The organism is Paenibacillus sp. T2-29 (genome assembly GCF_052921365.1).
Genome location: NZ_JBREVE010000004.1, coordinates 458,881 through 505,923, shown reverse-complemented (window position 1 = coordinate 505,923; position 47,043 = coordinate 458,881). Strand labels below are relative to the sequence as shown.

At 45.4% G+C, this 47,043-nt stretch carries 56 protein-coding genes, 1 tRNA gene and 1 rRNA gene (1 of these 58 only partly in view); 43 read left to right on the top strand and 15 right to left on the bottom strand.

Going from position 1 to position 47,043, the window contains the following annotated elements; genetic code table 11:
- The 3 genes from ACU1JV_RS15145 to gyrA all read right to left on the bottom strand — a co-directional run.
- Positions 1-385: ribosomal RNA gene (locus tag ACU1JV_RS15145) — 16S ribosomal RNA — on the bottom strand; the annotation flags it as partial.
- A gap of 322 nt (positions 386-707) precedes the next feature.
- Positions 708-1,796, bottom strand: coding sequence for an HD-GYP domain-containing protein (locus ACU1JV_RS15140; RefSeq protein ID WP_025679408.1), 1,089 nt, complete (start codon positions 1,794-1,796; stop codon positions 708-710).
- A 206-nt stretch (positions 1,797-2,002) separates the two neighbouring features.
- The gene (gene gyrA, locus ACU1JV_RS15135) at positions 2,003-4,567 is read right to left on the bottom strand and encodes a DNA gyrase subunit A (protein ID WP_040102452.1); all 2,565 of its coding nucleotides are present in this window, start codon (positions 4,565-4,567) and stop codon (positions 2,003-2,005) included.
- A gap of 466 nt (positions 4,568-5,033) precedes the next feature.
- Between gyrA and ACU1JV_RS15130 the strand changes: the two genes are divergently transcribed.
- On the top strand, positions 5,034-5,861 hold the full coding sequence (locus ACU1JV_RS15130; protein WP_013368649.1) for a YheC/YheD family protein: 828 nt from the start codon (positions 5,034-5,036) through the stop codon (positions 5,859-5,861).
- 144 nt (positions 5,862-6,005) lie between these two features.
- On the opposite strand, the gene gyrB is transcribed toward ACU1JV_RS15130, so the two are convergent.
- From gyrB to dnaA, 6 genes are all read right to left on the bottom strand, one after another.
- The gene (gyrB, locus tag ACU1JV_RS15125; RefSeq protein WP_013368648.1) at positions 6,006-7,916 is read right to left on the bottom strand and encodes a DNA topoisomerase (ATP-hydrolyzing) subunit B; all 1,911 of its coding nucleotides are present in this window, start codon (positions 7,914-7,916) and stop codon (positions 6,006-6,008) included.
- 31 nt (positions 7,917-7,947) lie between these two features.
- Positions 7,948-8,199: an extracellular matrix regulator RemB gene (gene remB / locus ACU1JV_RS15120; RefSeq protein WP_007433255.1), complete on the bottom strand. Its 252-nt coding sequence runs from the start codon at positions 8,197-8,199 to the stop codon at positions 7,948-7,950.
- A 16-nt stretch (positions 8,200-8,215) separates the two neighbouring features.
- Positions 8,216-9,331: a DNA replication/repair protein RecF gene (gene recF, locus ACU1JV_RS15115; RefSeq protein WP_013368647.1), complete on the bottom strand. Its 1,116-nt coding sequence runs from the start codon at positions 9,329-9,331 to the stop codon at positions 8,216-8,218.
- 54 nt (positions 9,332-9,385) lie between these two features.
- Positions 9,386-9,604: a S4 domain-containing protein YaaA gene (gene yaaA / locus ACU1JV_RS15110; RefSeq protein WP_013368646.1), complete on the bottom strand. Its 219-nt coding sequence runs from the start codon at positions 9,602-9,604 to the stop codon at positions 9,386-9,388.
- Positions 9,605-9,641: 37 nt separating this feature from the next.
- Positions 9,642-10,784 (bottom strand): DNA polymerase III subunit beta, encoded by a 1,143-nt coding sequence (dnaN, locus tag ACU1JV_RS15105; RefSeq protein ID WP_013368645.1) that lies wholly within the window; start codon positions 10,782-10,784, stop codon positions 9,642-9,644.
- Between the two features lie 186 nt (positions 10,785-10,970).
- The gene (gene dnaA / locus ACU1JV_RS15100) at positions 10,971-12,317 is read right to left on the bottom strand and encodes a chromosomal replication initiator protein DnaA (protein ID WP_013368644.1); all 1,347 of its coding nucleotides are present in this window, start codon (positions 12,315-12,317) and stop codon (positions 10,971-10,973) included.
- A gap of 789 nt (positions 12,318-13,106) precedes the next feature.
- On the opposite strand from dnaA, the gene ACU1JV_RS15095 reads away from it, so the two are divergent.
- The 12 genes from ACU1JV_RS15095 (at position 13,107) to ACU1JV_RS15040 (ending at position 23,787) form a co-directional block, all read left to right on the top strand.
- On the top strand, positions 13,107-13,247 hold the full coding sequence (locus tag ACU1JV_RS15095) for a hypothetical protein (protein WP_413987270.1): 141 nt from the start codon (positions 13,107-13,109) through the stop codon (positions 13,245-13,247).
- A 173-nt stretch (positions 13,248-13,420) separates the two neighbouring features.
- Positions 13,421-13,555: a 50S ribosomal protein L34 gene (gene rpmH, locus ACU1JV_RS15090; RefSeq protein ID WP_007433250.1), complete on the top strand. Its 135-nt coding sequence runs from the start codon at positions 13,421-13,423 to the stop codon at positions 13,553-13,555.
- Between the two features lie 260 nt (positions 13,556-13,815).
- On the top strand, positions 13,816-14,166 hold the full coding sequence (rnpA, locus tag ACU1JV_RS15085; protein WP_013373922.1) for a ribonuclease P protein component: 351 nt from the start codon (positions 13,816-13,818) through the stop codon (positions 14,164-14,166).
- 71 nt (positions 14,167-14,237) lie between these two features.
- Positions 14,238-15,104: a YidC/Oxa1 family membrane protein insertase gene (locus ACU1JV_RS15080; protein WP_013373921.1), complete on the top strand. Its 867-nt coding sequence runs from the start codon at positions 14,238-14,240 to the stop codon at positions 15,102-15,104.
- Positions 15,101-15,859, top strand: coding sequence for an RNA-binding cell elongation regulator Jag/EloR (jag, locus tag ACU1JV_RS15075; protein ID WP_040102454.1), 759 nt, complete (start codon positions 15,101-15,103; stop codon positions 15,857-15,859). The genes ACU1JV_RS15080 and jag overlap by 4 nt, the downstream gene beginning before the upstream one ends.
- Positions 15,860-15,986: 127 nt before the next feature.
- Positions 15,987-17,363 carry a tRNA uridine-5-carboxymethylaminomethyl(34) synthesis GTPase MnmE gene (mnmE, locus tag ACU1JV_RS15070; protein ID WP_013373919.1) on the top strand — a complete coding sequence of 459 codons (1,377 nt, stop codon included), beginning with the start codon at positions 15,987-15,989 and terminating at the stop codon, positions 17,361-17,363.
- Between the two features lie 97 nt (positions 17,364-17,460).
- A complete protein-coding gene (mnmG, locus tag ACU1JV_RS15065; RefSeq protein WP_016822445.1) occupies positions 17,461-19,350 on the top strand; it encodes a tRNA uridine-5-carboxymethylaminomethyl(34) synthesis enzyme MnmG in 1,890 nt (629 codons plus the stop codon).
- The gene (gene rsmG / locus ACU1JV_RS15060; protein ID WP_337683938.1) at positions 19,350-20,072 is read left to right on the top strand and encodes a 16S rRNA (guanine(527)-N(7))-methyltransferase RsmG; all 723 of its coding nucleotides are present in this window, start codon (positions 19,350-19,352) and stop codon (positions 20,070-20,072) included. Before mnmG ends, rsmG begins: the two co-directional genes overlap by 1 nt.
- Before the next feature lie 386 nt (positions 20,073-20,458).
- Positions 20,459-21,277, top strand: a complete 819-nt coding sequence (gene noc / locus ACU1JV_RS15055) for a nucleoid occlusion protein (protein ID WP_013373916.1) — start codon at positions 20,459-20,461, stop codon at positions 21,275-21,277.
- A 187-nt stretch (positions 21,278-21,464) separates the two neighbouring features.
- On the top strand, positions 21,465-22,226 hold the full coding sequence (locus tag ACU1JV_RS15050) for a ParA family protein (RefSeq protein WP_013373915.1): 762 nt from the start codon (positions 21,465-21,467) through the stop codon (positions 22,224-22,226).
- The gene (locus tag ACU1JV_RS15045; RefSeq protein ID WP_040102456.1) at positions 22,219-23,061 is read left to right on the top strand and encodes a ParB/RepB/Spo0J family partition protein; all 843 of its coding nucleotides are present in this window, start codon (positions 22,219-22,221) and stop codon (positions 23,059-23,061) included. Before ACU1JV_RS15050 ends, ACU1JV_RS15045 begins: the two co-directional genes overlap by 8 nt.
- A 204-nt stretch (positions 23,062-23,265) precedes the next feature.
- Positions 23,266-23,787 (top strand): DUF4446 family protein, encoded by a 522-nt coding sequence (locus tag ACU1JV_RS15040; RefSeq protein WP_040102457.1) that lies wholly within the window; start codon positions 23,266-23,268, stop codon positions 23,785-23,787.
- Here the strand turns inward: ACU1JV_RS15040 and yyaC are convergent.
- Entirely contained in the window at positions 23,741-24,346 is a 606-nt protein-coding gene (yyaC, locus tag ACU1JV_RS15035; protein ID WP_413987269.1) for a spore protease YyaC, read from the bottom strand. The genes ACU1JV_RS15040 and yyaC overlap by 47 nt on opposite strands.
- Before the next feature lie 250 nt (positions 24,347-24,596).
- Between yyaC and ACU1JV_RS15030 the strand changes: the two genes are divergently transcribed.
- The 8 genes from ACU1JV_RS15030 to ACU1JV_RS14995 all read left to right on the top strand — a co-directional run bounded on the left by ACU1JV_RS15030 (position 24,597) and on the right by ACU1JV_RS14995 (position 29,403).
- The gene (locus ACU1JV_RS15030) at positions 24,597-25,547 is read left to right on the top strand and encodes a mechanosensitive ion channel family protein (protein ID WP_013373910.1); all 951 of its coding nucleotides are present in this window, start codon (positions 24,597-24,599) and stop codon (positions 25,545-25,547) included.
- A complete protein-coding gene (locus tag ACU1JV_RS15025) occupies positions 25,537-25,761 on the top strand; it encodes a DUF951 domain-containing protein (RefSeq protein ID WP_013373909.1) in 225 nt (74 codons plus the stop codon). The genes ACU1JV_RS15030 and ACU1JV_RS15025 overlap by 11 nt, the downstream gene beginning before the upstream one ends.
- Positions 25,762-25,838: 77 nt before the next feature.
- Positions 25,839-25,929: transfer RNA gene (locus ACU1JV_RS15020), tRNA-Ser, on the top strand.
- A gap of 151 nt (positions 25,930-26,080) precedes the next feature.
- Complete coding sequence (locus ACU1JV_RS15015) at positions 26,081-27,106, top strand: tyrosine-type recombinase/integrase (protein WP_446724599.1); 1,026 nt, start codon at positions 26,081-26,083, stop codon at positions 27,104-27,106.
- Positions 27,107-27,196: 90 nt separating this feature from the next.
- Positions 27,197-27,328, top strand: coding sequence for a putative holin-like toxin (locus tag ACU1JV_RS15010; protein WP_414004479.1), 132 nt, complete (start codon positions 27,197-27,199; stop codon positions 27,326-27,328).
- Positions 27,329-27,696: 368 nt separating this feature from the next.
- Positions 27,697-27,966 carry a hypothetical protein gene (locus ACU1JV_RS15005; protein WP_446724598.1) on the top strand — a complete coding sequence of 90 codons (270 nt, stop codon included), beginning with the start codon at positions 27,697-27,699 and terminating at the stop codon, positions 27,964-27,966.
- Between the two features lie 20 nt (positions 27,967-27,986).
- Positions 27,987-28,547, top strand: coding sequence for a hypothetical protein (locus ACU1JV_RS15000; protein WP_446724597.1), 561 nt, complete (start codon positions 27,987-27,989; stop codon positions 28,545-28,547).
- Between the two features lie 445 nt (positions 28,548-28,992).
- Entirely contained in the window at positions 28,993-29,403 is a 411-nt protein-coding gene (locus ACU1JV_RS14995; protein ID WP_446724596.1) for a hypothetical protein, read from the top strand.
- A gap of 60 nt (positions 29,404-29,463) precedes the next feature.
- On the opposite strand, the gene ACU1JV_RS14990 is transcribed toward ACU1JV_RS14995, so the two are convergent.
- Entirely contained in the window at positions 29,464-29,730 is a 267-nt protein-coding gene (locus ACU1JV_RS14990) for a helix-turn-helix domain-containing protein (protein ID WP_446724595.1), read from the bottom strand.
- A gap of 413 nt (positions 29,731-30,143) precedes the next feature.
- Between ACU1JV_RS14990 and ACU1JV_RS14985 the strand changes: the two genes are divergently transcribed.
- The 3 genes from ACU1JV_RS14985 (at position 30,144) to ACU1JV_RS14975 (ending at position 31,087) form a co-directional block, all read left to right on the top strand.
- Positions 30,144-30,425: a hypothetical protein gene (locus ACU1JV_RS14985; protein ID WP_446724594.1), complete on the top strand. Its 282-nt coding sequence runs from the start codon at positions 30,144-30,146 to the stop codon at positions 30,423-30,425.
- 93 nt (positions 30,426-30,518) lie between these two features.
- The gene (locus tag ACU1JV_RS14980) at positions 30,519-30,719 is read left to right on the top strand and encodes a hypothetical protein (RefSeq protein WP_446724593.1); all 201 of its coding nucleotides are present in this window, start codon (positions 30,519-30,521) and stop codon (positions 30,717-30,719) included.
- 2 nt (positions 30,720-30,721) lie between these two features.
- Positions 30,722-31,087: a hypothetical protein gene (locus ACU1JV_RS14975; protein ID WP_446724592.1), complete on the top strand. Its 366-nt coding sequence runs from the start codon at positions 30,722-30,724 to the stop codon at positions 31,085-31,087.
- 115 nt (positions 31,088-31,202) lie between these two features.
- Here ACU1JV_RS14975 and ACU1JV_RS14970 read toward each other — a convergent pair whose 3' ends face one another.
- The gene (locus ACU1JV_RS14970) at positions 31,203-31,379 is read right to left on the bottom strand and encodes a hypothetical protein (protein ID WP_446724591.1); all 177 of its coding nucleotides are present in this window, start codon (positions 31,377-31,379) and stop codon (positions 31,203-31,205) included.
- 198 nt (positions 31,380-31,577) lie between these two features.
- Complete coding sequence (locus tag ACU1JV_RS14965) at positions 31,578-32,426, bottom strand: PIN domain-containing protein (protein ID WP_446724590.1); 849 nt, start codon at positions 32,424-32,426, stop codon at positions 31,578-31,580.
- Between the two features lie 664 nt (positions 32,427-33,090).
- Here ACU1JV_RS14965 and ACU1JV_RS14960 point away from each other — a divergent pair.
- The 14 genes from ACU1JV_RS14960 to ACU1JV_RS14895 all read left to right on the top strand — a co-directional run bounded on the left by ACU1JV_RS14960 (position 33,091) and on the right by ACU1JV_RS14895 (position 41,140).
- Complete coding sequence (locus ACU1JV_RS14960; RefSeq protein ID WP_446724589.1) at positions 33,091-33,327, top strand: helix-turn-helix domain-containing protein; 237 nt, start codon at positions 33,091-33,093, stop codon at positions 33,325-33,327.
- Positions 33,328-33,738: 411 nt separating this feature from the next.
- Entirely contained in the window at positions 33,739-34,674 is a 936-nt protein-coding gene (locus ACU1JV_RS14955) for a hypothetical protein (RefSeq protein ID WP_446724588.1), read from the top strand.
- Positions 34,675-34,742: 68 nt separating this feature from the next.
- Positions 34,743-34,955, top strand: a complete 213-nt coding sequence (locus ACU1JV_RS14950) for a hypothetical protein (RefSeq protein WP_025676514.1) — start codon at positions 34,743-34,745, stop codon at positions 34,953-34,955.
- A gap of 158 nt (positions 34,956-35,113) precedes the next feature.
- Positions 35,114-35,251, top strand: coding sequence for a hypothetical protein (locus ACU1JV_RS14945; RefSeq protein ID WP_446724587.1), 138 nt, complete (start codon positions 35,114-35,116; stop codon positions 35,249-35,251).
- Between the two features lie 28 nt (positions 35,252-35,279).
- On the top strand, positions 35,280-35,429 hold the full coding sequence (locus tag ACU1JV_RS14940; protein ID WP_446724586.1) for a hypothetical protein: 150 nt from the start codon (positions 35,280-35,282) through the stop codon (positions 35,427-35,429).
- Positions 35,426-35,704, top strand: coding sequence for a hypothetical protein (locus ACU1JV_RS14935; RefSeq protein ID WP_446724585.1), 279 nt, complete (start codon positions 35,426-35,428; stop codon positions 35,702-35,704). Before ACU1JV_RS14940 ends, ACU1JV_RS14935 begins: the two co-directional genes overlap by 4 nt.
- Complete coding sequence (locus ACU1JV_RS14930) at positions 35,701-36,021, top strand: cold shock domain-containing protein (RefSeq protein ID WP_446724584.1); 321 nt, start codon at positions 35,701-35,703, stop codon at positions 36,019-36,021. The genes ACU1JV_RS14935 and ACU1JV_RS14930 overlap by 4 nt, the downstream gene beginning before the upstream one ends.
- A gap of 19 nt (positions 36,022-36,040) precedes the next feature.
- Positions 36,041-36,922 carry a hypothetical protein gene (locus tag ACU1JV_RS14925; protein WP_446724583.1) on the top strand — a complete coding sequence of 294 codons (882 nt, stop codon included), beginning with the start codon at positions 36,041-36,043 and terminating at the stop codon, positions 36,920-36,922.
- Positions 36,922-37,182 (top strand): hypothetical protein, encoded by a 261-nt coding sequence (locus tag ACU1JV_RS14920; protein WP_446724582.1) that lies wholly within the window; start codon positions 36,922-36,924, stop codon positions 37,180-37,182. Before ACU1JV_RS14925 ends, ACU1JV_RS14920 begins: the two co-directional genes overlap by 1 nt.
- Before the next feature lie 51 nt (positions 37,183-37,233).
- On the top strand, positions 37,234-37,578 hold the full coding sequence (locus tag ACU1JV_RS14915; protein WP_446724581.1) for a hypothetical protein: 345 nt from the start codon (positions 37,234-37,236) through the stop codon (positions 37,576-37,578).
- 54 nt (positions 37,579-37,632) lie between these two features.
- Complete coding sequence (locus ACU1JV_RS14910) at positions 37,633-39,660, top strand: phage tail tape measure protein (protein ID WP_446724580.1); 2,028 nt, start codon at positions 37,633-37,635, stop codon at positions 39,658-39,660.
- A gap of 18 nt (positions 39,661-39,678) precedes the next feature.
- Complete coding sequence (locus ACU1JV_RS14905) at positions 39,679-40,134, top strand: DUF2577 domain-containing protein (RefSeq protein ID WP_446724579.1); 456 nt, start codon at positions 39,679-39,681, stop codon at positions 40,132-40,134.
- A 53-nt stretch (positions 40,135-40,187) separates the two neighbouring features.
- Positions 40,188-40,691: a hypothetical protein gene (locus ACU1JV_RS14900; protein ID WP_446724578.1), complete on the top strand. Its 504-nt coding sequence runs from the start codon at positions 40,188-40,190 to the stop codon at positions 40,689-40,691.
- The gene (locus ACU1JV_RS14895; protein WP_311079745.1) at positions 40,688-41,140 is read left to right on the top strand and encodes a phBC6A51 family helix-turn-helix protein; all 453 of its coding nucleotides are present in this window, start codon (positions 40,688-40,690) and stop codon (positions 41,138-41,140) included. Before ACU1JV_RS14900 ends, ACU1JV_RS14895 begins: the two co-directional genes overlap by 4 nt.
- 1,033 nt (positions 41,141-42,173) lie before the next feature.
- Here the strand turns inward: ACU1JV_RS14895 and ACU1JV_RS14890 are convergent.
- Both ACU1JV_RS14890 and ACU1JV_RS14885 read right to left on the bottom strand, forming a co-directional pair.
- Positions 42,174-42,491 (bottom strand): hypothetical protein, encoded by a 318-nt coding sequence (locus ACU1JV_RS14890; RefSeq protein WP_013373907.1) that lies wholly within the window; start codon positions 42,489-42,491, stop codon positions 42,174-42,176.
- A gap of 366 nt (positions 42,492-42,857) precedes the next feature.
- On the bottom strand, positions 42,858-43,052 hold the full coding sequence (locus tag ACU1JV_RS14885; RefSeq protein ID WP_013373906.1) for a YjzC family protein: 195 nt from the start codon (positions 43,050-43,052) through the stop codon (positions 42,858-42,860).
- Positions 43,053-43,370: 318 nt separating this feature from the next.
- Here ACU1JV_RS14885 and rpsF point away from each other — a divergent pair, with 318 nt between their 5' ends.
- The 5 genes from rpsF to ACU1JV_RS14860 all read left to right on the top strand — a co-directional run.
- A complete protein-coding gene (gene rpsF / locus ACU1JV_RS14880; protein ID WP_007433230.1) occupies positions 43,371-43,655 on the top strand; it encodes a 30S ribosomal protein S6 in 285 nt (94 codons plus the stop codon).
- A 49-nt stretch (positions 43,656-43,704) separates the two neighbouring features.
- Positions 43,705-44,196, top strand: a complete 492-nt coding sequence (ssb, locus tag ACU1JV_RS14875) for a single-stranded DNA-binding protein (RefSeq protein ID WP_010346813.1) — start codon at positions 43,705-43,707, stop codon at positions 44,194-44,196.
- 21 nt (positions 44,197-44,217) lie between these two features.
- On the top strand, positions 44,218-44,490 hold the full coding sequence (gene rpsR, locus ACU1JV_RS14870; protein ID WP_013312800.1) for a 30S ribosomal protein S18: 273 nt from the start codon (positions 44,218-44,220) through the stop codon (positions 44,488-44,490).
- A gap of 530 nt (positions 44,491-45,020) precedes the next feature.
- A complete protein-coding gene (locus tag ACU1JV_RS14865; RefSeq protein WP_413987268.1) occupies positions 45,021-46,760 on the top strand; it encodes an ABC transporter substrate-binding protein in 1,740 nt (579 codons plus the stop codon).
- 68 nt (positions 46,761-46,828) lie between these two features.
- Positions 46,829-47,043 carry the beginning of an ABC transporter permease gene (locus tag ACU1JV_RS14860; RefSeq protein WP_016822455.1) on the top strand. 748 nt of this gene lie beyond the right edge of the window, so 215 of the gene's 963 nt are visible here — the first part of the coding sequence; its start codon is at positions 46,829-46,831; its stop codon lies off the right edge, out of view.

Here is a 47,043-nt window from a genome sequence, read left to right as displayed (position 1 = left end):
ATTGCGGAAGATTCCCTACTGCTGCCTCCCGTAGGAGTCTGGGCCGTGTCTCAGTCCCAGTGTGGCCGATCACCCTCTCAGGTCGGCTACGCATCGTCGCCTTGGTAGGCCTTTACCCCACCAACTAGCTAATGCGCCGCAGGCCCATCCACAAGTGACAGATTGCTCCGTCTTTCCTCCTTCTCCCATGCAGGAATAGGATGTATCGGGTATTAGCTACCGTTTCCGGTAGTTATCCCTGTCTTGTGGGCAGGTTGCCTACGTGTTACTCACCCGTCCGCCGCTAGATTATTTAGAAGCAAGCTTCTAAATAATCCCGCTCGACTTGCATGTATTAGGCACGCCGCCAGCGTTCGTCCTGAGCCAGGATCAAACTCTCCATTAAAGACCAACCGAAGTTGGTTATAGAAAGAGCGATTAGCTCATGTTGAAACTGACGAGATAAAATATCTCATTGTTTGATTTTGCGAACAAAATCAGTTCACTCACTCGTTGTTCAGTTTTCAAAGATCAAACATTCTTTGTTTGCTTTAGGATTTCTTACGTTCCCCTCAGCAACTTTTATAGTATATCATGTTATTCAGGTTTGTGTCAACACTTTTTTTCAAGAGTGTTTTCTGCTTCTTTTATTTCAACACTTGAAGCGACAAAAAAGAATATATCATAAATCCACTATATTGTGCAACTGTTTTTTTAAAAAAACTCAGTTAAGTAACAATACACTCGATATAAAGCTCTCTTTGAAGCATCAGGTTAATGATCTCGCCATCTACTTGAATCAACGGACGAGTCGGGTGGTCTCGATCAGCAAATATAATTTCCCCTGTACGGTTATCATTGAGACGCACCTTGGTCCCATTATTAAATTGGGTTAGCTTTTGAATGAAGACTTGCACGACACTTGGGTCCAGCTTTCCAAATGATTCTGATTTGATTTGCTCTAGAACCAGATACGGTGATTGGGCAGGTCGGTATGTTTTCTCCAGAGTCATGGCATGGAATACATCAGCCACCCCTACGATTTTAGCGTATATGTGGATTTGCTCCCCTTTAAGACGCAATGGATATCCAGTACCGTCCACTTTCTCGTGATGCTGAAGAGCTGCCAAACGCACACCTTCGTTAATAGCCTTCACATTTTTAAGCAATTGGTATCCTAGTGATGTATGGCGGCGTACTTCTTCTTGCTCTTCCCGCGTTAGTTGGGAGGGCTTGTACAGAATGGACGGGTCCATCTTAGCATTCCCTATATCATGAAGCAACCCGGCAAAAGCCACCTGCATCCAATCCTTTTGAGGCAACCCAATCCATTGTGCAATGGAGTAAGAGGTAAGGGAGGTTAGCACGGCATTGTGAAAAATATAGTCCACTTCGATCATACCAGGCGGAGTATAGGTCATTACATTATAGCGTTGGATATGCGCCAGCAAGGACTCTAGTTGTCCCCGCAACTCATATATAGATAAATTAGAGACGAGCACTGATTGAAACGCATTCTTAACAAGCATCACCATTTTGTCATACTCATCCTGGAATTGTTCAGATTCATCTCGCCCATCTAACGAAGCTCCCTGCGATTCAGCTGTCCCAGATCGAACAGTGGTAGGCTCGCTACCGGATTTTGCAATATCATCCGTCCCTACCTCTACTTGTTGAATCAGGAACGCCTCTAAAATCTCTAAGTCACGTGGTAGCAGAATGCGCCCTTTCGGTAGTAGCAAGCTGCCCATTTCAGTAAAAACGTCGCTTTGCAATTTAAGACCTGCTTTTAATTCGGATACGGGTACAGTTGTCATGGTCAACCTCTCTGTTCTCACAACAGCTGCTCCAGCTGCCAGTTATGATGTCATTATATTACTTGGAAATGATCCTGTACATTCATTTTATGCCATTTAAAACGTACTGGTCTGAATTGATCAGCCTGAACAAGAAAAAAAGACTCTCTTGACCAAATAGCCAGAGAGTCTCTTCAATCTACATTTGTTGTTTCTATATTCAGGGCTTATTCGTCCTCAGAAGATTCTGAATCGTTACCTTCCGTATCTTCTGTATTCACTTCAAGAGTTGGTTCAGCAGATGATAGAGTTGGCTCCTCACCAGTTCCTCCATCCTCTAATAAATCCTCAAGCAGTTCATCTTGCTCCTCATTCTTGTTCGCACGACAAACCGTTGCAACCGAATCATCATCGCGAATATTAATCAGCCTTACCCCTTGCGTATTCCGACCCATCGTGGAGATTTCCCCCATGCTAGTCCGGATCAAGGTGCCACTAGCTGTAATAATCATCAAGTCCTCCTCGGCTTTTACAACCTTGAGGCCGACAACTGGACCATTTTTATCGGTAACGTTAATCGTCTTGATTCCCTTGCCTCCACGGCTCTGAATACGATAATCCACAGCAGGGGTGCGTTTGCCATAACCCTTGGCTGTTACGATCAGAATATCCAGGTCGGTATTGACGATATCCATGCCGATTACAGCATCACTTTCATCAAGACTAATCCCTTTAACTCCTGTAGCACTACGTCCCATAGATCGTACATCACTTTCAGGGAAACGGATAGACATACCTTGTGCTGTGCCGATAATCATTTCCTGCTGTCCATCAGTCAGCTTCACTTCGATCAGGGCGTCATCTTCGCGCAAGTTAATGGCAATCAGGCCGCCTTTGCGGATATTCGCATAGTCATCAAGAGGTGTTTTCTTAATAATCCCATGTTGGGTCGCAAAGAATAGATAACTGTCCTCCACAAATTCCTCAATTGGAATTACCGCATTGATCGACTCACCCTGTTCAATCTGAATCAGGTTAATAATCGGTGTCCCCCGAGCTGTCCGGCTTAAGTCTGGAATCTCATAAGCCTTAATCCGGTATACCTTGCCCTTGTCCGTAAAGAATAACAAATGATGATGTGAATTCGTAATGAACAGATGCTCTACGAAGTCCTCATCTTTGGTATCCATACCTACTACACCACGACCACCGCGTTTTTGACTGCGATACGTAGTAACAGGAAGGCGTTTGATATATCCAGTATGGGTTACAGTAATAATAACGTCTTCACGCGGAATGAGATCCTCATCAAGAATACTTTCTTCACCCACTGTAATTTCAGTGCGACGATCATCGGCGAAGCGTCCTTTCAGCTCATTCAGCTCTTCGCTAATGATGTTGAGTACCAGATGCTCATTCGCCAAAATTTCACGGTATTCCATTATCTTTTGAATTAGCTCGTTATATTCGTTCTCGATCTTCTCACGTTCCAAACCGGTTAAGCGTTGCAGACGCATATCGAGAATAGCCTGAGCCTGCTCAAGAGTCAGCGAGAAACGCTCAATCAGTCCTTCACGGGCTGCTTCTGCAGTTTGGGAAGAACGAATCAAGGAAATAACTTCGTCCAGATGGTCAAGAGCAATACGCAAGCCTTCCAGAATGTGTGCTCTAGCTTCGGCTTTTTTCAGATCGAATTCTGTCCGACGACGAATAACCTCAACCTGATGCTTGAGATAATAATACAAGACATCTTTCAGGTTCAAAATCTTCGGCTCATTGTTTACAATCGCAAGCATATTGATACCAAAATTGGACTGCATGGCTGTATGTTTAAACAAATTATTCAGAACGACGTTCGGGTTCACATCTCTACGCAACTCGATAACGATACGCATACCCGTACGGTCGGATTCATCTCGAAGATCCGTAATGCCTTCAATACGCTTGTCACGTACTAATTCAGCAATTTTCTCGACCAGACGAGCCTTGTTCACTTGGTAAGGCAGTTCATGCACGATAATCCGTGCTTTATTGCCAATCTCTTCTATGGTGGTCTTCGCACGCATGGTCACAGATCCGCGGCCAGTCTGATACGCCTGGCGAATGCCTGAGCGACCTAAGATATAACCTGCTGTCGGGAAATCCGGCCCTTGAATGTAATCCATAAGTTCCATCGGCGTAATGTCAGGGTTTTCGATCAGCGCTTGTACACCATCGATAACCTCTCCCAAGTTATGCGGAGGAATATTGGTTGCCATACCAACTGCAATCCCGCCGACACCGTTAACCAGCAAGTTAGGATAACGTGCAGGCAATACGACAGGCTCGTTCTCTTCACCATCGTAGTTAGGCATAAAATCAACGGTCTCTTTGTTCAAATCACGGAGCATTTCCATGGCTATCTTGGACAGCCGTGCTTCAGTGTAACGCATTGCTGCTGCCATATCTCCATCCACGGAGCCAAAGTTACCGTGTCCATCCACCAACATATAACGCAAGGAAAAATCCTGCGCCATCCGCACCATCGTATCATACACAGCCGTATCACCATGAGGGTGGTACTTACCGATAACTTCACCGACGATTCTTGCCGATTTTTTATAAGGCTTATCTGGCGACATGCCTAGCTCGGACATCGCGTACAGAATACGACGGTGTACCGGCTTCAGTCCGTCCCGCACATCAGGCAAGGCACGGCTAACAATAATACTCATGGCATAATCCATAAAGGATTCGCGCATTTCCACTCCGATATCCCTATTGATGATTTGCGAGTTATTTTGATCCGCCATGCTGGTCCTCCTTCTCATCCTTCAATACAGCGCTCTCTATGTGAAAAGCCTAACAAGACACTGCCTATATACTCCGCTCCTTGCGCAGGATTTTGGCTGAAATCCTCATCTGTATAATTATATTACTTTCACAAAAAGAGCACAATTAAACGCATTTGTCCTCTTTACAGCGTAAAACCCTCGTCATTCCCCTTCTGCCTGTAGCAGATTGCTATTTTCTTGTACAACTTACAAGCCCTGATTATAACAAATTCCCCTGAACTGGGGATTAGCCCCCACCCTAAGGGCCTTTTCCACATACAATACGTATACGGTCAGGGTTCTACTTAGCAAAATTCCGAAAAACGCCGTATTTCTCTATTATATCATTGTTTTACGCGCTTGTCCTTTAGTTTCCCTTGTTTTGTTAAAGGGTGTGTATTCCAGGTACATGACTCATATTTCGAAAAGAAAGGGATGAGAATACTTGTCTATTCAGCGAGTATCCAGTAAGTGGGCCAAAACAAATGCCATTCTTCCCCATCCGACATTGGCCGCTTATATACCGGAAACACGTTTGTACACGTTTGAGCACCTGAATGAAATGTTGGCGGTGTATGGAACTGTCTATATTAAGCCGGATAATGGTACTTATGGTAAAGGGGTTATGCGCGCAGAAAGGCAGACAGAGCAGCTTCCCCCGACAGAAGAAGGAATCATCGAGGAGAGAACTTGGTATGTGCTTCGCTATGAAGTAGATATCCTCACCTTTGAAAGTCTGGATGAGTTGCATAGGGTGGTTTCTTCTCGTATAAAGAAACGTCCATATCTAATACAGCGCGGAATTCCTCTTCTTCAGCATGAAGCCCGTCCCTTCGATCTGAGGGTATTAACCCAGATGAACTTGAGGCATCAATGGGAAACAACGCTTATTGTAGGACGTGTAGCTGCTCCTGACAAAGTCGTCACCAATCATCACAGCGGTGGGACAACGCGCTTTTTCAATGAATTGGTGGCTCCATACATGGATGTAAAGGAAGCCGTTCGACTGGAGCAAAAATTATCGAAAATGGGCGAGCGAGTAGCTTGGCAGCTACAAAAAAGATACCCTCGTTTAAGGGAAATCGGGTTAGATGTAGGATTGGACCAGCAAAACTATCCGTGGATTTTGGAGGTCAATACAAGACCAGCCATCAAAGTGTTCGCTTCTCTCCCAAACAAAAGCCTCTATCATAAAATATTCAGATATGCAGTAGGCTACGGCCGGTATACGGCATCCACAGGTAAACCTGTACGCTCTAAGAAAAAGGCCTAAAACATTGAAATTAAATATTCAAATCCATCCGGGCTGGTTAATGACAAGAAAAGGGACGCCCCATTTGGGCGCCCCTTGTGCACTCTTTCCTATACAATCCTAATGAACAGATATAACATAGCCATCAGGATGGAATAACACACATTAGAAATCTAGGTTTTTCACGTACTTCGCATGTTCTTGGATAAAGTCGCGGCGAGGTTCTACATTGTCACCCATTAAGGTATTGAACAGCGTATCAGCCAGCATCGCGTCACTGACAGTTACCTGCAGCATTGTACGGCTCTCTGGGTCCATCGTGGTTTCCCAAAGTTGGGTCGCATTCATCTCACCCAAACCTTTATAACGCTGTACATTGTACTTCGCATTTTCTCCAAATTCCTTAATGATCTCGTCACGTTCCGCCTCAGAGTTCGCATAACGAACAACTTTGTTACGCTCAACTTTGAATAGTGGTGGCTGAGCAATGTATATATAGCCCGCATCAATGATTTTGCGCATGTAGCGATAGAAGAACGTCAGCAACAATGTGCGAATATGAGCACCATCGACATCGGCATCTGTCATGATAATGACCTTGTGGTAACGGGCTTTGGTGATGTCAAAATCATCTCCGATCCCTGTACCCATTGCTGTTACCATTGAACGTATTTCATCACTGGACAAAATACGGTCCAAGCGTGCCTTTTCAACATTCAGGATTTTACCGCGAATTGGCAAAATCGCTTGAAAGTGACGATCACGTCCCTGCTTGGCCGATCCCCCTGCTGAGTCACCTTCGACGATGTACAATTCACTGATCGAAGCGTCCTTAGAGGAGCAATCCGCCAGCTTACCTGGGAGCGAACTAATTTCCAACGCACTTTTGCGACGTGTAAGTTCACGCGCTTTGCGCGCTGCTTCCCGGGCTCGAGCTGCTTGTAATGATTTATCAACCACACGGCGGGAGACGGACGGGTTTTCCTCCAGGAATTCCTGGAGTTTCTCTGCGAACAGAGACTCGACAATTCCTCGCACTTCACTGTTGCCGAGCTTTGTTTTAGTCTGACCCTCAAACTGTGGTTCTGGGATTTTGACGGAGATGATCGCTGTCAAACCTTCGCGTACATCGTCACCGGTCAAATTGGCGTTGTTATCCTTAATCAAGCCATTTTTGCGTGCATAATCGTTAATAATCCGGGTTAATGCACTCTTGAAACCTGATTCATGAGTTCCGCCCTCATGGGTGTTGATATTGTTGGCAAAAGAATAAATATTCTCGGTGTAGCTGTCGTTATATTGCAATGCAACTTCGACCTGAATCATGTCACGAGAGCCTTCGACATAAATTGGCTGTTCATGCAGTGCTTCTCTTTTTTGATTCAGAAACTGCACATATTCACTGATTCCACCCTCATAGTGGAATGTATCGCTGGCGCCTGTCCGTTCATCGGTCAAGCTAATTGCAATGCCTTTGTTCAGGAAAGCCAGCTCACGAATCCGCGTCTGCAGCGTATCATAGTCATATACGGTCGTTTCGGTAAAGATTTGTTCGTCCGGATAGAAGGTTGTTTGGGTACCTGTCTCTTCTGTATCACCGATGACTCTGACATCATACTGTGGAGCACCACGATGGTATTCCTGCTCATATACATGTCCATCCCGTTTGACATGAACGATCATTTTGCTGGAGAGAGCGTTCACCACGGATACACCAACCCCGTGCAGACCACCAGACACCTTGTACCCTCCGCCTCCGAATTTACCACCTGCGTGAAGTACGGTCATTACGACTTCCAGCGCTGATTTTTTCATTTTGGCGTGTTCACTTACCGGAATACCGCGGCCGTTATCTGTAACGGTAATGCTATTATCTTTGTGAACGACAACTTGAATGCTGTTACAATAACCCGCCAGCGCTTCGTCAATACTGTTGTCCACAACTTCCCAGACCAGATGATGGAGCCCCTTGACGCTCGTGGAGCCAATATACATACCGGGACGTTTCCGAACCGCTTCCAGGCCTTCGAGGACCTGAATCTCGCCCGCATCATAAGACGGTTGATTCATAGACATGCCTTTCACCTACTTCTATAGATTTCTATGGTTAAGCATTGGCAACAAACTGGTTTGCCCGCTTTTTGAGTGTTGTTGAGGAGATGGGGGAATAATACACCGTATTCTGAGTCACTACGATGGACTTGGCTTCCTCTTCGCCAATCATCTCGACATGCTTTTGCTGCTGAGCGTGGTTCACGTATTGTTTGGAGATTTTAGAGGATTTTTCAATCGAGATATCGAAAATAGCCACAAGCTCTGACGAGCGGATGATCTTTTCTCCACCCAGATGAATATACATACCGGTCACTCACTCCTTAGTGTTCCACATGCCCGTCGTGGACGTGATAAATATGGGCACCCTTAAGTCGTTCTGCATTCAACGTCTCAATCCCGGTTGCCGTAATAAAGGTCTGTACCTTGCTTTGGAAAGTCTCGATCAGCTGAGTCTGACGATAGGGGTCCAGCTCGGACAATACATCATCCAGCAGCAGGATAGGATACTCCCCAATTTCCTCATGAATTAATTCTATTTCGGCCAGCTTCAAAGACAGGGCCGTCGTCCGCTGCTGCCCCTGAGAGCCATACGTATGCACTTCTCTGCCGTTAATGGCAAAGGCCAAATCATCACGATGGGGTCCCGCCAAAGTCATGCCACGGCGGATTTCCTGTTCCCTCATTTGGGATAACTTTATCATAAATCGCTCCAATAAGACAGCTTCATCTTCTTCCTCTGGCTCACCGAAAGAGGGAACATAGGTTAATTTTAACTCTTCTGTCCCACCTGCAATCCCTTCATGAATGGCCTGGGCCCACTTTTGTAGCTTTGTTATAAATTGTTTCCGCTTTTTTACAATTTTAACACCATGCTCAACAAGTTGCTCATTCCATACCTCCAGCATCAGCTGCACGGACGCCATATCTTTACCCCAAGCTTGCTTGAGCAGGTTATTCCGCTGAACCAGCACTTTCTGATATTGCTGCAAATGATACAAATATCCTGGCGCAACTTGTCCAATTTCCATGTCAAGAAACCGGCGGCGAACCCCCGGTGTTCCTTTGACAATTTCCAGATCCTCGGGCGCAAACATGACCACGTTTAACGAACCGATAAAATCGCTCAGCTTTCGCTGCTCTAGCCCGTTGATCTTTGCTTTTTTGCCTTGTGTGGATAACGAGAGATCCAACCTGATTTTCCCATATTTCTTATCCACATCGGCAGCTAGATGGGTGGAAGTAGCCCCGAAAGAAATTAATTCCTTGTCGCGGGACGTTCGGTGACTTTTAGTTAAAGCCAATACAAAAATCGCCTCAACCAGATTCGTTTTGCCTTGCGCATTTTGTCCGATCAGCAAATTAACGGGCCCGAATTCATTCAGCTCCAGCTGTTCATAGTTCCGGTACTGCTGCAAAACAATGTTGTTCACAAACACATAGGGTCCCCCTTGTTATTCCGCACCTAAAAGGAGTCCTTGCCGTTCAGGCGATCATGCTCCTGCCGTAACCTCGAAACGTCCAATGTCCTCTACTTCTACGGTATCGCCTGGGTACAATTTTCTTCCGCGACGTTCTTCTGGCTCACCATTAACGCGGACTTGCCCCTCCTGCAGTAGGGCTTTAGCCATGCCTCCTGTGGATACACAATCGGCTAATTTCAAAAATTGATCGAGCTTGATGTATTCGGTCTGTATAGATATTGCTTTCAAGGCCTGTTCATCCTTTCGCTTGTTCGGGTGGGTGACGCTAGTTGGTTGTGCGATATGGCAGGATGATATACAGCGCATTGCTGGAATCTGCCGGTTTTAAAATAATGGGGCTCATAATGCCGGTAAAAGCAATCGTCAGCTGCTCGCTGTCAATTACCTTCAGCACGTCGAGCATATATTTGGAGTTGAACGAGATTTTGAGTGGTTCTCCCTCAAATTTGGATACATTTACTTCCTCACGCACTTTACCAAGTTCAGATGAGCTGGAGGAAATCTCTAGATCACCGTTTTCCAACGATTGCATTTTTACAATATTCGTTTTTTCCTCACGGGACAGCAAATAAGCACGGTCAATAGACTCGCTCAAACTTTTTGTGTCCACAATCAGTTCTGTTTTGTAAGAAGTCGGAATAATTCTAGAAGTATCAGGATAGGTGCCGTCCAAGATGCGGGAGTAAAATAACACGCGATCCACCTTAAATAATACCTGATTGTCCGCTACGACGATATCCACAAGCATATTTTGATCCGGAATAATTCTGCTCAGCTCATTGAGCGTTTTGCCTGCAATGACAACATTGCTAAAACGCAAGCCTTCAGACGTCTCCAAATGAGCGCTACGGGTGGCAAGGCGGTGGCGGTCCGTTGCGACAAATTTCAATTCGCCCTCAGCCAGATTCCACAATACACCAGTCAAAATAGGTGTCGTTTCATGGGTAGAGATGGAGAATACCGTCTGTTTAATCATATTTTTAAGCAAATCACCTGGCACAGAGATCACTTGATTTTCCTCAATGTTGGGAAGCACCGGAAATTCTTCAGGGTCCAAACCAACGATCTGAATTTCAGTAGCACCGGATGAGATAAAGGTTTGGAATTGGTCTTTTACCTCCATACGGATCTCCTGAGACGGCAACTTTTTGATAATTTCGACAAAGAATTTAGCGGGTAGCACTACACTGCCGGGTTGTTCGATCTGAACGACCGTTTGGTCACCATCCTCCATCGGAATAAAGGATTGAATAGAGATATCTGTATCGCTGGCGGTCAGTGTGACTCCCTGGTGATTCACATCCAGCTTAATACCACTCAAAATTGGAATTGTCGTCCGACTGGATATCGCTTTGGATACATGTTGTATGGCCTCGTTCAAAACGTTTTTCAGAATGCTAATCTTCATAAGTTCCTCCTACGGGTTTTAATCCTTCAAGCACGCGTTGACGCGGGCCTTATATAGGTGATGTATATCTTTAAAATATATTAGTAATAGTAATAGGCGCACTGAATATGTGGATAACTATCTGTAACCCTAATAAAATCAAGCCTATCCACATGTGTATAAAATGTGTATAGGCTCCGAACTTGTTCAGGTTGGATTTTTGATTTTTTCTATTAGGTTGTTGATAACTTTAAATAGATCCTGATCCACTTGAATGGATTTGGAGATTTTTTCGTGCGCATGAATGACAGTCGTATGATCACGTCCGCCGAAAGCTTCACCGATTTTCGGCAAAGAATAGTCGGTTAGCTCACGGGAAAGATACATGGCAATCTGCCGTGGGAAAGCCACAGCCTTCGTCCGCTTACGTGCTTTGAAATCTTCCAGTCGTAGATTATAAAATTCCCCGACTTGATGCTGTATATCCTGAATCGTGATCATTTTTGGACGGCTGGATGGGATAATATCCTTTAACGCCTCAGCCGCGAGATGGCTTGATACATCCTGATTGGTTAAGGAAGAATAAGCGACAACGCGAATGAGCGCTCCTTCCAGCTCACGGATGTTTGTATCAATTTGATTCGCGATATACATCATGGCCTCATTAGGAATATCCAGGTTTTCCGCTCGCGCCTTTTTCCGAAGAATAGCAATTCTCGTCTCCAGATCCGGCGGTTGAATATCCGTAATCAGTCCCCACTCGAAGCGAGAGCGCAGCCGTTCTTCCAGCGTTGGAATTTCTTTAGGCGGCCGATCGCTTGAGATTATAATCTGCTTGCGTTCCTCATGAAGCGCATTGAACGTATGGAAAAATTCCTCTTGCGTCGATTCCTTGCCCGCAATGAATTGAATATCATCAATGAGCAAAATATCAATGTTGCGATATTTATTCCGAAAACTTTCCCCACGGTTGTCGCGGATGGCATTAATGAATTCGTTCGTAAACTTCTCCGACGATAAATAAACGACCTTGCTGGTCGGATTGTGCTCCAAAATATAGTGTCCGATAGCATGCATCAGATGCGTTTTCCCCAGACCTACACCACCGTATAGAAACAGCGGATTGTAAGCTTTGGCCGGCGCCTCGGCGACGGCCAGCGATGCCGCATGGGCAAAACGGTTCCCCGATCCGATGACAAATGTATCGAATGTATATTTGGGATTCAGCATATGGGACACAGCTTCTTCTTGAACGACCGGCTGCTGCTGAGGTTGTTGCTGAAGGTCGACCTCGGCGGGCTTGTTCTCTTCAATAACGAACTTGACCTCTAAATGCTTGCCCAAAATCTCATAAACCGTTGCCCCGACTAACTTGGTATAGCGGCTTTCAAGCCATTCCACGGCAAAAGTTGTCGGTGCAGAAATCACAATGGAGTGGTCATTTAGTTTCGCTGCCTTGGTAGCCTTAAACCAAGTATCGTAACTCGGCTTACTCAGCTTGGTTTGTATAATGGATAGAATTTGCTGCCATAGTTCAGAGGTATGGCTGTCCACAGACGTCACTCCTTTTAAATCCTGACATTTTACCGAATTAAGCTGCAGAGAGCTACTCTCGGCGCTTCGGCAAAACGCCTAAAATCACAAAAATATTGTTTGAAGGCCATAAAAAGACATACCGCCGCCTAAATCATGCGGCAGTGTAGTGAGAGAACGCAGCACAAAATGCCCTGAAAAATAGTAATGGAAAATTCCACTGCTGATCAGCAGAAGAAGGGCGATATTTCTCAGGAGGGAATGTGCGGCACGATCCGTTCTCTTGATCCCGCAGGCCAAAACGGGACTGCAATATGTCGAAATCAAATGAAAAATGTAGAATATATCCCCAGAATCCCGAATCCGCACAAAAATAAAAAGATGGATAAATTGAACTTGTTCACAACTTTATCCACAGGGTGTTGATAATATGGAGGGTAAAACAACATATTCACATTCAAAAGTAATATCATCATAGCAAAAGAAGCCTTGTATTTCAATGACTCGTGGTTATTTATCCACAAATTCAATCTGTTGTGTACAATTTTTATTCACAACACAAGATATTGTTTATAATTTGTTCAGTTTTCGACAATAACTCTTTTTCACTCTAAAATGTTATGCACAGGTTATGACCATTTAAATCACAATTCCATTCTTTTTGTGGATCTGTGTATAACACCTGTTGCCTTTTGGTTACAGCGGCTTGTTTTTGTGTTGAAAATTTCCGGTAACGTTTCCGACATTATTTTTGGCAAATCAGATGGTGGGGATCTGAAACGACGTGGGTTCAAATGCGGAACTAAATAAATGAAAAAAAGAGCAGTTAAAAGAGCAGTTAAAAGAGCAGTATATGTGAGGGACGAAATTCACAGTAAAATGTTGATGAATCTTGATCATGGAGAAGAAGCGAAAAAATCAGGAATAAAGGGGAAGAAAAGAGTAGAGTGAATGATGGGGGAAGACGGAGAGGGTTACTGAATGTGAAAAAGAGGGAGAGAATTCAGAAGTACATTGACTTTGGCCGCTATTTGTGGTTAAATGTACAAAGGTGTTTTTTGTGGAGATTGCTATGTTAGGTATATTCCATATAAAACGTATTCCTTGTAAGGAGGTGCAGCACAATGAGACCGACTTTCAGACCGAATGTCAGCAAACGTAAAAAAGTTCACGGCTTCCGTAAAAGAATGAGCACGAAGAATGGCCGTAAAGTTTTGGCAGCTCGTCGCCAAAAAGGTAGAAAAGTATTGAGTGCGTAATGCGTGCATAAAGACCACTACGGTGGTCTTTTTTTTCATAATTGAAGTATTTATGGATCGGATTGCTTCTTCTAATTGTAGAAATGTAGTGTAAAAAGAGGGACAAGCCCTGCATCCTGCTCTATATTAGATGAAGTTTTTGAAAACGGATATAAAATAAGCGAGATTACCATGTTGGAATATTGTCCATACTTCTTACTATATAAGAGGTAAGGGTTGCTTACCGATATGTGTAAAAGAGATGAGCAAGGAGAAGCGCCGTGCAAAAAAAATTGCGTCTACGAAACCGGGCGGACTTTGGGCGCGTATACCGCCATGGCAAATCTTTTGCCAACCATCAGTTTGTGGTGTACTGGTTCCGCCGCAGAGAGGTAGAGCAGTTCCGCGTCGGAATTTCGGCTAGCAAGAAGATCGGCAATGCAGTTGTCCGCAACCGGATGCGCAGGATCGTTAAGGAAATCGTGCGCCATCATGAGCAGGAATTGGTGGAGCAGATTGACCTGATTTTTATCGTTCGTAAGGGTGCGGTTACAAAGTCGTATCAAGAGCTGGAGAAAAGCGTGCTGCACGTTTTGCGCAAAGCCTCGCTGCTCAAGTCTACGCGCCGATAATCAGTATCTTTGTCCTACAGGATATGGTATGATTTACGTTGGAATGGATTGGTTAAGAAAGGGGTTATGAAGTGTCGCGTTTGAAGACTCAACGGGGAAAATGGTTCCTCCTGATTGCCTTATTGGCACTTGTTGCTGTGCTGTCCGGATGTACCCAGGCGGCTCACAATTCTTACACGACGGCAGACTTGGCCAATGGATCTTGGTGGCAAAGATATGTCGTTTACTGGTTTTCGTATGCGCTGGATACATTTGCCCAATGGTTCTCTGGAGAATATGGCCTGGCCGTACTGATTCTGGTGATCATCGTGCGTACCATTATTTTGCCGCTTACACTCAAGCAAGTACGCAGTTCCAGAGCAATGCAGGCTATTCAGCCGCAATTAAAAGAAATTCAAGCGAAATACAAGGATACACCTGAGCGAGTCCAGCAAGAAACGATGAAATTGTTTCAAGAAAACAAGGTTAACCCAATGGCGGGCTGTCTGCCTTTGTTAGTACAGATGCCCATTTTTATCGCGCTTTATAATGCCATTTATTATAACTCGGCATTGCGGGATCATGACTTTTTGTGGCTCCAGTTAGGTAAACCGGATCACTTCTTTATCCTGCCGATTCTAGCAGCGATTACGACTTTTATCCAAACTTGGATGATGATGAAGATGAATCCGACACCGCAGCAAGGACCAATGCAATTTTTGCTGTATGTCTATCCGGTGCTGATTCTATTCATGTCGTATAACTTCCCGTCTGCTTTGCCGTTATACTGGTTCTTCAGTAATATTTACACGATTGTTCAAAACTATTTCCTTTATCGGAATAATGATAAGGACGCAGCATTGGCTAATGTGAAAACAGCCAGTCTCACGAAAACAGGTTCCTCTAATAGTAAGAAAAAAAGTGGTAAAAACACGAAGGGGGCTAAAAAGTCGAGATGACCAAAGTCGTGACATCAGGAAAAACCGTTGAAGATGCTGTAAGACAAGGACTCTCCCAGCTGGGAGTAAGCCGTGAACGGGTAACCGTAAACGTGTTGGAACAGCCGTCAAAAGGATTCCTGGGGTGGCTAGGGGTCAAAAAGGCGAAGGTGGAGCTTACGCTGCTTTCTGAGCCGTCTCCTGAAACCACACACACGGCTGAACCTCATGTATCGGCTCAAGTACCTTCTGACGTGGGACAGGCTGTATCACAAGCTGGGTCTGTTGCGCAGGAAGCGCAGAGGAACATGGAAGCATCCAGGGGACATATAGATCCTTATGAAGAGGCGGTGCGTTTCATCCGTGAAACTGCTGCAGGCATGGGACTGGACGTCGAAGTCGATGTCCGTCATCGCAAGGATGAAAGTACTCTGGATATCTCCGGTCCATCGCTCGGTATGCTAATTGGCCGCAGAGGACAGACATTAGATGCCTTGCAGTACCTGACGAATATTGTTGCTAACCGTCATTCTGATAAATTTATCCGAATTGTGCTGGATGCCGAGCAATTTCGTGCACGTCGGCGGAAAACGCTGGAGGATTTGGCGGAACGATTAGCGAACCAAGCTGTTCGCTATGGCAAGGAAGTGGTACTGGAGCCAATGCCGTCCCAGGAGCGGAAGCTGATTCACGCCAAGCTCCAGCAGCATGCGCTGGTTAGAACATACAGCAAGGGGGACGAGCCTAATCGGCGCGTTGTCATTGCCAAGAAATAATCCGACGCAATGGCTCTCTGCAAGCTGCAGAAGCCATTGCTTTTTTTCTTATATTTCACACTGAACGGGTGCCGTCCTTGATGAAGGGCGGCAATGCCGTTTTTACTTGATAGGAGGTAGAAACGATATGCTGAGCGATACCATAGCTGCCATTGCAACGGCTGTCGGCGAGGGCGGCATTGCAGTTGTGCGGGTCAGCGGTCCAGAAGCGGTCACGGAAGTGGAGGCTTTGTTCCGTAGTAAAACGCCCTTAAGTAAGGTTCCGACGCACACGGTACACTATGGACATATTATAGATCCTCAAAGCCAAGAGAAGGTGGAGGAAGTTTTAGTTACAGTGATGCGGGCACCACGCTCTTTTACAACAGAAGATGTGGTAGAGATCAGCACTCATGGCGGGGTGGTAGCCGTTAAACGAGTGATGGATTTGTTACTGCTGCAAAATATACGTCTGGCTGAGCCAGGTGAATTTACGAAACGTGCTTTTTTGAATGGTCGTATTGATCTGAGTCAAGCGGAGGGCGTCATTGACTTAATTCGCTCCAAATCGGATAAAGCCTTTTCGATGGCTTTGAAGCAGGTGGATGGGCAACTGTCCCAGAATATTCGTCGTTTGCGTCATGTTTTGGTCGAGACACTTGCTCATATCGAAGTAAATATTGATTACCCTGAGCATGATGTAGAATCCTTTACGTCTGAGTTAATCAAGGATAAAAGCAGCCAGGTCATGGCGGAGATTGATCGGCTGTTGCATACAGCGGAGCAGGGGAAAATTTTGCGTGAAGGGCTGACTACAGCGATTGTCGGAAGGCCGAATGTAGGCAAATCGTCACTGCTAAACACACTGGCTCAGGGCGAACGGGCGATTGTGACCGATATTCCGGGTACGACCCGTGACGTTATTGAGGAGTATGTGACGATTAATAATATTCCGCTCAAGTTGCTGGATACAGCTGGAATCCGGGAAACGATGGACGTCGTGGAACGGATCGGGGTAGAGCGTTCGAGAACGGCAGTGAGTGAAGCGGATCTGCTGCTCATCGTCATTAATGCCAACGAACCACTGCACGAGGATGAAATGGCATTAATGGAACAAATCCGCGGTAGACAAGCGATTGTTATTATGAATAAAATGGACTTACCGGCCCAAATAGACCGGGATTTGTTGCTGCGCTATGTTCCTGAAGAGCTTATTGTGCCGATGTCTGTGAAGGAAAATGAGGGAGCAGATCGGCTGGAGCAGGCTATATCGAATTTATTCTTTAGCGGCAAGCTGGAATCAGCGGATATGACGTATGTCAGCAATGTACGGCATATTGCTTTGCTGAAGAAAGCGCGCCAATCATTGGTAGATGCCTATGAAGCCGCTGATCAATTAGTTCCGATTGATATGATCCAGATTGATGTAAGGCTGGCATGGGAGCAGTTGGGTGAGATTGTAGGCGATACTGCGCATGATGCGTTAATAGATCAAATATTTTCACAATTCTGTCTGGGTAAGTAGAACATTAAAGCATGGCTGTTTTAAGCCTGCTATCGTTATAGATACACAAGAACATATTCGGGGTGAAGACTCGAATGTATAAGGAGGTAAGAGAGGTATGGGATATCAAGGAGGCGACTATGATGTGATTATCGTCGGTGCGGGCCATGCGGGCGTAGAATCCGCCTTGGCAGCAGCACGGATGGGCTGTCGTACATTGATGATCACAATAAACCTGGATATGGTCGCATTCATGCCCTGCAACCCGTCTATTGGTGGTCCCGCAAAGGGTCATGTAGTACGGGAAATTGATGCATTGGGTGGCGAAATGGGTCGGAATATCGACAAGACATTTATCCAAATGAGAATGTTAAATACTGGTAAGGGTCCTGCCGTGCATGCCTTGCGTGCGCAAGCAGACAAGTTTTCTTATCAGCATGCGATGAAGGAAACGATGGAGAAGGAACCGAATCTGACCTTACGCCAAGGTATGGTTGAAGAACTGATTATAGAAGACGGTCAATGCGTAGGTGTAATTACGAAGACGGGCACAGAGTATCGTAGTAAAGCAGTTGTCCTGACTACTGGCACCTATCTGCGCGGGAAAATCATTATGGGTGAGCTGATGTATGAGAGTGGTCCGAACAATCAGCAGCCTTCGTTGAGACTTTCTGAACATTTGAGAGAGCTTGGTTTTGATCTAGTTCGGTTTAAGACAGGAACACCACCACGTGTGCATAAGGATACAATTGATTTTAGTAAAACAGAAATACAGCCAGGCGATGATCAGCCGAAGTTCTTCTCCTATGAAACGAAGTCCTCGGATAATGAGCAGCTTCCTTGCTGGCTAACGTATACTTCAGTGGAAACACATCAGATTATTAATGATAATTTGCATCGTGCACCGATGTTCTCGGGTCTGATTGAAGGAACGGGACCACGTTATTGCCCATCTATTGAAGATAAAGTGGTGCGTTTCAGTGATAAGCCGAAGCACCAAATCTTTTTGGAGCCTGAGGGTAAAAACACATCTGAATACTATGTTCAAGGCTTGTCGACAAGCTTGCCAGAGGATGTGCAATTAGCAGTACTGCGTACCATTCCAGGGATGGAAAAGGTAGAAATGATGCGTAATGGTTACGCTATTGAATATGATGCGATGGTACCTACTCAGTTGTGGCCTACTTTGGAAACGAAAAAAGTACCTGGCTTATTCACGGCAGGTCAAATTAACGGGACATCTGGTTATGAAGAAGCTGCGGGTCAAGGAATTATGGCTGGTATTAATGCAGCTCGTAAGGTGCAGGGCAAAGAGCCCGTCGTACTGGATCGTTCTCAAGGCTACATTGGGGTTCTGATTGACGATCTGGTGACGAAGGGTACAAATGAGCCATATCGCTTGCTGACCTCCCGTGCAGAATACCGTCTGTTGCTGCGGCATGATAACGCGGATCTGCGATTGACTCCGATTGGGCATGATATTGGCCTGATTACAGATGAACGATACGAGCGCTTTTTGGATAAAAAACAAAAGGTAGAGCAAGAAATTGAGCGTTTGCGTTTAGCTAAAGTTCGTCCGGTTGATGTAAATGAGATGCTGGAGCAAGGCGGATCTGCACCGATACAGGACGGTAGTAATCTGTTGACGGTGCTGCGTCGACCTGAGATCAGCTATGCACAAGTGGCACAAATTTCACCTTCACCTGTAGCCCTTACTGAGGAGGAGCAAGAACAGGTGGAAATCCAAATTAAGTATGCGGGCTACATTGAAAAGCAGTTGATGCATGTAGAACGCCTGCAAAAGATGGAGAAGAAGAAGCTTCCAGAGGATATCGCATACAATGAAGTTCAAGGCTTGGCCATTGAAGCCAAGCAGAAACTTGAGAAGATTCGTCCGATGTCCATTGGTCAGGCATCCCGTATCTCCGGTGTAACTCCTGCAGATATTTCCATTTTGCTGGTTTATCTGGAGCACTATAACCGTGTAACGGCAGCGAGGGGATCTTAATGGACGCGATACAACAGCAGTTCAAGCAGCGGCTGGCAGAGCATAGCATTGTGATTAATGACAGTCAGTTAGAGCAGTTTGAAACATATTACCGTGTGCTGGTTGAATGGAATGAAAAAATGAACCTGACGGGTATTACTGAGCGAGAAGCGGTGTACACCAAGCATTTTTACGATTCTGTTTCACTTGCCTTTTATGTTCCGTTAAATGATGTGGAGAGCCTGGCTGACATTGGGTCAGGCGCAGGTTTCCCTGGTATCCCTTTGAAAATATGTTTTCCACATATTCAATTGACCATTGTAGACTCATTGAACAAACGGATACAATTCTTAGCACATGTTGTAGAGCAGTTGGGACTGGAAAATGTCGAACTGATTCATAGCAGGGCAGAGGAATTGGGACGCAAAGCAGGATATCGTGATAGCTATGATCTGGTCACAGCCCGAGCCGTTGCCCGTCTCGCGGTACTAAATGAATTTTGTCTGCCTTTTGTCCGTGAAGGTGGGCACTTTGCAGCGATGAAGGGTAGCGATCCAACCGAAGAAATCAGGGAAGCTTCCTACAGTTTGAAAGAGCTGAAGGGGAAAATTAAGCATGTTCAGGCCTTCCAGCTACCTGTTGAGGATGCAGCCAGACATATGATTATTATTGAAAAAAGAGCAGCTACACCACGGAAATACCCGCGTAAGCCAGGTACTCCTTTGAAGACGCCCTTAGTGTAAATGTTTGAAAGAAAGTGAATGTTTCACGTGAAACATTCACTTTTTTTATGGTTTATAGATCTTTGCTTAAGAAGACTCCTTGCGTAATACCCTCTACATAATTTTATTCTTTTATCCTTTCGAAAAGCTGGTAGAGACGATAGGATTATGACTGGAAAAGTGATAGAATAGAGATAATCGTTTTAGTGTAAGTTGGCTGCTTCCCGTACTCATGATTTCAGATATACATATAGGGAAGTGGGACAACAAATGTCAGGGGAGTACGTGGAGTGTACCCGCTTACGGCGCTGTTTCATATAGAAGGGTCTACAATCCCCGTAAGGAACTGTTTTTCACGAAGCGCTGTTTGTATGGTGCTATTATGAAATTAGGTGGTATTATACGGAATGAAAGAACAATTTTCCAAGCTATTTGGTTTGACGGAGCGATCCAATGGGGACGAAATAAAACAAATTCCAGTTCGGGATATTGTCAGCAGTCCTTATCAGCCCCGCACCATATTTGACGACGAGAAGATTGATGAGCTATGCCAGACTATTAAGACGCATGGTGTAATTCAACCGATTGTCGTTCGTTTCCGTAATGGACAATATGAAATTATAGCAGGGGAACGTCGTTGGAGAGCTGTCACCAAGCTGGGTATGGAGACGATTCCAGCCATTGTTCGTGAGTTTAATGATTCACAAGCTGCATCCATCGCGTTGATTGAGAATCTTCAGCGTGAGGGTCTAACTGCGATTGAAGAGGCTGTAGCTTATCAAAAGCTGATTGACCTGCATCAACTTACCCAGGAAAGCCTCGCTCAGCGACTTGGCAAAAGCCAATCCACTATTGCTAATAAAATACGGCTGCTTCATTTGCCGGAGAGAGTGAAAGAAGCCCTAATGGAACGGAAGGTGTCCGAGCGTCACGCCCGTGCATTATTGTCGTTAGAGACCGAAGAACTACAGTACAAGGTTTTAGATGAAGTAATTGCTAAGGAACTCAATGTGAAGCAGACAGAGGCACGAGTTGCCTTTTATAAACAAGTATCCACGATTAAGAAATCAAAGCGGATTTCCTTTACTAAGGATGTCCGGCTTGCGCTGAATACGATTCGTCAATCCATTGATATGGTGTCTGGCTCAGGGTTGGATATCAAAACAAAGGAATCTGATCATGAGGATCACTATGAGATTGTCATTCAAATTCCCAAACGTAAGTAAGGGATGAAGCGTACAGCGGCAGCAATTGCCGCTTTTTCTGTCTAACGCCAACATAAAACCGCAGCATACTCGTATTCTATTTTGAAAATTGCCGTTATCCGTAAGTTAAGGACTAAGTAACGTCTTCATAGAGCTTTTGCAATCATGGAACGTAGCAGGATTCCGATTAAATTATGAGGTGAATGAAGTGTCAAAAATAATAGCCGTAGCCAATCAAAAGGGCGGAGTAGGCAAAACGACTACTTCCGTGAATTTGGGCGCCGGACTTGCTTCCCTCGGCAAAAGGGTATTGCTCGTGGATATCGACCCGCAAGGTAATACAACCAGCGGTGTGGGTATCAATAAGGCGGATGTGGCAAATTGTATTTATGATGTACTCATTAACGAGGTTGACCCTAGCGAGGCGATTATCAGTACACAGGTCGAGGGATTGGATATTATCCCGGCAACCATTCAATTAGCAGGTGCTGAAATCGAACTGGTACCAACTATTTCTCGCGAATTGAGATTAAAAAGATCACTTCAGCTCGTCAAGCATAATTATGATTATATATTAATAGATTGCCCTCCATCGCTGGGTATTTTGACGCTCAATTCATTGACGGCTTCCGATTCAGTCATTATTCCGATCCAGTGTGAATACTACGCGCTGGAAGGATTAAGTCAATTGTTGAATACCGTGCGTTTAGTACAAAAACATTTAAATACCTCATTGCAAATTGAGGGTGTGTTGCTAACCATGTTTGATGCTCGCACAAACTTGGGTATTCAGGTCATTGAAGAAGTGAAAAAGTACTTTCAGAGCAAAGTTTATCAGACGATTATTCCACGCAACGTGAGACTCAGCGAAGCACCATCACATGGCCAGTCCATTATTACGTATGATCCCCGTTCTCGTGGGGCAGAGGTATATATTGAGTTGGCAAAGGAAGTGGTATCTTATGAGTAAACGGTTGGGAAAGGGACTGGACGCACTTATTCCCTCCCTTACAGTCAGTGAAGAGGATAAGGTTGTTGACATTCCGCTCAGCCAGTTGCGGGCGAACCCATACCAGCCTCGGAAAACGTTTGATGAGGAGTCCATTAAGGAACTAGCAGAATCCATTCGTCAGCACGGTGTTATCCAACCCATTATTGCGCGTAGTGTCTTGAGAGGATATGAGATTATAGCCGGGGAAAGGCGGTTTCGGGCATCTCAATTTTGCGGGAATCCGACCATACCTGTGGTTGTTCGCAATTTTACAGATCAGCAGGTAATGGAGATTGCCTTGATTGAGAATTTACAGCGTGAAAACTTAAATGCAATGGAAGTAGCAGTAGCTTATCAGGGGTTAATGGATCAATTCTCCTTAACTCAGGAAGAGTTGTCCATGAAAGTGGGAAAATCACGTTCACACATTGCCAATTTCCTTCGCTTGCTCGCATTGCCTGAGGAGGTTAAAGATCATGTTTCACGTGGAACATTGTCTATGGGGCATGCTAGAGCAATTGTTGGGCTCAAAGATCCAGACATGGTGAAACAACTAGCCTCGCAATGCATTGAGCAACAGTGGAGTGTTCGTGAACTCGAGGAAGCCGTACAGCAGTTGGATCATAAGCCTGGAGAAACAAAAGCTAAAGCAAAGGTACGAAAAAAGGACCCCTATATTGACCATATGGAAGAGTCCCTACGCGAGCGTTTTAAAACAACTGTGAAGATCAAGCACAATAAAGATAAAGGCAAAATCGAATTGAATTATTACAGCCAGCAGGATTTGGAAAGATTACTGGAGCTATTACAGTAGTCCGTAAAAATATGGACATGTCTCCTTGAGTGAAATGGAAAGTGAGATATGTCTTTGCTTTGTCTGGAATTGCAGGAATCAGAATGGTTTTGATGGATAAACTAATAGCCTTGTGTTATTTGTCTCGCTGTTCTCAAACGTTTAAAATAAAAGGTAAGCAAAGCAGTAACATGATTTTTGAGGTAGAGGGGTAGAAACAAACATATGGCTGAATTGAATGGACTAATCATGGAGCAGCTTGCTGGAATTGTTGCAGGAATCGTGCTTATTTTGCTTATCCTGTTGATTGTTATTATTGTACAGGGATCAAAGCTGAAGAAGATGCGGCGAAAGTATGAAACCATGATGGCAGGCAGCGGTGTAGAGAATTTGGAAACGCTGCTGATTGATTTAAAGGTGCAGATGGATACGATTGAAGATGAGCAGGAAGCCCACCGTGCAAGTATGAAATCACTACGCAGCAAACTGACTGGCTTGAAGGGACATATAGGCATCAAACGTTATAATGCCTTTGGTGAGAGAGGGAGCGATTTAAGCTTCTCTCTGGCTATTGTAGACGATAATCAGGACGGAATAGTATTGACCGGTATTTATAACCGGGATGGCTCATATGTGTATGCCAAGCCTCTGGAAGCGGGACAATCCGCTTATTCCTTATCACCTGAAGAGAAAGAAGCTATTACTCTTGCGCAGCAAGTAGGACAGACCGGTAATGCCACTCCCTAATTGCGGAGTATAAGCTACTAGCTATGATATCTGATAACTTCATTACCAAATTTAGTCTCGTATTTTGTAACACGAAGTATTCCATGAAGCCGCCGACGTTAACGATACCAGTCAAATGGATATCGCCGACCGGCGGTAATTCTTTATTTACACCTGCTCCAGGCTTGAGAGGACCCTCTGCAACCTGAATGCATCCAACACTGGAGGTTTGTCCAAGACATGCGTCTATGCCAATGATATAAGGCTGTTCGTATCGGTCATGTATGCCGTTCAGCGTCGTTTGCAGGTTCATAGCATGTACAGGATCATCTAATGTTCCATACAAGTTAAACAGGGGGCTTTTATAGCGTGACAAGTGGGTACCCACAAGCGGACCAAGGCAATCTCCAGTAGAACGATCGGTGCCGATGCAAATGATGACGATATTTTGCAGACTCCGTGCCTGATGCAGATGGAACAGCAAGCGATGGATGATGGCTGATTGGATCCCGGGATCGGTGTATGATATTTTTAAGCTTAGGGGTTCTTGCCCCGGAATGAAGTCAGATGGATAAGTCATGGAATCTTCCTTTCGTCCTGTAATGGAGTGTGCAGGTTATGCTCGCCTACCTTTAAGAATATACTTGGCCTGCGGGTAACAATTATTCTCAAGATAGTAGCTAGTATATGGATAAACTTGTGCTTTTATACTCGGGAAAAGTAGATTATTCATAGCCATTTGTTTGAAGTCGGGAGATATGCTTATATAGATAGGAAATAGAATGTGGGAAATAGAAAGAGTAGTTCCCTGGTTTGAGGAGGAGTACAGCATGACCTTTATACATTGGTTGGCCGGTAATTTAGACACGGATGACGTAGTGCAAGGTGCGATTCATTGGAAGGATGCTGTATGGAAATGGCTTACAGATAGTGCGATGTGGTCGACCTTTTTGTTTGTGATTTTGAAAATCGTAATTATTTTCATCATTACACGTATCTTTATTCGAGTTATTAATAAAATTATAGATAAGTCGATGGAGCAAAAGGGAGATAACGGCAGATTCCGATTGAATACCAGACGGTTAACGACTGTGGGCGAACTGCTGAAAAATGTAACAAATATTGTGTTCAATTTCATCTTGATTATGCTGGTGCTATCGCAAATGGGTATAAATCTAGGCCCTCTGATTGCTGGAGCTGGAGTGCTTGGGTTGGCTGTAGGTTTTGGGGCACAGAGCTTGGTTAAGGATGTAATTACCGGATTCTTCATTATATTTGAGGATCAATTTGCCGTAGGAGACGTCATTCAGACGGGGACTTTCAAGGGGACGGTAGAAATGATTGGGCTACGTACAACCAGGCTGGTGAGCTGGAAAGGTGAGGTGTACATTTTACCGAACGGCTCCATTACGACAGTAACGAACTTCTCCATGTCCAACGCGTTGGCGGTGGTAGATGTGCCAATGAAGGCGGAGCGTAGTCTGGAGGAAGCCGTCAGCTTGGTAAAACAGGCGATCCAAGGCATCGAAGAGTCCAATGCGCAGATACTTAATATGCCGGATGTGTTAGGCGTTCAGTCCATGACTACATCAGAGTATATCGTACGTGTTGTGGCGGAATGTATGCCGAACACAGGGGCCTTGGTAGAGCGTGATATTCAGAATAATATCAAGAGGGCTCTGGAGGACGAGGAACATCGTCAGGCCGCACTGGAAACGGCGATCACCCTTGAAAAAGAAGATGAGCCAGGAAGAAAAGGGGGAGAGAAGGGTGGAGCGTAAGTCGTTTGAACTAGGGGATATTGTGCAGATGAAGAAGCCTCATCCGTGTGGAACGAACGAGATGGAAATCATCCGGATGGGGATGGATATTCGAATCAAATGTGTCGGATGCCAGCATAGTGTGCTGATTCCGCGTGCCAAGTTCGAAAAGAATATGAAAAAGGTGCTGCGCTCAAAGTCCAGTGGTGACGAGCAGAATTCGGAAACCATTTGAGCAGAGAAAGTGGATCATGGTGAACAAGAAATCAGCTTGCGTCATGAAAGCAATGATGATATAATTATCCTTGCTGCGGAAAGGTACCCAAGAGGTCCAAGGGGGCTGACTCGAAATCAGTTAGGCGTCGCAAGGCGTGCGTGGGTTCGAATCCCACTCTTTCCGCCACTATAATAAATCGCGCTGTATCAACGTTTACAGTACGATATGTGGATCGAAAGCTATACGATTTTTACACGAAATTGAGCTAGATGATTCCGATATACCTAAATGATTCCGTTAACCTCTTACGCTAACCACGCGTAGGAGGTTTTTTAGTATGGATAAGAGAACCGGAAGAAAGACGATTACTCAACGTGACCCAGTCGTAGTAAAATGGACGCCCTCGTACTCGCTGGAGGATGCGCTTGATTTCGTTGTTAAAGTGAAGCGCGCTAATAACTTAAAGGAACGGACGATCGAGGGTTACATACAGAACATGGGCTATTTCAACGAATGGGTCGCAGAGAGGTACGGAGATATTTCGATTGATGGAGTGACGGCGGCGATGCTGCGCGAATACGTCTTGTGGTGCGCCAATGACAAGGAGTTTTACGCGGGCCACCCGTTCAAGGCGGACTATGATAAAGAGCGTAAGGGGCTTTCTCCGGCGTCTGTGAACGTGCGTATACGCGTGCTGAAGACGTTCTTTAATGTGTTATACGATGAGGACGTTATTAACCGTAATCCGGTCGCAAACCTGTCTCTAATGCGCCAAGACGTCGATACAGTTATGCCGTTAACAGAAGACGAGCTGCGACGCTTTATGAAGGCTCCTGATCAAAGACAATGGGCGCAATGGCGTGACTATATAATAATGACGCTGATATTAGATTGCGGAATGCGCCTCGGGGAAGTGTGTGCGTTAGAAAAGTCTGAGGTTGACTACGTGAGGAAACAAATCGTGCTGCCGGCGGTGAAGAATAAGAACCGTAAATCGCGTATTTTACCGTTATCCACAACTACAACTCGGCTACTAAAACAGTTATCCACAGAGACAGCGGAGCATTTTGACACGCCATACTTATTCACAACCAATTACGGACAGCAACTAAGTGAAAAGACGATACAGAAATCGTTCGATAAATACGCGGAGAAGGCGAAGTTAGGACGATCGATGTCGCCGCATGTGTTGAGGCATAACTTTGCTACTATGGCGGCTGAGAATGGAATGTCGATATTTCATCTACAGAAGTTAATGGGGCACGCGGATATCGCAACAACGCGGAAGTATGTACAGATTAGTGAGGGGAGTTTAGCGGATGAGCACCGGAAACATTCTCCGTTATCGAGGCTTCGAAAATGAGAGGAATTTATAGTTGAGAGAGTACTGTGGTTTGGCGGAGGTATGTTGTATAATTATATAAGCAAGACGCACGGCATGGAGGAACTATGAATGAGTGTGTTCGAGTCTATGTCGTTAATGATTAATTTTGGAATGTTTGTTTTGACATTGCTGGCCGTCGTTATTTCTATAATTACATTTAAGCAGAAACGCGAAGAAAATAAGGTACAAAAAAGAAAATAGCCTAGTCCCCGCCAAGAGATCGGCTATTTCTAAGAAAATTTATAAAGGAGCCGTGCGTCTTGCCATTACGGCTTCTTTCTTTTTGTAACACGTTACATTTTTAGTTTACACAATCTCATCCTAATTGTCTAATCGATTAGATAATTAGAAAGTGCGGAGTAGACATCGTTTCGTACGCGTTGATTGGGACTGGCGTGTACTCTACGTTTAAAGCAGAGCAGCAGACGGAAGATACGAAGTAAGCGGATTTTAACGGACTCATTTGCGCGGGAAATTGCGTGAGTGGGTCCGTTTTTCTTTTAGTGACAACGTACTAGTCCAATGGTATTATTTAGGTAAACGTAACGTGAGATACGGAGGGATTCGGTTTGATTAACGGTGTCGTAAAGAGCGACAAGCCAACGGAAAGGCGTGAGCAAAGAAAGGGAAGCGCGCTCGCGTTCCTCGGATGGACGTTTGTGGTACTCTCACTGTTGTGGTTCCCCATAGTTACGTCTCCAATCGCGGTCATTCTCGGATTCCTTACGAAAAAAGTTGAAGGCCGCGATATACAAGGGCCGGTAATTATGATCGCGGGGATTGCTTGTGGCGTGCTCGGGGTGTTGGGCGGGTTGTATGTGGGTGCAATGAGAAATTAAGTAACAAAGGAGTTGGCAAAATGGCCTCCGAACAAGACGTGTCCCTTGTTTCCACATCGTATATGGCTGAAATGTTTAATGATGCATTGTATTATCTACACGAAGCCCGTAATGCAAGTGATGAACTTACAAAGCACAGATATAATAGATCATCTATCATAAACTTTTGTACATCCGCAGAAGCAGCTATGGCAAAAGTAATACATAAACACTTATCACAGTTTAAAAATGAGTTAAGGAATAGAGATGATAAACTATTGTTGAAAAGTCTTAACAATCCTGTCATTAAGCCACCGAAATCTTTTAAGTCAATACCAGGAAAAATTGAAATAATTGAAAGATTATTGGCGCAGAAGTTCCCGGAAGAAATTAAGAAGGCGTACATACAATTAACTAAGTTAAGGAATAAAATAATACACTTTGATTCTTCCAACAAGCTAATTGTATACAACGATGGTATCGTAGAAAAAATGGCAATTAGAGCGCCACAAATTGTTGGAGACTTTATAACTCAGCTATTTAAAATGATAGGACTTAACTCGGAAGAGGGGTTTCAGACAAAACGCGTACATAGTTATTAGGCGTTAATCTCCTGGGTTCTGACCGCAAATAAGCGCCGTAACTCCGCTCTGAATACCCACGTAAGGGTAGCGCCATAAATGCCTAATTTCACGTTAAAAGCCCGTATCCTCAACGTAGAGGATTACGGGCTTTTTCGTTATACGAGCATTCTTCAGGGGTACGCACAATACGCCCTCCGTGCGTTAAATGCACGGTGGTTTTCTACGTTCATTTTAGTGCTAATTACCGTGTTTTTAGTCGTTGGGAATAGTTTGATAAAAGTAGCGAATTAGAACAGATATTTTCGTGTGGAATAGCGCAGCCGCGTTTGGGACCTACGCTATTTTGTGCAAATACCACATTAAGGCTAAAATACAATAAGTATTACTGTGTTTTTATGAATAAAAAAAAATGAGCGGGACAACATAATATTATTAACCTAACATTTAGGAGGTCACTTTGTATATGGAAAATGAATCACCTCTTTACGAAGGTCTTGGTTTCTCACCTGCTACAAATAAGGAAGAGTTTCTAAGCCTGTTAAAACAAAAGCCAAACAACTTAATAACCAATAAAGAAGAATTAGATAAATATTTTCAAACATTTAATTTTCTTGAAACAGAATCAAAGAAAAATTTTTTAGATGAAATTGAATTTGGAGAACAAGGAGTAGAAGGATTTCGTTACGACATCTTAGCGGAAAAGTTAACATTTAAGCAGTTTTGTCAATTATTGGGAAGGATGGGGATGAGCCTAGAGTTATTTGCAGACAAAAAGGATCATAGATGTAAAAGATTAGGTCCTTCAGAGCCAAAAGATTGTCATTTTCAAGCGGGTTATACTTGCAGTCCTACATGCGGAAGTATAATAGGATAAAATGTTTCTTTAATACCGACTAGGAATGACTAAATAAAGAACCGCAGCCTATATACAGGGTTAGCGGTTCTTTTTTGCGTTTTGATCGGTAATTTCTTTGGCATTCGTCGGTATGTACTCAATACGAATTAGTTTTGTTATATCTTCTATCTCCAGAACATTAATAATCTTCTCCAATACCTGACGGGGAAACATTTTATTCTTGTTTCTAACCAACTCCGAAATGGTTGCCTCTCGAATACCAGTTAATTCAGATAGCTTTTTCTGCTCCCATCCTTTTTCAATTAGAAGATTTTTTAAATCACAGACAAGTATTCTATTGCTCAAAATTTTACCCCCCTCTCTTAAGTAAGCAAGACACCAAAAATTAATTACGAATAACGTAATTAAAGATTGACAATTACGCAAAACGTAATTATAGTTAAATTACGAAACACGTAATCGAGATTAAAAAGGTTCCATTTTGCGCAACATCGTACTGTTCCGAAGCATCACGCAATTCATCCTATAAATCCCGTTTGGAGGCGAATCATATGTCAATCACGTTAGGTTTCATCCGTAATCGTCGCGAAAGTAACGTCATCATCACGGTCGGAAGCGGCCGCACTCGTCAAGAACTCCGCGTTACATCGGAATTATTCTTTTCCATTATACCGCAAGCTAATCCGTATCTCTACGGTGACATTGTCCAAACCACTCCGGCACAGCTCGTCGAACTCGGTTTTGAACTAGACGCAGAAATGAAGCGCGAAGTCTTCCGTGTTGTACGCCCGCTAGTTACTCCGGCTCAAGTTCGCTACGTACTCGATCCGATCACAGGGAACTACATAGTTCGGTACGTCGGCACACGTCAGGAGCTCGTCATACAGGCGCGGGCATTCTGGCGGATAACCGGAGTCAATCAACGGTCGCCGCTCGGTAGTTTAACGCTATCAATGGACGTTATGAAGGAACTCGGATTCATTGTCGGGAAGGGAGGCGTCCAGATTGAACGCAGTAAGCAATTTATCAACTACGCGTAACATCGTATTATCACGTAAGAATCGCAAACGTATCGTCGCGGTACTAAAATTCATCTACGCTATCGTACTGATTGCGCGAGAGGTGTTGACGTAATGTCTTACTTGGAAATATTCACGGATTATCGGCTGGGTTCCGAAACTACGGGCGAGGCGTTAATGATCGCGTTTCGGTTCTATGTTCTCGCGGTCGGCAACGTATTAGAAAGTCCGCACTTCACCGATACCGAACGAATTGAGACGTTAAAAGAACTAGATACAGCGTTTAACAACGTATTTCCGAATGGGGGCGTTTGAGTATGGGCGAGTCAACCGAATTGGAACGGGCGGCGCTGGCCTATGGCCCGTACGATCTGCCGCATATGTATGAAGTCGTAGAGGGCGTTTTATACGCGGATCACTACTTTTTCCACCTTGAGAACGGTATTTTATGGCTTCGTCACGTCCGCAAAGTCGACCATCCGGAGCACACGCACTTATTTATCGACGGGGATTCCGGCGGCCTTCAACTCGCGAATAACGTTCAGCGCGACTTATTAGAAGTAGTCACAGAAACGCTCGACCGGCTCCGGGCAATTGACGGTTTGACGTTTCTAATCGACGAATTGCTATGGCTCGATGATCGTGGTGATCTCGGTCTCAATCTCGTTAAGAAGAAGGGATAACGCGCATTCCGATGAACCTAAACGCAAACGGTTCGACGCCAATCGTTCCGTCTACTTAAATGGGGAGGAGACGCGCGTGTATTATCAGGCTGCCTCGCGCCAACGAGCGGTCCAATCAAATGTCCGTACTTTCCGACGCCAATCGGAGGGAACAATCGCTGAGTAGCGCCAACTGCTCGGTAATCTCGGTCGGTCTACGTAAGACGCGCCAACGTCTCGGTAGGCTGGCCGGCTCCTTACCATAATTCCTACGTCCGGATACGGCAATATCCGTCAGGCAGGCGTAGTTCACATAATTTATCATCCTCGGACGATCGGCCGGTAAATCCGGTTCAGGCACCGGTCGTCTGCTTGTTATATCCAGTATATACGCAGGATAGGAACATAGGTTCCATTTTTCTTAAAAAGTTTTTGTCGAACGTGTACGAAACTGTGGTAAACGTTAAAAGTCGTCGGCGCTGCTAAGTCCGGTGTTTCCAGAGCTTATGGTTTAATCGTTCGGATTATATTCATCATCAAGCGCATCTGCCAAATCAGCATAGTAATCATAGTTACTGTAGCTGTAATTCTCTCCTTGAGCAACCAAAAATGCATCATATTCCTCTTGGATTTCACTAGCTGTTATATGCTCTACGTCAAAATCGTCTTTTAAGGTTTTGAATAATAAATTTCTGTACTTTATTGTTCCTATGAGACCAGCTTCAGATAGGTCATGTTGGATATCATCATGAAATATATCACTCTCTGCCTTGCTTTTTGAAAAATCTTTATAATTTCTACTGATAAAGTAAATTTCATCTTTAGGACCAATATCAATATAATTCTTAATATTTAACAATGTCTCAATAATAAGCGCATCTTGGTCTGATTGTTTGTTAGTGTGTAGGGGGCACTTTTTGAAAAGTTTCCTTTTTGCAACGTTAAACACTAAGTCGTTATCAGTTTTAATAATTGTTGCTTTACTAAAAAGACGGTTTACTCGTACGCTTAATCCTTTCATGTAATTTTCCTTATTAGTTTCCATCCGCAATTTATATTCTTTTAGGCTTTTGCTAGTTTCTTTTACTACAGCTTTATATTTAGGCAACTCTGCCTCTATATTAATCCAATAACTTTCCTCTAACATTTTCAATATATTGTTTACATTGTTAGGTATTTCATTGATTAAGTTGTGAATATGCCTTTGTGTCTCCACTATTACTATCTCAGGCACTATTAGGGAAATAGTTTCCCACTTTAGTAGATTATCTAGGCGCAACAGCGTCTCTGGGGGGCTTGACTTAGTGCGTGAAAAAACCATGTCAAGAAAGATATTAGTATCTAACAATAAATATTTCAAAAAGCAGTCCTCCTATTTGAGCCTAAGCCACGTATTTAAACGTACAATTAGCCGTATGAAACGCTTTGTCTCGATCTTTACAGAATCCGTCGTAAGCTCTTTTATCGTGCACGCACCGATCAACTCGTTGTCAATAAACACAACGATGCGCTTCTGTCCATTTGCGCAGTATAAAAATAAACATCCGCTGTAGACGCCCATTATTTTCCAAAAAAATGTAGCCCTTTCGTACTGTGTTACGCTAATAATTCGACAAATTGGTGCATATTTCCTGCGTCTTTTTTCATTACTTGGTTGTTTTTTTAGGTGGTTCATGACTATATACAATGAGGAAGTAGAACCTCCTCACGGGATACGCATGGTGCGAGTAAACTCCGCACGCCCTTACGTTATTTCCACGATATAGGTTGTTTTTTAACCGCTCAGTTACATACGTGTATGAGAGGACCGCGTAAATTCCTCCGTTTTGACCCTGCTTTTTGTCCTTTTACTTATCTATACGTTATGAGGAAACTTTTTCGATGGGAGGTTGTTTTTATGGTAATCTCAAGGCCTTATCTGTGAAAGTAAAATCGCACTCGTGTCGTGTGCCTGACGACATGACGGTGGTCTTTTTATTTACGCAGCTAGTTCAAAAATCAGAACGTACAGGGAGGTGTTTACAATGGCGGTCGTTAACGAAAGCAACATCGGTATCATTCGCGCAGTCTATCGACTCTCATACGAAGAATTAGGCGCGTTGATGGGCGTAAGTGGGCGATTTGTTTCTTACGTTGAGAAGGGGGCCCGTAACCTACCGAAAGTCAGGGCGGATATGCTCGAAAGAGAACTCGAACTTACGCCGGATAAATTAACGCGCCTAGCCGAGATATACCGGGAAACGTTACTACCGGGAAAGTAGACGCTACAACGGTAGATATGTCGTGTCCATCCGCTTTACCTTCCGCGTCGCTCCGCTCCTGCGGACATCCGCCCCTACCGGGACGTCTGTACATATTCTAAACGCGAGAAAGATTATGATAGAGATATATTTTCACCGTGCCGTCTTTTGGGTGCGGTGAGGCAACGACCGAAGGGAGGCGGCAGCATGGTGTTGTGGTATGTTCACATGTATTCTGCGCGTCCAAGAAGAAAAAAGTATAAGACTTACTATAGGGATAGAATCTCCGAAGAGTCGATAAAAACGGAGGGAATCCGCGCCAGACGTGGGTTTTTAGCCTCTACTCACCAAAAAGTTATGTAGTCGAAAAGCTGGGTATCTGGCCGATTTTGTAGTCGAAAAGCTGGGTATTTTTCACTAGGGAGGGGTAACATGAGCAATTCTGATAAAAGATCACGTGCCAATCGAGTTTGGAGAAACCTACCGCAAAAGACGAAGGGGGCTGCGATCGTAGCGCAGGAGCGTGCGGATAAACTGCTAGCAGAAGCCGGACTTTCCTCTACGATTGACACAGTCATCCGGACGACTGAGGCGCAGGCACGTGGGGCGCGCAACGTCACAGTACTCGGCCAATGGGCGGAGGAGCACGGCGGTTTTGTGTTCGCGCTCTTTAAAGGCTGCGAAACATTTGTCGAGCGGTTTCCGTCGCTTAGTCAATCCGATTATGCCCGTGTAATGTTCCTCGGGACTTATACGAGCTACGACGGCGGCAGGCTCCAGCACGACAACGGGCGGCCCATTAAACGCGCCGGTCTTACCAATCTCCTCGGCATGCACCGTACTAGCTGCTCAGAATTGTATAGGAAGCTAGTCGCGGAATCAATCATCTCGGAGGACGAGGAGACCGGGGACTTATACACGAACCCGTCAATATTCTATCGCGGCGAGATCAAGAAAGAGAACACATACGATCTTTCCGAGTACCGCTATATCTGTATGTTCCGCAATACTGTACGCGGCTTGTATGAGACTTACGGAAAAGGCCGTGAAGTCAAACAATTAGCGATCCTCTACGCGGTGCTTCCGTTTATCAACTTCAACACTAACATCGTATGTTTTAATCCGGAAGAGACGCAGGAAGACCGGCTACAGCCGATGGACGTTGAGAGACTCGCGGCGCTACTCGGGTATAAGGACGCGCAGAAACTTCGCAAAGCACTCGACGCGGTTAAGCTCAACAGCAAGAACGTTTTCCTGCTCGTGCCCGACGTCCATGATAAACGAAAGCGCCGGGTTATAGTTAATCCGCGTGTTGTCTTCGCAGGGTCGGCGGAAAAGCTGGCAGCGATTAAAGTTCTCTTCAATTAAAAACGCATCACCAAGGCGGCCCGAATTTCGAGGCGGCTTATTTGTCGTACCCAAAAGGAGGGCCTTACGTGGGTAACAAGATATGGCGGATCGATTCGGACAACCTCGCAGCTTACACAGAGGATGCTACCGTTATGGCGAAGATCAAGCGTAGCTATTCGGATTTTCACATCATGGCTGAGTATTTCCGATTCGGCAAGTTAATTGCGATTCAGTATCGTGTACCGGAAGCGCGGAAACGGTCAATCAAGCGGCTGTTAAATTGCCAAATCAGCGCATGACGGCGCAGTACCCTATACGTTGAATTAGCGTGGTATTAGCGTATTAGACAAGCGGAGGAACAATGACCCTCGGCTTATTTTTGCGCGTCTGAAATCAAGCGAAAACACGGGAAATGAGCACCGGTTATGCACGGTTTTAACGGGAGGTGAGCTAGTGAGTGATCGAGAGGATGCGGCTACATATTGTCCGTATTACAAGCCGGATTCGAGCTGCGTATTGCTTCACGCGATGTCAAAAGCGGATAAGCGGTGTAAAGCCTGGCGCGGCGATGATTCCGTACAATGTCGATATTTGAGTACACAAGTAGCGAGGAGGTAGTAAACGTGAATCCGCAGTATCACACAGTTGTAACGTTCGCTGACGGGATAAATGTTACATTCGGTGACTCCGTATCCCGCGCGTGGATTCGATTCGCTGCGCCTATGATTGCGGAAGAGGAACGGAAACGTAGACGAAGGGGGAAACGGAAATGAGCGACCAATGTACGCAAGTTATCCATAAGCAAGAGGGCGGCCAGGATATCGTTAAGATTTATGATGCGTCCCGCGTTGATATGCTGACAGGGACTTGGCCTGTTAATGCAGAGAAGACACCGCTAGAAAGCGCCGTTGATGCGCTATGGTCCGGGTACTTCGAGGTACAAGATCGGCGGCACCTTTTCGGGAAATATCCGGTTGCCGTGGTGTCAAACGTCAATGGAGCGGTAGACCAGTTTGTTAAAGAGTTTGAAGGGGAGGAATCAGCGTGAGCAAATTCATTAACTCAAAAACGTGGGCAGGCGGCGTCGGTACCGGCGATGAGATCGCCAGCATCGGCCCGTCACTCGGTATCAGTCGGAAGGAGTCGGATAAGCCGGCGAGAGAAAAGCGTAAATCCGGTGTAGTTTCGTACTTTAGCGATCGGGGCTACGGGTTCATCTCGTCCGGTGAGGATCGCGTATTCTTCCATCTATCCGACTGCGAATCGTTCGATACGGCGGAGGTGCCGGTCGGCTTGCACGTGAGTTACGTATTAACGGAGGGTAGAGGCGGCAAGCCTGCGGCGAAGGACGTACAAGCAAACTAAACTAAAAGGGGAAATGAAAATGAGTTACGCAAAAGCAAAGGCAAGTTTACAGAGAGCACGCGAAATTGAACAATCCTCAACTGGTATGATGCTGGAATATAAAAGGAAACTCTCCGCTGAACTTTCACAGATAGAATCGGACCGCCGCCTCACCGAAGAGGGCAAGCAGGAGGTCAAAGCCGAAGCTAAACAAAAACATGCGATTGAATTCTTGCAAAAAACACACACGATGAGACAAAAGTACGTCGCGGACATCAATAAGACAATCCAGGAAGCCGAAAAGGTGATTTACACGCCGCCGAGAAAGCCAGATGCGACGAAACTCGGCCGATTTGAGGACGCTTTCCGGTCACTGAAAACGGAATTAATGTTCGCCACGTCGCAGAAGTCGGCGTTTGATAAGCTGCGCGGCTTCATCGAAAAGTTGGATGACCCGTACCTTGCGAAGCTTGTCCGTGACGACTTTGCGGAGCTCACAACGAAAGTCCTCGCTACTCCAGGGGACGGTAACTCCCAAAAAGGAACTGGCGCCGCAGCGGTAACGACTTCCGTCCGTAGAGAACTCGGCGAGATGTACGACGGTTTGATGAAGCCGTTTCAAAGCGAGGATTTTCGCGGGGCCAGCGAAGTCCTTGAGATTGCGCAAATGCTCGTTGAGGATTCACGCGTTCACCGTAGCGTTATCGTAAACAGCGCGGCAGAAGAAATATTCGGGGCAGATTATGCGCGCTATATCAACGATACGGACTCATTTTTTGTTAAACATCCGGAACATATGCCGGAACCGTTTGTAGATGAGGAAGGCGACCGTGTCCGTCAAACTGCGGAAGACCGAGCTTGGATTTATAAAGACGACGAGAACCCAACGTTAAGCGTTAGGACCGGAAAGGCGGCGGAGTAATGAGCGATGATGTTTTAGAGACCGCAAATAAACGCCTTGTCCGGGCGGAGTTTTTGGTCGCGTCAAGAAATGCCGGTGTGCGTCCGGATGCACTCGACGCCGCGTACACACTGGCGGACTTGTCCGGCGTATCAATTGACGATAACGGCAGGGTCTGGGGAGTTGATGACGCGATTGAAACACTTAGGACTAGGAGTGGTTATTTATTTGCACCAGTAGAGCCAGTGAAGCCGAAAGCTATTGGCAGTTGGTACTTATAAGTTGGCCGAAGGAAGCGAAGGCGGCGCAACAAAGATAAAGGGGGAATACGAATGAGTAAGTCTAAACTACCGGACAGCGTTCTCACAGATATGGAGCGCGTAACGCCCATAATTCGGTTGATTGAATCGGTCTTAACGCACAAGCGTCTCGGTTCGTATGATTTCGCAGATAGCTTTCCTGAGCAGGCAGCGATATGGAACGAAGTGGCCGCAAAATTTGAAGCTTCAGACATGGCGCGTGTACAAGCGATGGGATTCCGTATGAAGAAGCTACTTCCCGCGATCGACGACGTAGACGAAGCCGTCCGGACTGGAAAAGGCGTAGTAGGACCGGCCATGACGGTTTACAAGGCGTTGGGACTCCTGGTGCGTGCGATCGAAAGGACGGCGATCTAAATTTCATTCGACCTGATAGGACACTTACGCCTAGTCGACGATATGAGCCGTCCCATGCGCAAGGCTTTTAGCAGCATAACGAAGTTCGGTGTAGCGGCGACTGGGCTTGGGGTAGCGGTAACCGGAGTATCATTTGCGGCTGACTCCGTAAAGAAGGCGATGGATTTCGAGTCGCAGATGAAGACGGTTCAGGCGTTAACGGGCGCAACGGACGAACAGACGAAAGCCATGCAGCAACTCGCACTCGAACAAGGTGCAGCAACGAAATATAGCGCGCTTGAGGCCGCACAAGGGATCGAGGAATTACTCAAAGCGGGCATGAGCGTCGAACAGGTCGGTAAGAAGGGCGGACTTAACGCGGCGCTCAATCTCGCAACAGCGGGCGGTCTCGGCTTGGCTGAGGCAGCGGAGATCATGTCAACCGCGCTAAATTCGTTCAAAAAGGATGGACTAGAAGCGGCTCAGGCTGCGGATATCTTGGCGGGCACGGCGAACGCATCCGCGACTGACGTACACGATTTGCGTTATTCCTTAGCAGCGGTCGGTTCCGTAGCGGATGGCGTCGGCATGTCGTTTAAAGACGTAAATACAGCGCTAGGTCTGTTCGCGAATAACGGATTAAAGGGTGCGGACGCTGGTACATCGCTGAAAACGATGCTTTCGAACCTCGTGCCAATGACGGACAAGGCGTACGCAATGTTCGAAGACTTTAACCTCTTGACCGTAAATACTACGGACGCACTCGCATTTATGAGCAAGAAGGGCATTAAGTCTACGGGTACTTCCGTCCAGGCGGTTACGAAGGACATTGAGAAGTATGTCGCAGCGCAGACGGGGCTCAAGGTCGGAACGTCTAAGGTTGCGAAGGAAACGAAGAAGTTCCTAACAGCGAGTAATCTCGTACATTCCGCTTTCTACGATAATAAAGGCCAGATTAAAGACCTAGCGCAAGTAGCGGACTTGTTAAAGAACCGATTCGGGAAACTCACGAACGAACAGCGTCAATACTACTTGCATCAGATATTCGGGTCCGATGCGATCCGTGCGGGTAACATCCTCTTCAAGGAGGGCGCGGCGGGGGTTAAGAAGTTCCAACAAGAGATGGCGAATGTCACCGCGTTACAAGTCGCAACCAAGAAGATGGATAGCGCAGCCGGTGCGGTAGAACAATTCGAAGGGGCATTGGAAACTTTAAGAATTTCCGCATTGCTTCCGACAATGCCGATCCTGAAGAAGCTTGCGCAAGCTGCCGCAGACTTCGTTGTTAAGTATACTCCGCAGATTACCGCAGCCGTACAGAGCGCAGTAACAACCGCTAAGACGTTCCTCAAGGATAACTTTATTAATAACCCTGAGTTTACGAAGCTTCCAGACATTAAAAGTAAAGTCGCGTTCGCCTTCGAAAAGATAGAAAAGGCGTTCTCCAATTGGTGGAATGGTGGGGGACGAGACGCAGTAGAGAAATTGACAGCACAGGTCGTTCAGTTCATGGCATCGTCTCTCGAAGCAGCCGTACCAACGTTTGTGAGTGTCGGGTTAAAACTTGGATCTGGATTAATTGACGGGATACAAAAGGCGATCGCTAATGACCCTATCGCTAGTGCGGTACTTAATGGCAGTGGCGGTGCGATAGTTGGTGGTGTGTTTGGTCCTGGCGGTGCGCTCGCAGGGGCTGCAATAGGTGCAGGCGGTGGTGCATCTAACGTCTATATTGACCGGGGGGCGAAGTCTCTCGGATCGAGCGACGCTGTGAACGGGTTCTTTGACTGGACGAATAAACACTTACCTACGTGGATGGGCGGTGTACCAGACGATCAGTTGGCGGCACATAACGCGGAGCGGCGAGAGAAGCTTGGCAATAAGCACGCGGGCGGACTCGACCGAGTACCTATAAACGGTTATCCCGCTACACTCCATCGTGATGAAGCGGTCCTCACGAAGCACGAAGCATCCGAATGGCGCGATCAACAACGTGGCAAAGGCGGTAACGCTCCATCAATCGTTATCCAGAACGTAACGATTAATAGCGACATGGACGTTGAAAGGTTCGCAAGTATGTTGGCTCGCCGTCTCGCTATCTAACGAAAGGAGAGCAACTCAGTGATTAAATTAATCGAAGGTAACGGCGTATCGCAATTCCGCGACGTCATTAAACAGATCGGCCACAACGTAGAGGTCGATATCGAATACGCGTCCATCATTTCCCCTCCGCCAGCTCTCCGCGTACAAGTCGATAACATGAAAATCGAACTCGACGGAGACGACGTAATCGTACCGGAGCATTTGCGCGAACACACCCGAAAGGTATCCGTTAAAAGCTCCGCGGGGTCGCTGTCACCGACTGCGCTCGAACTCAACCGATATACGCGCGTAACAAAGGAAACGGAGTCGTCCACGCCTGTTGATTCGAAGGCGTTCAGCGACGTGTTCAATTTCGGGTCATTCACGTCCGGTGAATTCGAGATTACGTTTCACGATACGCTGAAGGCGGGCGACCGCGTGGCCGTTGCGTCGTTCGGCGCGGGACAACGTTATATCGTGTTGGATCGGATTTAATAACGGGCGGGCTGCGGCTCGCTCTTTTACTTACGAAAGGGGATATGATTGTATTGAACGGCGTCACACGTTTAACGGAGTGCATACGTAAGCTCCGTATTGAACAAGGATTATACCCGTACCCGAAACCATTACCCGAGCTCGTCAGCACTCCGCTGGCGCTCGCTATAATTGACCGACTCAAACCTTTTACCGCGATCATGGTCAAGTACGCGCGGATACTGGCCGAGGGCGAGGTTACACGTATTGATACGGATAGACTATCTCAATACGTGGTTTATGCGAAGCTACTGAAACACGCGGGGGAGAAGCTTTGCAGCATACCGGGCTTGGGCGTTGAGCTGTCTCTTGGAGTTATTAACCGCGTAAACAACGCAATAGACGAGGATAAGCTGGATACACTCGACATTAATACTCAAGTGCGGAGCCTTCATATTGCGCTCAATTGGTTGACGAGTGGGGACACGATGAAAAAGGTGGGAGCGTTTAGCGAGGAGGAAACGTTTCAAGCCGCAATAGCTGATGTGAGGAAGCGTATAGAGGAGGAGTCCGAATGAGTTCACAGCGTATACGACTGGAGGAACAGCTTACACCGCAGCAGCAACGAGCCGCGCAATTACTCGTATCTAACGAGTGGGGCGAACTACTTTCCGACGGTGGAAAGAAGCGCACAATGCAGGAGCTTGCGGACGAACTCGGCATAGCGCGTTCGACGTTGTACGAGTGGAAGGCGCAGACAACGTTCGCTGCCTACGTTAACTACCTGGCTGAGCGTCAACTTGATTCGATGCGGTCAACCGTGTACACTCAGTTGATGAAAGCGATTATGGGCGGTAATAACGGTATGCCTTCCGTAAAGGCAATCGATTTGTTCATGCGTAGATACGGGTTGCTTACGGATCGGACGGAGGTTGTTGACATGCGTGAAGAGGTCGAGAACAAACGTAGATCGGACGAAGCCATCCGCAAAGACATCGAAGAGTTAGACCGACTGCTCGCGGGATAATCCGACGATTCCGGACATATAGCCCGGTTTACCTACACGAGGCTTCCGACGCACGCCCGCCTTGTAACTCGGGGGTTGGCGGGCGTGAGGTTTCCGTAGTAGCGGATTTAAGTGCCGCGTCCTACGTTGGTTAAGCGAGATATTTATGCATCTACCTCCGTGCATAAATTACCATCGTGTATACTCGCTAGACCGCGCGGTTATGCGGTTTTCTCGCGTATTAACTGGAAATGTATATACGGTGTATACGGTGCTTTTTCGGGACTGCCCGTTAAACGTAGACGGGGCGCGGGATTCGGACGTTTTCTACAACGGCATGATTACCGATCAGCTAGGTACGTGGATACACGTCGCTGTATATTTATCCGGCACGTAGGCCAGTGCGTCCGAGTGTCCGATTCAAAAGCTAACGTAAATGAGTCGGTGGAAAACGCTGAGTAAAACGGAAATTGAACGCTATGAGGAACGACCGCTACCCCCAAGCGCCCCCTCGCGCGGCCCTAAATCTGGTGCGAAAACAATCCGGACATTATTTTTTATCTCGGGGTAACTTAATATAACGATAAACTAAGCGCTCATCTCTTCGGAGGTGGGCGCTTTTTCTTCGTTTATAGACGTGTTCTCTTGATAGCTCCATATGCGCGTGCTATTATAATAGAAGAAACTAATTCAAACAGCGTAGGGTTAACGGAATCAGTCCGCTATGTGACCGCAAGCTAAACGGTGACACAGCGCAGGATTAACGGAACTCTAGCGTCAACTACGTGACTCGAAATCAGTTAGGCGTCGCAAGGCGTGCGTGGGTTCGAATCCCACTCTTTCCGCCACTAACTTTATGAACTAAATCAATCTCTTACGTCTGCTGATGTGGGGGATTTTTTGTTTTATGGCAATAAATAAATCAGATTACTAAAAATGAATGTAACGATATTGAAGAAATGATTAAGAATCTATTGGTGAATGAATAAGGCGTTAGAGCAAAAGAAAGCTCCTAACAGCATTTGAAATAATTGCTGTCAGGAGCTTTCTTTTGTTATAGCTGATTAGGCGGGTAATGATAGCGTTTTGTTCTCTTTGAGCCAGAGATCATCAGAAGGATGGCTGCAATTAAATGGAGTGCCCAGCCAACAAAAGGAATCCAGGCTAGCAAGGAAGTGATTACTCCCCAGACAGAACCGTAGATCGCTTCCTGATTGCGTAACGACAGGATAAGTGTTACTGCATGCAGGACAAGCATAAACCCTAAAGCTGAGTAGCCAGTCCCCATGACAATAGCTCCTCCCACAATCGGTACAGCCAGCACCAATTCGAATATACCTGATATCCACTTTAATATACGAGAATAGCTCATCTTTAAACCTCCGTAAATAGTAGGTCTTTGTACTTGGATATATTCTAGCAGAAGGAGCTGAATTAATCTGCATTTTACCAGTATATGCAAAAAGTCCGATAATGCAACAAAGGAGGACCACAAAGGTCCTCCATCGTAGGCGATACATTTTTAACAGGATACGATCTGTCCAATCACATCATGAAACTCGGTGTACTGACTAGCAATACCGTGTTGAAAAGACAGTGTCCTTTTACACAAACCTAACGCTTCTAATGCCCGGAATGGATCTCCTAACAGTTTGTAAGGCTACGTTGTCCAACGGAACCACACCTCTCTGTTGTATCGCCTAATCATAATATGGCCAGGATTCCGAAGAAATATACATTAGTGGACGCGAGCTTTCGTTTTTTTCTTCCACTTGCGATTATGATTGGTGGTCTTCGGAAAAGAATCGCCTCTTTCCAACGTTATTTGCTGCGGGTTTTGGATTTCAGTATGAAAGCTTTTTTCTCCAACCTCCATATATACGCCGTCGTTTGGGACCTTATCCCCGGGTACGAACTCAGTCTTTTCACCCATACGGTTGTGCCTCCTTAGATAATGAATTTGGACTGCAACGGTTATTGTGCGCTGTCTTAAACAGAAACATGCGAAATTAGGGTACACAGAGAGTAGTTAATCAAAAATTATTTCCTTTATATATGCAAAATTTGTGGTGTGATATAAAATTGTATAAAACCAGTGATATGATGTGTGTGAGCAGTTTTTAGCCTTATGCTCGAAATTGCAGGTTGCATTCAGGTTCTCGATTTGGTAAACTGTTTTAGTGCGAGTTTAGGCTCGTTCCTTGCTCTCAACTGAGATTGAGGGCCTTATGTCCATAAGGAGGTGTAAAGAATGCGCAAATATGAAGTGATGTACATTATTCGTCCTGACATTGAACAAGAAGCTGTTCAAGCGACAGTCGACAAATTCCAAGGTATCATCTCTAACGGCGGTGGCGAAATTACGAATCACGATGTAACTAAACGCCGTCTTGCGTATGAGATCAAGAAATTCCGTGATGGTTCTTTCGTTCTGGTAAACTTCACAGCAGAACCTGCTGTTGTTACTGAGCTTGAGCGTATCATGAAAATTTCTGACGAAGTAATTCGTTATCTCATTACGAACGACGTAGCTTAATTATTGTACGTGATTATGTAATGAACAACGCTCAAAGGAGGGGATTGGATTGTTGAACCGTGTCATTCTGATCGGTCGTTTGACCAAAGATCCAGAGCTGCGCTATACACCGTCTGGTGTAGCAGTAACCCAGTTCACCCTGGCTGTAGACCGTCCGTTTACAAGTCAAGGCGGCGAACGGGAAGCGGATTTCTTGCCGATCGTAACCTGGCGTCAGCTTGCTGAAACATGCGCTAACTATCTTCGTAAAGGTCGTTTGACGGCTGTTGAAGGCCGTGTACAAGTGCGTAATTATGAGAACAATGAAGGAAAACGTGTATACGTGACTGAAATTGTTGCTGATAATGTACGTTTCTTGGAATCTAACCGCGATAGCGGCAACGGTGGCGGCAATAGCGGTGGAGGTATGCGTGAGGAGTCTCCTTTCGGAGGCGGTAACAGCAATAGTGGGCGCGGGAATAATAACTCGCGAAACAATCAGGATCCTTTTTCCGATGACGGAAAACCGATCGATATTTCGGATGATGATCTACCATTTTAATTGGGAAAGGACTGACAAAGAATGGGCTTCAGACAAAGAGAAGGCGGAGACGATAACAAAAGACCAGCTCGTCGTGGTGGTCGCAACAAACGTCGTAAAGTATGTTTCTTCACTGTGAACAAAATTACTCACATTGACTATAAAGATACAGACCTGCTTAAAAAATTCATCAGCGAACGTGGAAAAATTCTTCCTCGTCGTGTGACTGGAACAAGCGCGAAATATCAACGTATGTTGACAATCGCTGTTAAACGTTCCCGTCAAATCGCATTGCTTCCTTACACTACTGAATAGTAGTGGGTGGAAAAAAAGGATGTCCCCAGAATTCGGGACATCCTTTTTTATGATTTTTTTTATTGACAACAAGTGCCATCTATTGTAACTTACTAATAATACAATCCATGTTTACCCATTAAGTATAAATCACCTTTTAGTGGCTTAAGAAATTACAAGCTCCCCAACTCGCCAGAGTACACATTTCGGTCATTCGAAATGTTATTTTATATTACATAACACTCAGTTTTCTGTCATTTTCCACAAGTAAATTTCATAAACTTTACAAAAATAGATGTTTTGCAATTGCATATTACATAAAAAAAGATATTGACGTGATATTATTTTACACTTAAGATAAACCTTAATAAAAATGTAATGGTTGTCAGTGCACAAAATTGACCAAGGGTCTAAAACATGTGTTCTACACTATCATTAGGAACAGTAAGGAGGATGTGCAAAACTTCATTTTTGAACCTCGAGCTTTAACGAATCACCGCAGGAATGAGACAGGCTGTTAAATAAAGAACCGACTAAGGGGGATTAACAGGATGGTGCAAACGAAGAAATGGGTTTCTTTGCTTATGGTGCTTACGATCGTTGGTGTTCTGTTTGCAGGATGTAGTGGAGGTGCTAATGAGGCACAGCCGCAGCAAGGCAATGCGGATAATAAAACAGAGGGAAATGAAGCAAGCGCACCAGTTACAGAGGGTGTTATTAAAGCGACGGATTTGTCGCAAAATCCTCCAGGAGCAACGAATCGGAAAGATAACATTGTAGTAGGTATGACGTCACCTAAAGGGGTATTTAACCCGCTATTCTGGCAAACAACTTACGATTTATATGTAGTCAGAACAGTATTTGATTCCTTCTTACAGGTGAAGGCAGATGGTACATATGAAAATAGTTTGGCTGAAAAGGTTGATGTATCGCCGGATGGTCTAAAATACACATTCCATCTGAAACCAGGTGTGAAGTATAGTGACGGCACTCCAGTAACCGTAAAGGATTATGCTTTTGTTCTCAAAGTGCTGCATGATCCGAATTATGATGGAGAAAGCGATATATTATCTTTTAAGATTAAAGGCGGTAAGGAATACCACGATGGCAAGGCGAATGATATCTCGGGGATCAAGGTCATTGATGATAACACAGTAGAGGTAACCGTTACAGAAGCAACAGCTTATACAAAAGATTATCTGGGTGAGCAATACTTCATGCCAGAAGCTTATTACGGAAAAGGGTTCAAGAAGGGTAACCTGGACAGCATCAAGGCGCTTAATAATAAACCAATTGGCTCCGGGCAGTATGTGCTGAAGAGCTTTTCCCCAGGTCAACAAGTCGTACTTGAAGCGAATCCAAACTACTTCAAAGGTGCACCAAAGGTGAAATCAGTTATTTTCAAAACGACAACAGAAGAAACAAACCTGTCTATGCTGCAAACAGGCGAAACGGACATGGACAATATCACAGTTACGGAAGACAATGTAGAGGAATTAAAGGCTTTAGGCTTCTTGGACGTGAATATTATGCCGACAAATGGCTATGGATATATTGCGTTTAATCACAAGGAAAAGAAATTCCAGGACCCTAAAGTACGTCAAGCTTTAACTATTGGTTTAAACCGTAAAGAGATTGTGCAGGGCGTGTATGGCCCATATGCGAATGTCATTAATATTCCACAGTCTACAGAATCTTGGTCTTACACGGATGAAGACATCAACAAATATGAATTTGATACAGCGAAGGCGAAGGCTTTGCTGGATGAGGCAGGCTGGAAGGTTGGGGCTGACGGAATTCGCGAAAAGGACGGAGAAAAGCTGACCATTAACTTCTCTGCGACTGCTGATAATCCAGTAGTAGAGGCCTTGCTACCGATCATGTCCAATAACTATAAGGAACTGGGCATCAAGCTGACTTCTGAAACTTTAGATTTTAACGCCATTATGGATAAAAAGGATACGGGCAAGTTTGATATGTTCTTTGCGGCTTGGGGCTTAACTCCAGACCCGGACACAACGACTTTTATTACGAATGGTGCACAAAATGATATCGGCTATTCCAATAAAAAGGTTGATGAATTAACACTTGCTGGTAAGCATGAACTGGATCAAGAAAAACGCAAACAGATTTACAAACAGCTCTATCAAGAGCTGAACAAAGATCTGCCAACTATCTTTTTGTACCAACGCAGAGATATGTGGCCAGTGAATGGACGTGTATCCGGCTTAGAAATTACACCATACAAAGATTTTGAGTTCACTCTGCATAACGCTCAAATCGCTCAATAAGGGTTGCCAATTGTATGCTCAGCTCTCACGAGCTGGGCATATCACTTTATTCGTCTGGAGGAATGAATATGAAGCAGTACATTATTCGAAGACTGCTGCAACTCATCCCCACACTTATTGGCATATCCATTATCGTTTTTGCGATTTCAGCCATGGTGCCGGGTGATTATATTACAGCCAAGCAGAACCCGAATATGACCGCCGAGAAGGCGCAGCAGCTACGACATATCTACGGGCTGGATAAACCGGAATACCAACGTTATTTTATATGGGCCGGTAATAT

What these genes read in the sequence shown, in the direction of transcription:
- dnaN (WP_013368645.1), bottom strand. Translation starts at nt 10,784, where the DNA reads ATGAAGATTAGCATTCTGAAAAACGTTTTGAACGAGGCCATACAACAT.
- ACU1JV_RS14975 (WP_446724592.1), top strand. Translation starts at nt 30,722, where the DNA reads ATGGGCGAGTCAACCGAATTGGAACGGGCGGCGCTGGCCTATGGCCCG.
- ACU1JV_RS14890 (WP_013373907.1), bottom strand. Translation starts at nt 42,491, where the DNA reads ATGAGCTATTCTCGTATATTAAAGTGGATATCAGGTATATTCGAATTG.
- ACU1JV_RS14920 (WP_446724582.1), top strand. Translation starts at nt 36,922, where the DNA reads ATGAGCGATGATGTTTTAGAGACCGCAAATAAACGCCTTGTCCGGGCG.
- ACU1JV_RS14925 (WP_446724583.1), top strand. Translation starts at nt 36,041, where the DNA reads ATGAGTTACGCAAAAGCAAAGGCAAGTTTACAGAGAGCACGCGAAATT.
- ACU1JV_RS15030 (WP_013373910.1), top strand. Translation starts at nt 24,597, where the DNA reads ATGACCTTTATACATTGGTTGGCCGGTAATTTAGACACGGATGACGTA.
- ACU1JV_RS14935 (WP_446724585.1), top strand. Translation starts at nt 35,426, where the DNA reads ATGAGCGACCAATGTACGCAAGTTATCCATAAGCAAGAGGGCGGCCAG.
- ACU1JV_RS14865 (WP_413987268.1), top strand. Translation starts at nt 45,021, where the DNA reads ATGGTGCAAACGAAGAAATGGGTTTCTTTGCTTATGGTGCTTACGATC.
- ACU1JV_RS14895 (WP_311079745.1), top strand. Translation starts at nt 40,688, where the DNA reads ATGAGTTCACAGCGTATACGACTGGAGGAACAGCTTACACCGCAGCAG.
- yyaC (WP_413987269.1), bottom strand. Translation starts at nt 24,346, where the DNA reads ATGACTTATCCATCTGACTTCATTCCGGGGCAAGAACCCCTAAGCTTA.
- ACU1JV_RS14960 (WP_446724589.1), top strand. Translation starts at nt 33,091, where the DNA reads ATGGCGGTCGTTAACGAAAGCAACATCGGTATCATTCGCGCAGTCTAT.
- ACU1JV_RS15040 (WP_040102457.1), top strand. Translation starts at nt 23,266, where the DNA reads ATGGCTGAATTGAATGGACTAATCATGGAGCAGCTTGCTGGAATTGTT.
- ACU1JV_RS15015 (WP_446724599.1), top strand. Translation starts at nt 26,081, where the DNA reads ATGGATAAGAGAACCGGAAGAAAGACGATTACTCAACGTGACCCAGTC.
- ACU1JV_RS15095 (WP_413987270.1), top strand. Translation starts at nt 13,107, where the DNA reads ATGAAAAAAAGAGCAGTTAAAAGAGCAGTTAAAAGAGCAGTATATGTG.
- ACU1JV_RS14910 (WP_446724580.1), top strand. Translation starts at nt 37,633, where the DNA reads ATGCGCAAGGCTTTTAGCAGCATAACGAAGTTCGGTGTAGCGGCGACT.
- noc (WP_013373916.1), top strand. Translation starts at nt 20,459, where the DNA reads ATGAAAGAACAATTTTCCAAGCTATTTGGTTTGACGGAGCGATCCAAT.
- gyrB (WP_013368648.1), bottom strand. Translation starts at nt 7,916, where the DNA reads ATGTCTATGAATCAACCGTCTTATGATGCGGGCGAGATTCAGGTCCTC.
- rsmG (WP_337683938.1), top strand. Translation starts at nt 19,350, where the DNA reads ATGGACGCGATACAACAGCAGTTCAAGCAGCGGCTGGCAGAGCATAGC.
- gyrA (WP_040102452.1), bottom strand. Translation starts at nt 4,567, where the DNA reads ATGGCGGATCAAAATAACTCGCAAATCATCAATAGGGATATCGGAGTG.
- ACU1JV_RS14955 (WP_446724588.1), top strand. Translation starts at nt 33,739, where the DNA reads ATGAGCAATTCTGATAAAAGATCACGTGCCAATCGAGTTTGGAGAAAC.
- ACU1JV_RS14985 (WP_446724594.1), top strand. Translation starts at nt 30,144, where the DNA reads ATGAAGCGCGAAGTCTTCCGTGTTGTACGCCCGCTAGTTACTCCGGCT.
- remB (WP_007433255.1), bottom strand. Translation starts at nt 8,199, where the DNA reads ATGTATATTCATCTGGGTGGAGAAAAGATCATCCGCTCGTCAGAGCTT.
- rpsF (WP_007433230.1), top strand. Translation starts at nt 43,371, where the DNA reads ATGCGCAAATATGAAGTGATGTACATTATTCGTCCTGACATTGAACAA.
- ACU1JV_RS14885 (WP_013373906.1), bottom strand. Translation starts at nt 43,052, where the DNA reads ATGGGTGAAAAGACTGAGTTCGTACCCGGGGATAAGGTCCCAAACGAC.
- ACU1JV_RS14915 (WP_446724581.1), top strand. Translation starts at nt 37,234, where the DNA reads ATGAGTAAGTCTAAACTACCGGACAGCGTTCTCACAGATATGGAGCGC.
- jag (WP_040102454.1), top strand. Translation starts at nt 15,101, where the DNA reads ATGACCAAAGTCGTGACATCAGGAAAAACCGTTGAAGATGCTGTAAGA.
- ACU1JV_RS15000 (WP_446724597.1), top strand. Translation starts at nt 27,987, where the DNA reads ATGGCCTCCGAACAAGACGTGTCCCTTGTTTCCACATCGTATATGGCT.
- mnmG (WP_016822445.1), top strand. Translation starts at nt 17,461, where the DNA reads ATGGGATATCAAGGAGGCGACTATGATGTGATTATCGTCGGTGCGGGC.
- ACU1JV_RS14980 (WP_446724593.1), top strand. Translation starts at nt 30,519, where the DNA reads ATGTCTTACTTGGAAATATTCACGGATTATCGGCTGGGTTCCGAAACT.
- rpmH (WP_007433250.1), top strand. Translation starts at nt 13,421, where the DNA reads ATGAGACCGACTTTCAGACCGAATGTCAGCAAACGTAAAAAAGTTCAC.
- ACU1JV_RS14995 (WP_446724596.1), top strand. Translation starts at nt 28,993, where the DNA reads ATGGAAAATGAATCACCTCTTTACGAAGGTCTTGGTTTCTCACCTGCT.
- rpsR (WP_013312800.1), top strand. Translation starts at nt 44,218, where the DNA reads ATGGGCTTCAGACAAAGAGAAGGCGGAGACGATAACAAAAGACCAGCT.
- mnmE (WP_013373919.1), top strand. Translation starts at nt 15,987, where the DNA reads ATGCTGAGCGATACCATAGCTGCCATTGCAACGGCTGTCGGCGAGGGC.
- ACU1JV_RS15010 (WP_414004479.1), top strand. Translation starts at nt 27,197, where the DNA reads ATGAGTGTGTTCGAGTCTATGTCGTTAATGATTAATTTTGGAATGTTT.
- ACU1JV_RS15140 (WP_025679408.1), bottom strand. Translation starts at nt 1,796, where the DNA reads ATGACAACTGTACCCGTATCCGAATTAAAAGCAGGTCTTAAATTGCAA.
- ACU1JV_RS15045 (WP_040102456.1), top strand. Translation starts at nt 22,219, where the DNA reads ATGAGTAAACGGTTGGGAAAGGGACTGGACGCACTTATTCCCTCCCTT.